Raw genomic sequence first — 55,658 nt, 5'->3', positions numbered from 1 at the left:
ACCACGTTGGCGGCGGCGCCCACCGCCGTGGCGTTGCCGCCCAAATCGGCGCCGAAGGCCAGAGCCCACCACAGCACCTGTGCCTGCTCGCCGCCGCCCGCCTCGACGAGCTGCTCCACGATCGGGCTCATCGTGGCCACGTAGGGGATGTTGTCCACGATGGCCGACAGCACGGCCGAGACGCCGAGCAGGCCCATCGCGGTCAGCTCGGGCCGCCCGTCGGTGGCGGTCACCGCGGCCCGCGCGACCTGCTCGATGACGCCGGTCTCGACCAGCGAGCCGACCATGACGAACAGCCCGGCGAAGAAGACCAGGGTCGGCCACTCGACCTCGCCGATGGCGTCCTCGGTGGTCACCTTGGTGGCCGCGACCAGGATGCCCGCGCCGAGCAGCGCGACCACCGACGGCTCGTAGTGCAGCACCGGGTGCAGCACGAACGCCGCCATCACCACCGTCAGCACGGCCAGGCTCTGCCACAGCAGCCGGTGGTCGGCGATCGCCTCCCGCTCGTCCAGCGTCATGATGGCCGCCGCCCGTCCGGGGTCGTGGCGGAACGCCTTACGGAACAGCACCCGGCACAGCCCGGCGAACACCACCATGAGCACGACGACCATCGGCGCCATGTGCACGAGGAAGTCGTTGAAGGTCAGCCCGCCGCGGCCGGCGATGATGATGTTGGGCGGGTCGCCGATCAGGGTGGCGGTGCCGCCGATGTTGGAGGCCATCGCCTCGGCGATGAGGAAGGGCGCCACCGGCAGTGCCAGCCGGTCGCAGACCAGGAACGTCACCGGCGCGATCAGCAGCACCGTGGTCACGTTGTCGAGCAGCGCCGAGGCCGACGCGGTGATGACCACGAGCAGCACCATCAGCCGGTACGGCCGGCCGCGGGCGCGCTTGGCGGCCCAGATCGCGAGGAACTCGAAGACACCGGTCTGCTTCAGCACGCCGACGATGACCATCATGCCGAGCAGCAGGAAGATGACGTTCCAGTCGATGCCGGTGTGCGCGGAGAAGAACGCCGCCCCCGCGTCGCTGGCGTGGACCAGCAGCATGATCCCGGCCCCGCCGAGCGCCGCCGCCACCCGATGCACCTTCTCGGTGGCGATCAGCGCGTACGAGGCCAGGAACACGGCCACGCTGAGCCAGCCGAGCCCGCTCATCGTCAGACCCCGGCGGGTGGTCCGTCGAAACGGATGCCCTCCAGGAGGTCGGCGCTCGCGCGGTCCAGCACGATCGCGCCCACGGCCGGCTCCACCACCCCGGCGCGGGCCCGCGCGAGCAGCGCGCTCCAGTGACGCCGGTGCCAGGCGAAGGTGCGCTCACCGACGACCCGGTTCCTGGCCAGCTGACCGGCCCGCGCGGCCTCCGGCGAGGCGTCCAGGAGCAGCAGGTGGAAGTCGGCCCCGGAGCGGCGGGCCAGCCAGGCGAAGATCCGCAGCACCCAGGGGCCGCAGCCGCGGTTGTGCGCGATCACCGCGCGGCCGGTCGTGAGGGCCCGGTGAACGCGCCACAGGTGGGTGGCGAACACGATGCCGGTGCGCGCCGGTTTGGGCGCCCATCCCAGCCGCCCGGCCCACCACAGCCGCGACTGGTACGAGTCGATCACCGTGACCGGACCGGCCGCCACAGGCCGGCTCTCGCTGCCGTCGAGCGTGTACAGGCGGCGTAGCAGGGTGGTCTTGCCGGCGCCGGGCAGGCCGGTGAGGATCACCAGCGAACCCGCCGGGAAGCGTAACGTCGGGGCCGCCTCTCGGGCGGCCGGCACCGAGACCGTCAAAGATCCTCATCCTCGGGGCACCTGGACGACCGGAAGTATAGGGCAAACCCGCACACCGTCGCCGGAGGTCTCCCAGGTGACGCACCCCGCCGGTACTGCCTGTTAGCGTTATCGCGAACGAGGGGGTGGGGCCGGATGGCCGCGAGGTCTGAGGGGCGGGGGCCGCGCAGCAGGCCCGCGGTGCTGGGAGACGTGGCCGCGCTGGCCGGAGTCTCCGCGATGACCGTGTCACGGGTGCTCAACGCGCCCGACCGGGTGCGCGCCGAGACGCGCGAGCGCGTCCTCGCCGCGGTGCGCGAGCTCGACTACTGGCCCAACTCGGCCGCCCGCCGGCTCGTCACCGGCCGGTCCGGCGTGCTCGGCGTGGTGAGCATCGACACCACCCTGTACGGCCCCGCCACCACCCTCTACCGCATCGAGCAGGCGGCCAGGCTCAGCGGCTACAGCGTGAGCATCGCCAGCCTGAGCACGCTGCACCGCAGCTCGATCCAGGAGGCCGTGCACCGCCTCGGCTCGCAGTCGGTCGACGGGGTGGTCATCGTGGCCCCGCACGAGTCGGCGGCCGACGGCCTGCTGCACCTGCCGCCCGGCCTGCCCGTGGTCGCGGTCGACGCGGGCTACGACAGCCCCGTCCCCGTCGCCATGGTCGACCAGCGGGCCGGTGCCGCGCGGGCCACCCGCCACCTGCTCAGCCTCGGCCACGAGACGGTCTGGCACCTGGGCGGCCCGGTCGACTGGATCGACGCGAGCGGCCGGATCGAGGGCTGGCGCGGCGTGCTGGAGGCCGCGGGCCGCCCGGTGCCCGACCCGCTGCGGGGCGACTGGAGCCCCCGCTCCGGCTACGAGCTCGGCCGGCGCCTGGCCGAGGACCCCTCGGTCACCGCCATCTTCGCCGGCAACGACCAGATGGCGCTGGGCGTGCTCCGCGCGCTGCGCGAGGCGGGCCGGCGGGTCCCCGAGGACGTGAGCGTGGTCGGCTTCGACGACATGCCCGAGTCGGCCTACTACTGCCCGCCGCTGACCACCGTCCGCCAGGACTTCCGCGAGGTCGGCAGGCACGCCTTCCACCTGCTCCTCGACCAGATGGCGGGCGAGCCGGGCGAGTCCCGGCGGCTGGTCGAGCCCGACCTCGTGGTCAGGGAGAGCACCGGCGCGGCCCCCCGCGCCGGGTAGCCGGCCAGCCCAGCCCGCCCGGTGCGAGCCCCTCGGCCCGCTCCGTCTCCGGCCCGCTCCGTCTCCGGCCCGCTCAGCCCGCCCGGCGGGCGACCACCGCCCGGCCCATCGCCGGGTCGTCGCAGAACGCGCCGTCGACGCCCAGGTCGAGGAGCCTGCCGAGCCAACCCGCCACGTCGCCCGTGGCCCGCGGGTAGACCGGGCTCGCCGGATCGCCCAGCCGATGGTCGGCCGGCAGTTGGGAGTTCTCGTTGCGCACGGTCCACACATGCACGTCCAGCCGCCGCCGGTGCGCGTCGGCCACCAGCGAGGTCGGCTGCCCCAGTCGCCCGTCGGCGCCCACCGGCACCACGCGCCGCGTGTCCACCCCGATCCCGTCGGCGTAGCGGGCCACCTCGCGCAGGCCCGCGGGCGTGACCATGTCGTCGTAGGTGCGCGGGTCGCCCGCCGCCGTCCAGTCGTACGGCGCCCCGCCCCAGGTGATCAGCTGGATCAGCGGCAGCTTCGTCCTGCCGCGCAGCTCGCGCAGGTTGGCCGTCTCGAACGACTGGATGAACACCTCGCGCATCCGGGTGGCGCCGAGCACGTCGAGCAGCGGCTCCTCCAGCGACAGGCCGATCGAGTCGAAGTAGGACGGGTGCTTGGTCTCGGGGTAGACGCCCACGCCGTGGCGCTGCGCGAGGCGTACGACCTCCTCGAACGTGGGGATCTCGGCCAGCCCGTCGAAGGCCGTGTTGTCCGGCCGCAGCTCCGGCACCCGCTCGCGGGCGCGCAGCGTCTTGAGCTCGGCCAGCGTGAAGTCCTCGGTGAACCAGCCGCTGACGGGCCGGCCGTCGATCGTCTTGGTGGCGCGCCGGTCGGCGAACTCCGCCCGCGCGGCCACGTCGGTGGTGCCGGAGATCTCGTTCTCGTGCCGGGCCACCAGCACGTGATCCTTGGTCGAGACCAGGTCGGGCTCGATGTAGTCGGCGCCCATCGCGATGGCGGCCTCGTACGACAACAGCGTGTGCTCGGGGCGGTGCGCGCTCGCGCCGCGGTGCCCGATCACGAGGGGGGCCTGACCGCGGCGCTCGGCGGCGGCGGGAGTGGAGGACTGGATCAGCACAACGGCGACCGTACCTCCGGTCAGCACCGCCAGCGCGCCCGCGAGTAATCTACGCATTCTCATGCGCGTACGGTAGATCGCCGCGGTGGCCCAGAGGTGAAGACTGAGCCACCGCACAGGAGCCACGTCAGCCCTTGTAGTTGAACACCTGGCTCAGCGTGTGCCGCACCTCGACCAGATCCCGCTGGTCGGCCATCACCTGGTCGATCGGCTTGTAGGCGTCAGGGTGCTCGTCCACCAGCGCCGCCGCCCGGCTGGAGTTCCACGTGCGGCCCCCCATGGCCTCGGTGAGCGAGGCCGCCGACAGCTCCCGCTTGGCCTTGCTGCGCGACATCCGCCGCCCCGCCCCGTGGGAGCAGGAGTTGTAGGAGTCGGCGTTGCCGCGCCCGCGCACGATGTAGGAACGGGTGCCCATCGAGCCCGGGATGACCCCCTCGTCACCGACGTCGGCCTTGATGGCCCCCTTGCGGGTGATCCACAGCTCCTTGCCGCCGTGGACCTCCCGCTGCGTAAAATTGTGGTGGCAGTTGATCGTGCGGACCCGGGCGCCCTGCCCGACGACGCGGAACAGCGCGTTGCTGAGCACCCTGTCCATCCGCGCGCGCGAGGCCATCGCGTAGCGCTGCGCCCACAGCATGTCCTCGATGTACGCGGTGAACTCCGGCGTGCTCTGCACCAGATAGGCCAGGTCGGGATCCTCCAGGCCGATCGCCTGGCGGCGCATCAGCTTCTTGGCGTCGGCGATGTGCTTGACGGCCAGCTGGTTGCCGATGCCGCGCGAGCCCGAGTGCAGCACCGTCCACACCCGGTCGCGCTCGTCCAGGCAGACCTCGACGAAGTGGTTGCCCGACCCGAGGGTGCCGAACTGCGTCGACACCTTCTTCTCCTGCTGGGGCGTCAGGCCGGTGTGCGGCCGGCCGAGGTCGCTCAGCGCCCGGTCGAGGGCCGGGTCGGCGTGGCCCTTGCCGACGCCGGCCGGGATGCGCCGCTCGACCAGCGGCATCAGCGCGCCGAGGTCGTCGGGCAGGTCGGCGGCCGTCAAAGTGGTCTCGGTGGCGACCATGCCGCAGCCGATGTCGACCCCCACGGCGGCGGGGATGATCGCTCCCTCGGTGGGGATCACCGAGCCGACGGTGGCCCCGATGCCGACGTGCGCGTCGGGCATGAGGGCGACGTGACCGGACACGAACGGCAGGCGGGCGGTGCGCGCGGCCTGCATGATCGCGCCTTCGTCGATCTCGCTGGCCCACGACAGCAGGTTGGGTGCGGGCTGGTCGGGCAACATCTGGATCTCCTTAGGTGGACATGATCCAGTTTGTGCGATGTCGGAACGAAATCCCCACTCATTTATTGTCCACCCGTTCCGCACACCCGTCGGCGGGGGTGAGGCCGCGTGCCGCTCCGGAGGGTGATCTAGGGTGGTTTTGACGCCCCTTTCGGCGGATGTCAGCGTGCGGGCTGACCGTGACCTTTGGGGTCCGGTCGACACGGCACGTAGTCTGGCCGTCTGGCCATCGGGAAGAGGAGGTGACGCCCATGTTGCGAGACTCGTTCGGACGGGTGGCGACTGATCTGCGGGTGTCCCTCACGGACAAGTGCAACCTGCGTTGCACCTACTGCATGCCCCCCGAAGGGCTGGAGTGGCTGCCCAACGCCCAGTTGCTGACCGCCACCGAGATCGTCCGGCTGGTCACGATCGGCGTCGAGCGTCTCGGCATCACCGAGGTCCGCTACACCGGCGGCGAGCCGTTGCTCCGCCGCGAGCTCGTCGACATCGTCGCCCGGACCACCGCGCTCGCCCCCCGGCCGCAGGTCTCGCTGACCACCAACGGCATCGGGCTGGCCAAGCTGGCCGGCGCGCTCGCCGGGGCCGGACTCGACCGGGTCAACGTCTCCCTCGACACGCTCGACCGCGACGTGTTCAAGCGCCTCGCGCACCGCGACAGGTTCGCCGACGTGATCGACGGCCTGGCCGCCGCCCACGACGCCGGCCTGCGTCCCGTCAAGGTCAACACGGTGCTGATGCGCGGGATCAACGACCACGAGGCCGTGAGCCTGCTCGGCTGGTGCCTGGAGCGGGGCTACGAGCTGCGCTTCATCGAGCAGATGCCGCTCGACGCCCAGCACGGCTGGACCCGCGAGGACATGGTGACCGCCGACGAGATCCTCGCCCTGCTGACCACCGCCTACGAGCTCACCCCTGACGACCTGGAGGAGCGCGGCAGCGCCCCCGCCGAGCGGTTCCTGGTCGACGGAGGCCCCGACCGGGTGGGCGTGATCGGGTCGGTGACCCGCCCGTTCTGCGGCGCCTGCGACCGCGTGCGTCTCACCGCCGACGGGCAGATCCGCAACTGCCTGTTCGCCACCGAGGAGTCCGACCTGAAGTCCGCCCTGCGCGCGGGCGCCTCGGACGAGGAGCTGGCCGAGCGCTGGATAGCCGCCGTCTCCCGCAAGCGCGCCGGTCACGGCATCGACGATCCCTCGTTCCTGCAGCCCTCCCGGCCGATGTCGGCCATCGGCGGCTGACCGTTTCGCGGCTGGGTGGCGACCCATGCCCGGCGGTGAGCGCGTGCCTGACGGTGACTGCGTTGAGCGGAGGTATCGCGTGCCTCACGGTGACCGCGTGAGCGCAGGTGCACGCGTGCCCCACGGTGACCGCGTGAGCGGAGGTGAGCGCGTGAGCGGAGGCTACGACGCGGTGATCCTGGCGGGCGGCCTGGCTCGCCGGCTGGGCGGGGTCGACAAGCCCGGCCTGGCCGTGGGGGGCCGGGCGATGGTCGAGCGGGTCGTGGCGGCCGTCCCGGAGGCCCGGCGGGTCGTCGTGGTCGGGCCCGAGCGCAGGCTGCCTGGGGTGGTGTTCGCCCGGGAGGACCCTCCGGGAGGCGGACCGGTGCCCGCGCTGCGGGCCGGGCTGAACGAGGTCACCGCCCCCTGGGTGCTGTTGCTGGCCGCTGATTTGCCGTTCCTGGCGCCCGCCCACCTGATGCCCCTGCTGGCGGCTCGCTCACCCGGGGCGGGCGGCGTCGTGGCCGTCGACGGCGGCGGGCGTGAGCAGTGGCTGCTGGGCGTGTGGGAGGTCGCGCCGCTGCGCGCGGCGCTGGACGGCTACACCGGGCGGTCGCTGCGCGGCCTGCTCGGGCCGTTGGTCGCGGTCCGGGTGCCGTTGCCCGGCCGGGCCTCGTTCGACTGCGACACAATGGACGATCTCAAGGAGGCTCACATGAACGTGCTGCACGAGTGGACCACGCTGGTCTGCCAGGAGCTGGGCATCGACCCCGCACGCGTCGACCGCGACGCGATCCTCGACCTCACCAAGGAGGTGGCGCACGGCGTGGCCCGGCCGGCCGCGCCGCTCACCGCCTATCTGCTGGGGCTCGCCCAGGGCGCCGGCACCGCTCCGGATGACGCCATGGCCCGGCTGACGGCCCTGGCCGGCACCTGGGGGCAGGCCACCGCCGAGCCGCTGACGGACGACTGACACTCCGACGAACTCCCGATGTCAAGCTCTGCGCGAAGCTGAAGATTTCCTGGGAATTCTGAACGCGTTGGAGCGTAAACGATTTCGGGAAAGAGGCCCTATCAAACCAAGGTCACCGCTGTCGGAGTGATCATCCAAGACAAAGGTTTCCCCAGGAAAAGGGCGACGCCGGGTGGTTACGGGGGCAAACCACCCGGCGTCGCTTCATCGGCGTTCCGACGGGGGCCCGGAACGCCGGCACCAGCACTCCGACGGGGGACCGGAGCGCTTGGCTAAAGCGTACACCTACAACCCATGGGATGCGTCAAGACTTAGTCACGACCCGATCTCGCGTCGGTGCCTTGGTATCTCGCTTTGGTTAGGTTCGGGGGTCTGAAAGGTGGGAGGTGGCACGTCCGCGCCCCTCTCATTGGCCCCGATTACCGCTATGTATGGCAAAAAAACGGCACCCGCGATGAACAGCAGCCGATAGGGCCAGGGCACCGGCACCACCACCGCCAGGATCAGGCAGAGCGTGCGGATTCCCATCTTGATGAGGTAGCTGATCTCTCGACGGTGGATGTCCGCGGTCAGCGAGGGTCTGGCGTCAGTGACCTGGTGGACGTCTTTGTTCCTGTGCCACCACTTCATACCTTTCACGCTAGACCTCCGACGGGCATGCCGTAACCGCCTGCCGGACGGGCACGGCGAGTCATGCGATCATGGCCTTCTAGTAAGGAGATGTGGAGATGACGGATCGAACGTACCGGGTCACCGAGATAGTCGGGACGTCGGGGGAGAGCGTTGACCAGGCCATCCGCAACGGCATCAGGCGCGCGTCCGAGACGCTGCGGCACCTCGACTGGTTCGAGGTGACGGAGGTTCGCGGGCACATCGACGCGGGCGAGGTCGCCCACTTCCAGGTGGGCATGAAGGTGGGCTTCCGCCTCGAGGACTCCTGAGCTCAGCGTCCTGTCGCGATTCCGTCCTGTCCCGATTCCGTCCTGTCGCGATTCGGTTCCGTGGTGATTCCGTTTCGTGGTGATTCCGCGCGGCACGTGACAGGCACGGCGCGGCGCGCCACACTGCGCTCATGCGCGGTCGTGCCAAGGGAATCCTGTCGGCGCTCGTCCTGAGCCTGCTCGCCGCCTGCACGGCGGCCCCGCCGCCGCGGCCGGCGTCAGGGCCGGAGCCGCGCCCCATCCTGCGCCAGAGCGCCGCGGAGGCGGCCCGTACGGCGTCGAGCCTGCGCCGGCTCGACGAGCTGCCGCTGTACGAGATGACCTACCACGGCGGCTACGACGCCGAGGCGCCGCTCACCGAGCAGGAACTGGCCCGCCGCGACGACGCCTTCGCCTGCTCCTTATTCCTGCGCGGCTCGGAGTTCGGCCGCAACTTCGACTGGGACCCCCACCCTGCCATGGTGGTGCACGCCCGCCCGCCGGGCGGCTACGCCTCCCTGTCGATCTCCGACATCTCGTACGTCCTCGGCGACCGGCAGGCCCCGGATCTGGACGACCCCGGCGACCGGCGACGGCTGGCGCACGCCGTGCTGGTCCCGTTCGACGGCATGAACGAGAAGGGCCTGGCGGTCGGCCTGGCCCAGACGCCCGAGGTGCCGCTGCCCACCCGCACGCCCGGCCGCCCCGTCGTCGGCAGCGCGCGGATCATGCGGCTCCTCCTCGACCGGGCCGCCACCGTGGAGGAGGCCGTCGCCCTCATGCGCCGCTACGACCTCGACTTCTCCGGCGGCCCGCAGGTCCACTACCTGATCGGCGACCGCTCGGGCCGGTCGGTCGTCATCGAGTACGGCGACGGCCGGCTGAACGTCATCGACGACCGGGTGCTCACCAACATCACGATGACCGGCGCGAGCCGCGACACCCGCCTGGCCGACCCCCGCTACCGCACGCTGACCAAGGGCGTCGGCACCGAAGCCGACGCCCTCGGCCTGCTGCGCCAGGTCGCGCAGCCGCACACCCGCTGGTCGGTCGTCTACGACCTGAAGGCCGGCACCGCCAGGCTCGTCCCCGGCCAGCGGTGGGACCGGGTGATCGAGCTGGCGATCAGCTCGCCTGGCTGACCGTCGACATGTTGAAGTCGGGCACCCGCACGGGCGGCATGACCGTACGGGTCCAGTAGTCGCTCCACTCGCGAGGCAGCGTCTGCCCGGCCGCGCCGACCTCGGTCAGCCGGCCGAGCAGGTCGACCGGGCTCTCGTTGAACCTGAAGTTGTTGACCTCGCCCACCACCTCGCCGTGCTCGACCAGGTAGACGCCGTCGCGGGTGAGGCCGGTCAGGAGCAGGGTCTGCGGGTCGACCTCGCGGATGTACCACAGGCAGGTCAGCAGCAGGCCGCGCCCGGTGGAGGCGATCATCTCCTCCAGCGTCCGGCCGTCGCCGGGCCCCCGCATGATCAGGTTGTCGATCGACGGCGTCGCCGGCAGCCCGCTGAGCTCGGCCGAGTAGCGGGTCTGCAGCAGCGCCTCCAGCCTGCCGTCCTTGACCCAGTCGGTCGGGGCCAGCGGCAGCCCGTTGTCGAACACGGAGGTCTCGCGGCCGGAGGCGTGCGCGATCACGAACGGCGCGCACTCGATGCCCGGCGCGGACGGGTCGCCGGACAGCGTCACCGGCAGGCCGCCCAGCTGCTCGCCCACCCGGGTGCCGCCACCCGGCCTGGCGAACACCGAGCGGCCGTCGAGTGCGTCACGGGCTCCCGACGACCAGAACATGTAGATCATCAGGTCGGCCATCGCGCTCGGCGGCAGCAGCGTCTCGTAACGGCCGGCCGGCAGGTCGACGCGGTTCTTGGCCCAGTCGAGCCGCTGCGCCAGCGACGAGTCGAGCGCCGCCACGTCGACGTCGGCGAAGTCGCGCGTCGCCATGCCCGTCCAGGCCGAGCGCTTCAGGTCGGCCGACTTGGCGTTGAGCTCCAGCCGCCCGGTCGGCTGGTCGTGACGCAGCCGCAGCCCGGCGGACGTGCCGAGGAAGGTCGTGGTGCGCGAGTGCTCGGCGAAGCCGTAGAGCTTGCGCCCGCCCGACTCGGCGGCGGCGAACGCGTCGCCCAGCGCGGGCGCGAAGCCCTCGAACACGCCGATGTCGGTGGGCGTCACCTGCTCGTCCCACGAGGGGCTCGCCCGCACCCCCTCGACCAGTGGCCGGGCGTCCTCGGCGGGCTGTGCCTCGCGGGCGGCCCGATCGGCCGCGGCGACCACGTCGGCGAGCTGGCCGGGTCGTACGGAGGCCCGGGAGACCACGCCGGCCCCCTCGCCCACGATCGAGATCACCGTCAGCTGCGAGGACCGGGCGACGCCGTTGGTGGTGAGCGTGTTGCCCGCGAACCGCAGGTTGGCCGTGGACCCCTCGTCGGCGAGCACGACGCACCCGTCGGCCGTGGAGAGCTCCAGGGCCCGCTCCACCATCTCCTGCGGGGACGCCGTGGCGCTCCCCGTCAATCCGCGCTCGCTCACTTGCCGCCCTCCTGCACCGTGTTGAGGATCCGGACGTCGCGGAACAGTCCCGAGGGGCAGCCGTGGCTGACCGGCGCGATCTGGCCGGGCTGGCCCTTGCCGCAGTTGAAGGCGCCGCCGAGGACATAGGTCTGCGGCCCGCCGACCGCCTCCATGGACTGCCAGAAGTCCGTCGTGCTCGCCTGGTAGGCGAAGTCGCGCACCTGCCCGGCCAGCCGGCCGTGCGAGATCCGGTAGGCACGCTGGCCGGTGAACTGGAAGTTGTAGCGCTGCATGTCGATCGACCAGCTCTTGTCGCCGATGATGTAGAGGCCCCGCTCGACGCGCGAGATCAGCTCCTCGGTGGACGGGCCGCCGGGCGCCGCCGCCAGCGAGACGTTGGCCATGCGCTGGATCGGCATGTGGCCGGGGGAGTCGGCGAACGCGCACCCGTTGGAGCGGCCGAACCCCTTCATCAGCGCCATGCGCCGGTCGAGCTGGTAGCCGGTCAGGATGCCGTCGCGGACGATGTCGAAGCTCTGCCCCCGCACGCCCTCGTCGTCGAACCCGATCGTCGCCAGGCCGTGCTCGACCGTGCGGTCACCGGTCACGTTCATCACCGGCGAGCCGTAGACGAGCTCGCCCAGCTGGTCGAAGGTGGCGAAGCTGGTGCCGGCGTAGGCGGCCTCGTAGCCGAGGGCCCGGTCGAGCTCGGTGGCGTGGCCGATCGACTCGTGGATGGTCAGCCACAGGTTGGACGGGTGGATCACCAGGTCGTGGTCGCCCGCCTCCACCGACGGCGCCGCCAGCTTCTCCGCCAGCAGCTCGGGCAGCTGGGCCAGCTCGGCCGGCCAGTCCCAGCCCGTGCCGGTCAGGTACTCGTATCCCCGGCCCGCCGGCGGCGCGATCGTCGACATGTCGTCGAAGCCGCCGTCGGCCGCCTTCATCGCGTTGAGCGTGGGGTGCACCCGCACCCGCTGCTGGGTGGTGACCGTGCCGGCCGTGTCGGCGTAGAACTTCTGCTCCTTGACCTGGAGCAGCCGCGCCGAGACGTGGTCGGCGCCCTTGAGCAGCCCGGCCGACCAGTCGGCCAGCAGCGTCACCTTGTCGGCCGAGGGCACCGAGAACGGGTCGACGTCGTAGGAGGAGACCCATGTGACGTCGGCGTGCACCGGCTCGGGCGCCAGCTCGATCGGCTCCCGGTTGATGGGGGCGCTCACCTCCGCCACCCGCACCGCCTGAGCGGCCACCTCCGCGGCGGCCTCCGGGGTCAGCTGGATGCCCGCGGCGAATCCCCAGGTGCCGTTCTTGACGACACGCACCGCGTAGCCCAGGTCGTCGGCGTCCATGGCGCCTTCGAGCCGGGTGTCGTAGAGGCTGAGCGTCTCGGCTCTGACGCGTTCCAGCCGGAAGTCGGCGTGCCCGGCGCCCAGGTCGCGAGCTCGTTGCAGGGCGGCGTCCGCCAGCTGCCGCAGCGGCAGCTCCAGGAATTCGGGATCGATCTGGCGCATGTCCACGATCCTAACCCTGTGATCTTGTGCCACCCGGATAAGCGGATACTCACCGGTAGGGGATAGCGTCATGTGTCATGGCACGCTCAGTACTCGTCACCGGGGGCAATCGCGGCATAGGCCTCGCGATCGCCCGTGAACTCGCCGCGAACGGCGACGCCGTCGCGGTCACCTACCGATCCGGAGAGCCCCCCGAGGGGTTGTTCGGCGTCCGGTGCGACGTGACCAGCATGGCCGACGTCGAGGCCGCCTTCGACAAGGTCGAGGCGGAGCAGGGCCCGGTCGAGGTCCTCGTCTCCAACGCCGGCATCACCAAGGACACCTTGCTGGCGATGATGAAGGAAGAGACCTTCACCGACGTCGTCGACGCCAACCTGACCGGCGCCTACCGGGTCGCCAAGCGGGCCATCAGGCCCATGATGAAGCTCAAGCGCGGTCGGGTCATCCTGGTCTCCTCCGTCATCGCGATGCTCGGCCAGGCGGGCCAGACCAACTACGCGGCCTCTAAGGCCGGGCTGATCGGCTTCGCCCGCTCCATGGCCCGCGAGTACGGCTCGCGCGGCATCACCGTCAACGTGGTCTCACCCGGGTTCGTGGCCACCGACATGACGGCCGACCTCGACACCGAGGCGATCGTGAAGAACATCCCGCTGGGGCGGCAGGCGTCGCCCGGCGAGGTCGCGCGCGTCGTCCGCTTTCTGGCGAGCGACGACGCCTCCTACATCACCGGGGCTGTGATCCCCGTCGACGGCGGACTCGGAATGGGGCACTGACGTGGGCATTCTCGAAGGCAAGCGGATCCTGGTGACCGGGGTGCTGACCGACGCGTCGATCGCGTTCTCGGTCGCCAAGCTGGCCCAGGAGGAGGGCGCCACCGTGGTGCTCACCGGGTTCGGCCGGCTGAGCCTGGTCGAGCGCATCGCCAAGCGGCTGCCCGAGCCGGCGCCGGTGCTGGAGCTCGACGTCCAGGACACCGACCAGCTCGACACCCTGGCCTCCAGGGTCGGCGAGCACGTCGGGGGCCTCGACGGCGTCGTCCACTCGATCGGGTTCGCCCCGCAGACCGCCCTCGGCGGCAACTTCCTCAACACCTCGTGGGAGGACGTCGCGACCGCCCTGCACGTGTCCACCTTCTCGTTCAAGTCGCTGGCCGTCGCCTGCCTGCCGCTGATGAAGGAGGGCGGCGCGGTCGTCGGTCTCGACTTCGACGCCAGCAGGGCGTGGCCGGTCTACGACTGGATGGGCGTGGCCAAGGCCGGCCTGGAGTCGGCGTCCCGCTACCTCGCGCGCGATCTCGGCAAGCAGGGCATCAGGGTCAACCTGGTGGCCGCGGGGCCGCTGCGCACGATGGCGGCCAAGTCCATCCCGGGCTTCAAGGAGTTCGAGGAGAGCTGGCCGTCCAGGGCCCCGCTCGGCTGGGACCTGACCGACACGGTCCCGGCCGCCAAGGCGTGCGTGGCGCTGATGTCCGACTGGTTCCCCGCCACCACGGGCGAGATCGTCCACGTCGACGGCGGCGTCCACGCGATCGGCGGCTGACCCTCGCGGCTCGGCCGTGCCGTGCGCTCCCGTCCGCGCCAGTGCTGGCGGCGCGGGTCAGCGCCTGAGGCCGGGTCAGGCCAGGCGGTGCCGGCCGCCGGCCGTACGGACCGGTTCGAACGGGATCGAGGCGGGCTGGTCGCCGCGCTGGCGGCGCTGTTGCACGATGCGGGTGGCGGCGATGGCCGAGATCAGGAGCGCGATCGTCAGCGTGGTGCCGGCCACGTCGGACGCCGGGCTGCTCGGCCGCACCACCCGCTGGCGCAGCGGCTCCGACAGCTCCCGTGCGAACGGATGCGGCCACAGCAGGTCGATGCGCGCGTCGTCGGTGTCGACGGTCGGCTCATCGGCGACCGGATCCTCGTGCTGCGGCCACGTGGTGTCCATCAGGTAGGGCTCGCTCTGCGGTGGCGTGGGCCCCGTGGTGGGCGCCGTCGTCGGTGCCGCGGCGTCGTCCTGCTCCCGCTCGCGTGTCTTCTTGCCGGCGCTGTCAGTGGACTCCGGAGCCGGCTCGGACTCCTTCGGCGTCGCCTTGGGGGCCTCGTCGCCGTCGGCCTGCTCGTCACAGGCCAGCACCGGCAGGCAGACCTTGCCCAGCGTCTCGGGCAGCAGCGTGCTGCGCTGCGACGGCTCGGGCGTGCTCCTGCGCGACGGCGCGGTGGGCGCCACCTCGCCCACGGTGCCGAGCACCTGGTCGGTGGTGTCGTTGAGGCCCTTGGTGACCGGCTTGAGCGTGTCGCCGGTGAGTGTGTCGACGGTGCCGGTCACGACGTCGACGACGTCGCACAGGCCGTCGGTGACTCCGCCGAGCAGGCCGCCTCCACCCGGGCAGTCGGCGGCCATGGCCGCCGGAGCCGTCAGCGGGATCGCCGCCAGCGCCACCGCCAGGACGCCGGCCGAGATCGCGGTCCTGCTCCCCATCAGTCCCCTTCCGCATCACGCCTCGAGGGAAATCTTTACGGACATCGGCGTCGAGAGGCAGGTGTTTCCCGCGAAAGTTGCGATTTGGTATCGACTAGTGATATGCGAGCGCCACTCTCGTTTCACCCTCAGTCGATCGAGGAGACGTCGTCCAGGGCCTCGCGGATCTCTCTGGGCAGTACGACGTCCTCGGCGGGCAGCGCTCCGGCGAGCTGGGCGTGGGTGCGGGCGCCGACGATCGCCGAGGTCACGCCCGGCTGGTCGCGCACCCACGACAGGGCCACCGCCATCGGCGACACCCCGAGGCCGTCGGCGGCCGTCATGACGGACTCGACCACCCGCCGGCTGCGCTCGTCGAGGTAGGGCCTGACGAACTCGGCGAAGTGCGGGGTCGCGGCCCGCGAGTCGGACGGGATGCCGGTGCGGTATTTGCCGGTCAGCACGCCCCGGCCCAGCGGCGACCAGGCCAGCACGCCCGCGCCCACGTGCTGGGCGGCCGGCAGCAGCTCGCGCTCCGGCTCGCGGGCCAGCAGCGAGTATTCGACCTGGGCGGAGGTGATCGGGGTCCGGCCGGGGACCGCCCGCTGGGTGACGCCGGCGGCGGCCAGTTGCCAGCCGGTGTAGTCGCAGACGCCCGCGTAGACGGCGCGGCCGGAGGAGACGATCGCGTCGAGCGCGCCCAGCGTCTCCTCCAGGGGCACCTCGTCGTCGTAGGTGTGCAGCTGCCACAGGTCGACGTAGTCGAGGCCGAGCCGGTTGAGGGAGTCGTCGACCGCGGCGATCAGGTGGCGCCGGGAGGCGTCGCGGGGCCTGCGGGCGGCCGGCGTCACCACCGCCTTGGTGGAGATCACCAGCTCCGAGCGGGGGAACGAGTCGCGCAGCATCCGGCCGAGAACCCGCTCGGCGTCGCCGCCGGTGTAGACGTCGGCCGTGTCGACAAGGGTGCCGCCGGCGTCCATGAAGGCCCGGAGCTGGGCCGACGCCTCGTCGGCGTCGGTATCACGCCCCCAGGTCATCGTGCCGAGCCCGAGACGGGACACCGACAGGCCGCTACGGCCGACATAGCGTTGCTGCATGATCCGGCCAGGTTACCGCTCGGGCCGCTGGAACGCCGTGATCCACGCCTGCGACACTTGGTGCGTGACCACCCTCCTGCTGGCCCGCCACGGGCTCACCGCGCTCACCGGACCCGTCCTGGCCGGCCGTACTCCGGGGGTGCACCTCAACGACGCCGGCCGGGCGCAGGCCGAGGCCCTGGCCCGGCGCATCGCGGGGGTCCGGCTCGACGCCGTCGTCTCCAGCCCGCTCGAACGCTGCCAGGAGACCGCGCGGCCCGTCGCCGCCGGGCGCGGGATGGAGGTGCTGACCGACGAGCGGTTCGTCGAGTGCGGCTACGGCGACTGGACCGGACGGCCGCTGGCCGAGCTGGCCAAGGAGCCGCTGTGGCAGGTGGTGCAGGCGCACCCCAGCGCGGCGACGTTCCCGGCGGGGGAGTCCCTGGCCGCCATGCAGCAGCGGGCGGTCGCCGCGGTGCGTGACTGGAACGAGCGTGTCGGGGAGAGGGGTGTCTACCTGGCCTGCAGTCACGGTGATGTGATCAAGGCGATCGTGGCCGATGCTCTCGGGCTCCATCTCGATCAGTTTCAGCGGATAACCGCCGATCCTGGAGCGCTCACCGTGATTCGCTATAGCCCCTTGCGTCCCTTTGTTTGCCGACTTAACGATATGGGGGAATTGCGGCTCCCCGAGGATTCGGGGGAGAAAGACGGGGGAGAAAACATCACCGGGAGCGATGCCGCCGTCGGCGGCGGGCCCGGAACCACGTAAGGTCAGGCTATGCCGGTCTTCGACTACGACCCACCAGAGAGGTTCGTGGCCGGTGCCCTGGGGCAACCGGGCGCACGGGCGTTCTTTCTGCAGGCCAGAGCCGAGGGCAGACTGACCACGGTCGCGCTGGAGAAGCTTCAGGTCGCCGCACTGGCGGGCAGGCTCGACGAGCTGCTCGACGAGGTGCTGCGGCGCAGCGGCGGCACCGCGCACGTGCCGGCCATCGCGCCCGCGGACCTGTCCGACGACGCCCCCCTCGACGTGCCGCTCGCCGAGGACTTCCGGGTCGGCACCATGGCGCTGGCCTGGGACCCCGAGACGTCTCAGGTGGTCATCGAGGCGCAGGAGATCATCGACGAGGACGACGTCGAGCCGGAGGAGCCGGCCGTGCTCCGGGTGCGCATCAGCGCCGGGGCCGCGCGGGCGTTCACCCGGCGGGCCCTCGACCTCGTCGCCGCCGGTCGGCCACCCTGCCCCCTGTGCGCGCAGCCGCTCGATGCCGAAGGCCATGTGTGCGTCCGGCTCAACGGCTACCGCGGGGGTGAGGTGGCCTCATGAGCGCCTCGGAGAGCGAGCCCGCCGTCCGGCCGTCATCCCCGTCGGCCATGGAGGCCGACGGGGCGCTCACGCTACTCCGCGACGGCCGCCTGGAGGTGGCCGGCCGGCTGGTCGAGGCCACCAACATGACGCTCTACTGCTCGGTCACGCTGGCCGGGCGCACGGCCGCCTGCGTCTACAAGCCCGTACGCGGCGAGCGCCCGCTGTGGGACTTCCCCGACGGCACCCTGGCCGCCCGCGAGGTGGCGGCGTTCGAGGTGTCCCAGGCGACCGGCTGGCAGATCGTGCCACCGACGGTCTACCGCGACGGCCCGTTCGGGCCCGGCATGTGCCAGCTGTGGATCGACACCCAGCGCGAGATCGACCTGACGCGGCTGATCCGCAGCCGCAACCCGGTGGTGCGCCGGATGGCGGTGTTCGACGCCGTGGTCAACAACGCCGACCGCAAGGGCGGTCACCTGCTGCCGCTGCCCACCGGCCATGTCTACGGGGTCGACCACGGCGTCTGCTTCGCCGTCGAGGACAAGCTCCGCACGGTGCTCTGGCAGTGGCGGGGCAAGCCGCTGGCGCGCGAGGCGGTGGCCGTGCTCGCCAAGCTGGAGCGCGACATCGAGTCGGGCGCGCTGGGCCGCAGGCTGCGCGAGCTGCTGTCGCTCGCCGAGGTCGAGGCCACCTGGCACCGGGTCAGGCGGTTGATCAACACCGGGGTGCATCCGTACCCGTCCGAGGACTGGCCTGCCATCCCCTGGCCGCCCATCTAAGCCGGTTTACTACTCTTTGGCATATGTGCACGCTGATCGTGAAGACCGGGCGACCGCTGACCCTGATGGGCGTACGTGATGAGTTCACCGACCGGCCATGGGAGGGTCCGGGTGAGCACTGGCCCGAGTATCCCGGCGTGATCGGCGGCCGCGACCTCAAGGCGGGCGGCACCTGGCTGGCCGTCCACCCAGTGGCCCGCCGCGCCGCCGCCCTGCTCAACGGGCGTGGCCAGGCCGCTCCCGAGACGACCAAGATCTCCCGAGGCGACCTGGCGCTCCGCGCCGTCACGACCGGCGGCATGCCGCGCGTGGAGCTCGCCCGCTACGACCCCTTCCACCTGGTGCTCGCCGAGCCGTCCGGGGCCCGGGTGTTCAGCTGGGACGGCGTCCAGCTCAGCGTGGCCGACCTGGCGCAGGGCACCAGCATGGTGGTCAACACCGGGATCGACCCCTCCAACGAGCGGGTGGCGGCGTTCCTGCCCAGGTTCGAGAGCAGCTCCGACTGGCGCGAGCTGATCACCGGCGCCCCCTCCGGCGATCCCGGCGCGCTCCTCGTCCGGCACGAACTACCCGACGGCCGGGTCTTCGCGTCCCTGTCGGTCATGACGGTCGAGCTGGACCCGGGCGGCCTGACGTACGACTTCACGGACCTGACCGCTGATCCGGACAGATAGGCTCAAAGCTATGAGATCGTGGTCTGCCCCGAAGGTTCCCAGGCTTCCCGGCGAGAGCATCCCGCTGCGACTCCACGACACCGCGGCACGACAGGTACGGCAGACCGATCCCGGGCGCACCGCCAGGATGTACGTCTGCGGCATCACCCCCTACGACGCGACCCATCTCGGCCACGCCAACACCTACCTCGCCTTCGACCTGGTGGGCAGGGTCTGGCGCGACGCCGGGCACGACGTGCACTACACGCAGAACACCACCGACGTCGACGACCCGCTGCTGGAGCGAGCCCAGCGGACCGGAGTCGACTGGCGTGAGCTGGCCGAGCGGGAGACCGAGCTGTTCCGCGCCGACATGGAGGCGCTGCGCATCCTGCCGCCGCGCGAGTACATCGGCGTCACCGAGGTCGTCGACCGGATCGCCGGACTGATCGAGAAGCTGGCGGCCAAGGGCGTCACCTACGCGCTCGACGGCGACGTCTACTTCAGCTCGGCCGACGCGCCCAAGTTCGGCCAGGTGTCCGGCTACGACGAGGAGCTGATGCTCGCCCTGTTCGCCGAGCGAGGGGGCGACCCCGACCGGCCGGGCAAGCGCAACCCGCTCGACTGGCTGCTGTGGCGGGCCGAACGGCCGGGGGAGCCGGCCTGGGAGTCGCCGTTGGGCAGGGGCCGGCCCGGCTGGCACATCGAGTGCACCGGGATCGCGCTCGATCAGCTGGGCCCTGGGTTCGATGTCGCGGGCGGCGGCTCCGACCTGATCTTCCCCCACCACGAGTGCGGCGCGTCCGAGGGGCACGCCGCCACCGGCGAGTGGCCGTTCGCCAAGTTCTACACGCACGCCGGCATGGTCGCGCTCGACGGCGAGAAGATGTCGAAGTCCAAGGGCAACCTGGTGTTCGTGTCCAGGCTGCGGGTCGAGCACGACCCGATGGTGGTCCGGCTCGTGCTCCTGGCCCACCACTACCGCGCCGACTGGGAGTACTTTCCCGGGCAGCCGGCCGAGGCCGAGCAGCGGCTGGACCGCTGGCGCGCGGCCGTCGCGCTGCCCGCCGCCCCGCCCGCCCGCGAGCTGCTGGCGGCGGTGCGTGAGCGGCTGGCCGACGACCTCGACGCGCCCGGCGCGCTGGCCGCGATCGACGCCTGGGCAGAGCGGGCGCTCAGTCAGGGCGGCAGTGACGAGAGCGCGCCCGGCCTGGTACGCGACCTCGCCGACGCCCTCCTCGGGGTCGCGCTCTGACCCGGCGCTCCCGGACCGGCCGCTAGATCAGGCAGCGACGGGCGGGGACGATCTCGGCCGACATGTTGCGCTCCATCATGCGCAGCGCGGCCCGGCCGAGATCGCCGTGGATGGGCGCGACGCAGTCCGGCGGCACCATGATGCCGAACTGCCTGACGTAGGCGTCGAGCGCGCTGTAGAGCACGCACTGCTCGGTCACCTGTCCGGTCAGCAGCACGGTGCCGACGTCCATCTGGCGCAGCAGATACTCCAGGGCCGTGCCGTAGAAGGCGCTGTGGCGCACCTTCGGCAGGAACGCGCAGTCGTCCGGCGGCGCGACCGGCTCCACCAGGTCGGGGCGGCGCCCCTTCATCGCCCTGGACACCAGGTCGTCGCGGGTGGCCGCGAAGTCGCCGTGGTTGTCGTTGACGTAGATCAGCTCCACGTCGTCGCGCCGGCGGGCCCGGCCGATCAGTTCGGCCAACCGGGGGATGACCGGCTCGACCGTCTGTTCGAGCTGCTCGGCGTCCTGGTGCTGGTACGGATTGAGCATGTCGATCACGATCATGGCGATCTTCGGCATGACGGTAACCCCCGGCGGCGGGCTCAGGCGCCCATCCGCTCCAGCCGCTCGGAAACTGCGATGGCAGGGCGGCCTGGCCCGGCCGCGGGCCGCAGGTGTGGCCAATGGCGGTGATCGGCACGTCAACCTCCCAGCGCGGCGAACCGGCAGGGCCTGCCGTCGATCACCCGCGTGTACACGTCCTCGGTCTGCTCGGCCACATGGGGCCAGCCGTACCTCTCACGGGCCCGGCGGGCCCCCGCGGCGCCGAGCGCGCGGCGCCGGTCCGGATGCCGGAGCACGTCCTCCAGCGTCCTGGCGAGCGCGCGCGGCCGGCGAGGCGGCACCAGCAGCCCGCAGCCCGCCACCGTGTCCAGATGGCCGCCGACGGCGGAGGCCACGACCGGCATCCCGCACGCCATCGCCTCGATCGCGACCATGCCGAACGGCTCGTACCAGGGCACCGTGACCACGACGTCGGCCGACCGCATCAGGGCCGGCACCTGCTCGCGCGGCACGCTGCCCAGCAGGCGCACCCGGTCGCCGAGCCCGTGGCGGGCGGCCAGCTCGCGCAGCCGAGCCGCCTCCTCACCGTCGCGCCGGCCGCCCGCGATCAGTAACTCGGCCCCGGGCAGCCGGCGCATGGCCTGCACGATCGTGTCGACGCCCTTGCGCGGCACCTGGCGGCCGATGCTGAGCACCCGAGGGCGGGAGGAGCGCGGCGCCACCGGGCCGTCCGGGCGGAAGGTGTCCAGGTCGACGCCGCACGGCACGACCATGATCCGCTGCTCGGGCACGCCCATCGCGCGCAGCTCGCCGACCTCGTCACCGCAGGTGGCCAGCACCGCGTCGGCTCGCCTGCCGATCTCCCGCTCCGTGTCGACGCGGTGCGGCGGACTGGTGTCCGCGCCGCCCTGCCAGCGCCGCTTGACGGTGCCGAGCGCGTGGTACGTCAGCACCACGGGCACGTCCCCGGCGGCGAGCAGCGCCGCCTGCCCGCTCATCCAGAAGTGCGCGTGCACGATGTCCGGCCGGTCGGCCGCCCACCGCGCGGCCAGGCGCTCGGCGAACTCCGGTATGTACGGCGACAGCTCGTCCTTGGACACGGGCGCGGGCGGCCCGGCCCTGACGTACTCGACGGTCACGCCCGGAGCCATGGCGACCTCGTCCGGCCGGTCCGGATCGGAGCGGCGGGTGTGCACGACGACCCGGTGCCCGCGCCCGGCCAGCGCGGCGGCCAGCGCCGCGACATGGACGTTCTGGCCGCCCGAGTCGACGCCGCCGATCGCCGCGAGGGGATCCGCGTGTTCCGATACCAGAGCGATCTTCACTGGCTCAGCTCCCTCACTGATCACTCACGTCGGACATGGGTGCCCCGGCGCCGAGCACGCGCGCCCTTCGATCGCGTCTCATCTCGAGTTCCAAGGCTGAGAGAACGGCTACCGAGAGAAACGCCCGTCAAACATAGAGGGGTATGTGAGCTGCGAAAACAGGCCGCTCTGACGGATCTTGTCACGGTTCGTAGTTGTTTGCCGGGCGGGGCTCCGGGTAGCTGGCGGGCAGCTCAACGGAGGTGAGAGGTGTTCGAACAACGACGTCCCGGGGCCGTGCTCTTCGACCGTGACGGAACCCTGATCAGGGACGTCCCGTACAACGGTGATCCGGACCGGGTGCAGCCCATGCCGGGGGCCGTCGACGCGCTGGTGCGGCTACGCCGGGCCGACGTGCCGGTCGCCGTGGTCACCAACCAGTCCGGCGTGGCCAGGGGGCTGCTCACGCCGGACGAGATGGACCAGGTCAACGCCAAGGTGGAGGAACTGCTCGGCCCGTTCGACGCGTGGGCGATCTGCGTCCACGACGACGGCGACGGCTGCACCTGCCGCAAACCCGCGCCCGGCCTGCTGATCAGGGCGGCCGCCGTGCTCGACGTCAGCCCGCGCGACTGCGTGGTGGTCGGCGACATCGGCAGGGACATGGAGGCCGCCAGGGCCGCCGGCGCACGCGGGATCCTGGTGCCCACGCGCCAGACGCGGTGGGAGGAGATCCAGGACGCGCCCGAGGTCGCCGAGGACCTGACGGAGGCCGTGGACCGGGTACTGAAAGACGCCCGACACGAGGGCGACGCCTACCAGGGAGCTGCGGCCGGCCCCGCGCTCGGGACCGGGGTGGCCGACTGGAGCCGCTGGTGAGAGTGGCATGACCACGGATCGCGTGGGTAGGCGTGGTGAGCATGATGATGTTCGACTGGTCGCGCGCAGCCGCCTGCCTGACCCTGGACCCGGAGTTGTTCTTCCCGATCTCGACGGAAGGCCTGGGCCATGAGCAGGTGGAACGCGCCAAGACGATATGCCAGGGCTGCCCGGTGCGCCAGCCCTGCCTCGACTACGCCATCAGCACCGGCCAGGCGTACGGCGTCTGGGGCGGCACCGATCCGGCACAGCGCCGCGCGCTCGCCGCGAATCCGGCCGCGCGGGTGCACGGTCAGTCTGGAAGCAAGGCGGCGGCCAGGAAACGCTCGCGCTCGCCCGCCTCAAGGTGATCGCTGAACAGCACGCCGTCGAGGTGGTCGTTCTCGTGTTGCAGCACCCTGGCGAGCACGCCCAGCGCGCGCACGACCACGGGTTTGCCGAACATGTCGCGGCCCCGCGCCGTGACCAGGTAGGAGCGTTCCAGCGGCCACCACACGCCCGGAGCCGACAGGCAGGCCTCGTCCGCCGTGATGCGCCGTTCCGACAGCTCCAGTCTCGGGTTGACCAGGTGCCCCGATCTGCCCTCGTAGGAATAGGCGAGCACGCGCAGCGGCACCCCTATCTGCGGGGCGGCCAGGCCGGCTCGGCCGGCCCCCGCGCGGATGGTCGCGGTCAGGGACTTCACCAGCCCCCGCAGCTCACGGTCGAAGTCACGCACCGGCTCGGCCACCGAGCGGAGCACAGGGTCGCTGAACATAAGGATGGGCCGGACTGTCACCGCAACTCCCCGATTCGCCGCGCCGTCCTCCGCAGGATTCCCGCCCCTCCGATGATCAATCCCATGAAGCGTGTGATGTAGCACAGCGGTAACAGAAGAGACCCGTCGGCGAAACGGCGTGAAAGCACTATCTCAGGGTGATCTCACTTCGGGTTCACATGCGTGTGATGCCTGGCCGGGTGCTCGGGGCCCGGCCGGACGCACCGGCCCAGCCGATCCACCTGGAGGTGTCCGCGTGAGCGCGCTCCCCGCTGAGGACTTCACCCGGCCGCACGATCCCCCTGGCGCGCGGCCGTACGACCACGACGGAGCCTTGCCGTACGACCAGGCCGGGGCGCGGCAGCACGACCCCGACGGGGCGCGCCGGCACGAGACCGCGCCCGACGCGCTGTCCGGGTTCACCATCGGCGTCACCGCGACCCGCAGGCGCGAGGAGTTCGGCGCGCTGCTCGAACGGCGCGGCGCCCGCGTCGTGAGCGCTCCGGCGATCCGGCTGGTGCCGCTCGCCGAGGACTCCGGCCTGCTGGCCGCCACCCAGGCGACCCTGTCCGGGCCCGTCGACGACGTGGTCGTCACCACAGGCGTGGGCTTTCGCGGCTGGATGGCCGCCGCCGAGGGCTGGGGCCTGTCCGCCGACCTCGGCGTCCACCTGTCGCGGGCCCGCATCCTCACCCGGGGCCCCAAGGCCAGGGGCGCGGTGCGCGCCGCCGGGCTGGACGACCACTGGACCCCGGCCACCGACTCGTGCCTGGAGGTCAAACAGCACCTGCTGGCCCAGGACCTGCGTGGCCGCCGCATCGCGGTGCAACTGCACGGCGAGCCGCTGACCGAATTCGTCGGCGACCTGCGGGAGGCGGGAGCCGAGGTGATCGAGATCCCGGTCTACCGATGGCTGCCCTACCGCGACGTCGCGCCGCTGCGCCGCCTGATCACCCAGACGATCTCCGGCGCCGTCGACGCCGTCGCCTTCACCAGCGCGCCCGCCGTGCACGCCATGCTCGGCGCCGCCCGCGCCGAGAACCTGGAGGAGCCGCTCCTGGCCGCGTTCGGCGGCCGGGTGGTGGCCGCCTGCGTCGGCCCGGTCACGGCCGACCCGCTGACCTCGCGCGGCGTACGGACCCTGCAGCCCGAACGGGCCAGGCTCGGCGCGCTGGCCCGCGCGCTGGCCAGGCACCTGCCCGAGCACGGCGTCACCCGGGTGGTGGCGGGCGGGCACCGGCTGGAGATCCGCGGCCACGCGGTGGTGGTCGACGGCGAGCTCAGGCCGCTGCCACCCGCGCCGATGTCGGTGCTCAAGCGGCTGGCCGACAAGCCCGGCCATGTGGTGTCCAGGGCCGAGCTGCGTACCGTCCTGCCGGGCAGCCTGGCCAGGGACTCCGCCGAGCACGCGGTCGAGATGGCCATCACCCGGCTGCGCCGCGCTCTCGGCGCCGGGGGCGTCGTCGAGACGGTCGTCAAGCGCGGTTACCGGCTCGCCTGCTCGCACGAGGCGGGCCTGTGACGCCGACGCTCGTCCTGGCCGCCCACGGCACGCGCAGCGAGGCGGGGGAGCGGACCCTGTCGGCCCTGGCCGGCGCGGTGCGCGTGGTCCGCCCCCGGCACCGCGTCGAGCTGGCCTACCTGGAGATCAGCAGGCCGCTGCTCGCCGACGTCCTGGCCGCCACGCCCGGCCGCGCCGTGCTCGGCTCGGCCGTGTGCGCCGTGCCCGGTCCCGTCGTCGTGGTGCCCCTGCTCCTCACGGGCGGCTACCACGTGCACGCCGACCTGCCCGGCGTGATCGCCGAGCACCGCCCCGACGCGCTCGTCGCCCCGCCGCTGGGGCCGCACCGGCTGCTCACCACGGCGCTGGCCCGGGGACTGGCCCGCGCCGGGCTGCGGTCCACGGACGCGGTCGTCCTCGGCGCGGCGGGCTCCTCCAACCCGTCGGCGCTGGCCGACGTGCGGGCGGCGGCGCACCAGCTGGCCGTCCGGCTGGCGCGGCCGGTCACCGCGGCGTTCGCCTCGGCGGGCGCCCCCTCGCTGGACGAGGCGCTGGAGCGGGTCAAGCAGGGCCCGGCCGGCCGGGTGGCCGTCGCCTCCTACCTGCTGGCCCCGGGCTTCTTCCACGACCGGCTCGTCGCGGCCGGCGCGGACCTGGTGAGCGCACCCCTGGGCGCGGACCCGGACGTGGCGGCCCTGGTCTGGAGGCGCTTCGACGAGACGGCGGCGGCTCTGGCCGGACGGGCGGTGAGCGCCTGACGGCCGGTCGGCGGCCCGGCGGGGCCGACCACGACCGGCGCGCGGAAGGGCCGCGCGGAGCCGTACGGGGGCCGTGAAAAAGGTCAGGCCGGTTGCCCGGCGGGATCCAGGCGCAACTCGCGGACGATCTGCTCCGCCGCCGCGTCGGGCGGCGGGACCGCCTCGGCGCCCACGAACATCGAGATGTAGGCGTGGTGGAAGCAGCCCGCGAGCAACAGCCGGGCGGTCGCCACCGGGTCCACGCCCGCCACCACCCGGCCGGCGCGCTGCTCCGCCTCCAGATAGGAGGCCAGCGGGACGACCTCCGCCATCGGGCCGAGCCCGTGGTCGCGCAGCGCCTCGCGGAACCGCACGGTCACGTTGGGCGAGGTGAAGGCGGGCAGCGCGGCCGACTGCACCTCCCCGTAGTAGTCGATGCCCGCCCGCACGATGGGGATCAGGTTGTCGGCCACCCTGCCCCGGCCCACCCGGTGGGCCAGATCGTGCAGGACGCTGAGCCAGAAGGGGAGGCGATACTGCAGGAGCGCGAGGAAGTGGTCCACCGACCCGCCCGGGCGCTCGTTCCTGACGGACAGGGCCATCTCCAGGACGCGCCGTCTGGCGTCCTGGCTTCGCTGGTGCGGATCTACGTGGGAGGTCGCCATGAAGTGGGCCTAACGGTGCGCAGTCACACGGGCAGGGACATCGCGGGATCGGCGAACGTCCGTCTCCAGGGTCAGATGGGGGGTCCCAACTTGGTGCAAGCTTGTACGATCCCCGATTATTACCCTTAATTCCTGAAAAATCCGTCAATTGACCGCAAATCAGCTGTCAGTGTCGGTGTCCCGGTGCCTCAGGTAGCGCTCGAACTCGGCCGCGATCGCGTCGCCGCTGGCCTCGGGCAGCTCGGAGGCGTCCTTGCGCTCCTCGAGCTCCTTGACGTATTCGGCCACCTCGCTGTCCTGCGAAGCGAGCTCGTCGACGCCGCGCTCCCACGCGCGGGCCTCCTCGTCGAGATCGCCGAGCGGCATCGGGATCTCCAGCACGTCCTCCAGGCGGCGCAGCAGCGCCACCGTGGCCTTGGGGTTGGGCGGCTGCGCCACGTAGTGGGGGACCGAGGCCCACAGCGAGATCGCGCTGAGGCCGGCCTCGCCGAACGCGTGCTGCAGCACGCCCACGATGCCCGTCGGGCCCTCGTAACGGCTGAGCTCCAGGTTGGTCGAGCGGGCCAGGCCCTCGTCGGTGGCGCCGCCGATGACCGGCACCGGCCGGGTGTGCGGGGAGTCGTTGAGCAGGGCGCCCAGCATCACGGCGAGCTCGACGCCCACCTCGCGGCAGACCTCGATGATGTCGGCGCAGAACGAGCGCCAGCGCATGTTGGGCTCGATGCCGCGCAGCAGCACCACGTCGTGATCGAGACCGGGCGGGCGGGCGTGCAGCAGCCGCGTCGTCGGCCAGACGATCGACCTGGTCAGCCCGTCGCCCATCTCCACGACCGGGCGGGTGACCTGGAAGTCGTAGTAGTCGTCCGGATCGAGTGCCACCAGGGGCTCGGCCTTCCAGGCGGACTCGAGATGGGCGATCACACCGCTCGAAGCCTCGCCCGCGTCGTTCCACCCCTCGAACGCGGCAATCAGCACCGGATCGACGAGCTCGGGGAGCCCTTCGAGCTCGATCACGTGTCGCCTCCTGTCTCCTCCGTCGCGCTAAGCCTATGCGGTGAGGAGGCGCTCGTGTCACTTGGTGACGACGATCAGTGGCGCCCGCCGGACGTGGTGTGGACGATCAGCACGTCACAGGCGGCGCGGTGGGTCACCGCGGACGGCACCGAGCCGATCAGCCGGCCCGCCAGGCTGTTGAGCCCGCGGTTGCCCACGACGAGCAGATCCGCGTGCCGCCGGCCGGCCAGCGAGATCAGCACGTCGACCGGGTCGCCCTCCTCGGCCGCGAGGACGACGTCGGTCGCTCCGGCCGCCACGGCGTGCTCGCGGGCCGCGCGCAGCGCGTCGTCGGCCGGCGTGGAGCCGTTGACCTTGTAGGCGAGTTCGCCGAGCCGTTCGGCCGCGGCCGAACGCTCGCTCTCCCTCATGGGGAGGTACGCGCAGGCCAGGACGAGGGTGGCGCCGGTCGCCCCGGCCAGGGACGCAGCGGCGCGTACGGCGCGGAAGGAGGAGGCGGAACCGTCGGTGCCGACCAGGACGGTGCGATAGGCCATCAGAACCCCAATTGGACGTGATGTTCAATTGACTGTCGGCAGAATAGCGTTCCCGGGCAGCCGTTAGGCTTGGGCGCATGAACAGCCGTCCCTCGTTCCGCGAAGTCCTGTCCCAGCGCGTGATCGTGGCCGACGGGGCCATGGGGACGATGTTGCAGGCCCAGGACCCCACGATGGACGACTTCCAGGGGCACGAGGGCTGCAACGAGGTGCTCAACGCCACCCGGCCCGACATCGTGGGCGGCGTCCACGACGCCTACTTCGCGGTGGGCGTCGACTGCGTGGAGACCAACACCTTCGGCGCCAATCTCGCCGCGCTCGCCGAATACGACATCGGCGAGCGGGTCTTCGAATACTCCGAGGCCGGCGCCCGCATCGCCCGGGAGCGCGCCGACCACTGGTCGACGCCCGACCGGCCGCGCTTCGTGCTCGGCTCGATGGGTCCCGGCACCAAGCTGCCCACCCTGGGCCACCTGCCCTACGTCAGCCTGCGCGACGCCTACCGCGACAACGCGGCGGGCCTGATCGCGGGCGGCGCCGACGCGCTGATCATCGAGACCTGTCAGGACCTGCTCCAGGTCAAGGCCGCCGTCATCGGCGCCAAGCGGGCCATCGAGGCGGCCGGCCGCGACGTGCCGATCATCGCCCAGGTGACCATCGAGACCAACGGCGCGATGCTGCTCGGCTCCGAGATCGGCGCCGCGCTCACCGCGATCGAGCCGCTCGGCGTCGACCTGATCGGCCTCAACTGCGCCACCGGCCCCGCCGAGATGAGCGAGCACCTGCGCTACCTGGCGCGCCACTCCAGGCTGGGGCTGTCCTGCATGCCCAACGCGGGCCTGCCGGTGCTGACCTCCGACGGCGCCTACTACCCGCTCAGCCCCGAGGAGCTGGCCGGCGCACACGAGACCTTCACCCGCGACTACGGCCTGTCCCTGGTCGGCGGCTGCTGCGGCACCACGCCCGAGCACCTGCGCCAGGTCGTCGAGCGGGTGCACGGCAAGGAGCCCGTGGCCCGCCGCCCGCGCCCCGAGCCGGGCGCCTCCTCGCTCTACCAGACCGTCCCGTTCCGCCAGGACACCTCCTACCTGGCGATCGGCGAGCGCTGCAACACCAACGGCTCCAAGGCCTTTCGCGAGGCCATGCTCGAAGGCCGCTGGGACGACTGCGTCGAGATGGCCCGCGACCAGGCGCGCGGCGGCGCGCACCTGCTCGACCTGTGCGTCGACTACGTCGGTCGCGACGGTGTGGCCGACATGAAGGAGCTGGCGTTCCGCCTGGCCACCGCCTCCACCCTGCCGATCATGCTCGACTCCACCGAGTCCGAGGTGCTGCGCGCCGGCCTGGAGATGCTCGGCGGCCGCGCGGTGGTCAACTCGGTCAACTTCGAGGACGGCCGCGGCCCCGGGTCCCGCTTCCACAAGACGATGACCGCCGTCCGCGAGCACGGCGCCGCGGTCGTCGTCATGTGCATCGACGAGGACGGCCAGGCCCGCACCGCCGAGGAGAAGGTCCGCATCGCCGGTGAGACCATCGACGCCCTGGTGGCCGACTGGGGCATGAAGGTGCCCGACATCATCGTCGACTGCCTCACCTTCACCATCGCCACCGGCATGGAGGAGAGCCGCCGCGACGGCCTGGAGACCATCGAGGGCATCCGCCGGCTCAAGCGGCGCTATCCCGAGGTGCAGACCACGCTCGGCCTGTCCAACATCTCCTTCGGCATCAGCCCGGCCGCGCGCATCGTGCTCAACTCGGTGTTCCTCAACGAGTGCGTCAACGCCGGGCTCGACTCGGCCATCGTGCACGCCTCCAAGATCCTGCCGATGTCGCGCATCCCCGACGAGCAGCGTCAGGTCGCGCTCGACATGATCTACGACCGGCGGCGCGAGGGCTACGACCCGCTGCAGCGCTTCATCGACCTGTTCGAGGGCGTCGACGTCGCCGCCCTGCGCGGCGGCAGGGCCGCGGAGCTGGCGGCGCTGCCGCTGTGGGAGCGGCTCAAGCGACGCGTCATCGACGGCGAGAAGAAGGGCCTGGAGGCCGACCTCGACACCGCCCTGGAGCAGCGGCCCGCCCTTGAGATCATCAACGACGTGCTGCTCGACGGCATGAAGACGGTGGGCGAGCTGTTCGGCTCCGGGCAGATGCAGCTGCCGTTCGTGCTGCAGTCGGCCGAGGTGATGAAGACCGCGGTCGCCTACCTCGAGCCCCACATGGACCGGGTCGAGGGCGAGACCAAGGGCCGCATCGTGCTGGCCACGGTCAAGGGCGACGTGCACGACATCGGCAAGAACCTCGTCGACATCATCCTGTCCAACAACGGCTACGACGTCGTCAACCTCGGCATCAAGCAGCCGGTCTCGGCCATCCTGGAGGCGGCCGACGACCAGAAGGCCGACGTCATCGGCATGTCCGGGCTGCTGGTGAAGTCGACGGTCGTCATGAAGGAGAACCTCGAGGAGATGAACTCCCGGGGCATCTCCGAGCACTACCCCGTGCTGCTCGGCGGCGCCGCGCTCACCCGCGCCTACGTCGAGCAGGACCTGGCCGAGCTGTTCCGGGGCGAGGTCCGCTACGCCCGCGACGCGTTCGAGGGCCTGCGGCTGATGGACTCGTTCATGGCGGTCAAGCGCGGCGTCGAGGGGGCTACGCTGCCGCCGCTGCGCGAGCGCCGCGTCAAGTCGGGGGCGGTGCTGCGGCGCACCCCGGTCGAGGAGCTGCCGGCCCGTTCCGACGTGGCCGCCGACAACCCGGTGCCGGTGGCGCCGTTCCACGGTGACCGCATCGTCAAGGGCATCTCGCTCAACGAGTACGCCGCCTTCCTCGACGAGCGCGCCCTGTTCCTCGGCCAGTGGGGGCTCAAGCCGACCAGGGGCGGCAGCGGGCCCGACTACGACGAGCTGGTCGAGACCGAGGGGCGGCCGCGGCTGCGGATGTGGCTCGAACGCATCCAGACCGAGGGCCTGCTGGAGGCGGCCGTCGTCTACGGCTACTTCCCGTGTGTCAGCGAAGGCGACTCGCTGGTCATCCTCGACGAGGCCGGCGGCGAGCGCACCCGCTTCACCTTCCCGCGCCAGCGGCGCGACCGCCACCTGTGCCTGTCCGACTTCTTCCGCGCCAAGGACTCCGGCGAGGTCGACGTGGTGGGCTTCCAGGTGGCCACGATGGGCGGCAAGATCGCCGAGGCCACGGCCGAGCTGTTCGCCAAGGACGCCTACCGCGACTACCTTGAGCTGCATGGCCTGTCGGTGCAGCTGACCGAGGCGCTGGCCGAATACTGGCACGCCCGGGTCCGCTCCGAGTGGGGGATCGGCGGCGACGAGTCGCTCGACGACATGCTCAAGGTCAACGTCCGGGGCTGCCGCTACTCCTTCGGCTACCCGGCCTGCCCCAACCTCGAGGACCAGGTGCAGCTGTTCCAGCTGCTGGAGCCCGAGCGCATCGGGGTCACCCTGTCGGAGGAGTTCCAGCTGCACCCCGAGCAGGCCACCTCCGCTCTGGTCGCGCACCATCCGGAGGCCAAATACTTCAACGTCTGACCGCCTCGACGGCCCCCGGCTCCCGGCCGGGGGCTTTCGCGACGACGCTCACGGGACAACCGATCGGGGGATGCATGGAAGCGGTCTTCTTCGACATGGACGGGCTGCTGGTCGACACCGAGAAGGTGTGGCTGGAGATCGAGACCGTCGTGATGGGGCGGCTCGGGAGCGAGTGGACACCCGAGCACCAGGTCCATCTCGTCGGCGGCTCGATGGAGCGTACGGTCGCGTACATGCTGGCCGTGTCCGGCTCGTCGGTCGCCCCGGAGACGCTGCGCGAGTGGATGGTCGAGGGCATGGTGGAGAGGCTGTCCGGCGGCGTGCGGATCATGCCGGGCGCCGCCGAGCTGCTCGACGCCCTGCGCGACGACGGCGTCCCGGTCGCGCTGGTCACCTCGTCGCTCAGGGAGATCGCCGACGCCGTGCTCAAGGACGTCGGCCACGACCGCTTCGACCTCGTCGTCACGGCCGACGACGTGACCCGGACCAAGCCCCATCCCGAGCCCTACCTGACCGCCGCTGGGCTGCTGGACGTGCGGCCGGCCCGCTGCGTGGTGCTGGAGGACTCACCCAACGGCGTCGCCGCGGCCACGGCGGCGGGCTGCGCGGTGGTCGCCGTGCCCAGCCTGCTGCCCATCGACCCGGCGCCGGGTCGCCTGGTCGTCTCCTCGCTCGCGTCCGTCGAGATCCCTCACCTGCGCACCCTGATCGGCGCCTGAACGCGTCCCCTAGGGGACAAGTGGTCCCAGCGGAGGAGCTGCCCGGCCGGTCACGCGTGCCAGGATGGAGGTGTAGTCGACACGAGGGACGGCCGGAATGACTTTCGATCAGATCGCGTGGCTGCCGCTGTGCGTCGGTGTGACCATCGCGGGGCTGGCGCTCAGCTTCCTGGCGTTCCGGCGCAGGGGAGCGGCGGCGGGGCTGAGGACGACGGCGTGGGCGCTGCTGCCGCTCGCCGCCTACCTCACCGGAGCCCTGAGCAGCCTGTGGACCGTGGGCGCCACTCTCGTCGGGTTCGTCACGGGGCTCGCCTTCAACCCGATCGTGTGGTCGGGCGTCGCGCTGACGGGGCTGTCGGTGGTGCTGTTCGTGGTGTCCGGCGTGCTGCGCGGCAGGAGCGCGGCCAAGGGCGCCGGGCCGGCCAAGGCCAAGCAGGCCCCGCGCGCGGCCGAGGGCACGGCGGCTCCGAAGGGGACCGCGGCGGCGGGCAAGCCTGCGGTGGAAGCCACCAAGAAGCCGAAGAACGATGACGACTTCTCCGACATCGAGGAGATGCTCCGACGCCGGGGTATCGGTTGAATGAGCTTGTGTCACGATTCTGGGACACAACCGGGACTGGCCGTAGACATCCACATTAAGATCGATACGAATGAGTTTCGCGTCAATCACAGTTGAGCCACATAGCGGTCTGAGGGGCTAGTCAGCGCAGCTCAGGCCATACATCCTGCCTCCGGGGGTCGCGATCCGCGCCCCACTCAGACGACCCGGCCAACGTCGTCCGCAATCAGGGGGCAATCAGGCATGACCGCACCGCTAGACGTATCCGGCTCCGCGGCGGAGGCGCATCCGGAAGCCGTGCTCGTGGGAGCGGGCAAGGCCATCCAGGGGCGCTCGCTCACCCGGATCGCTTGGATGCGGTTGCGGCGAGACAAGCTCGCGATGGCGGGCGGGATCATCGTGATCCTGCTGATCCTCGTGGCGATCTTCTCCACGCCGATCATCGCCGCCTTCGGGCATCCGCCGCTGGAGTTCCACCAGGACCAGATCGATGGGAGCACGCTCCTGCCCAAGGGCGCCTTCGGCGGCCTCGGCGGCGAGTACCTGCTCGGCATCGAGCCGGTCAACGGACGCGACGTCTTCAGCCGCATCGTCGCCGGCGCCGGCATCTCGCTGCTGATCGGTTTCCTGGCGACGATGCTGTCGGTGGTCATCGGCACCACGCTCGGCGTGATCGCCGGCTACTTCGGCGGCTGGGTCGACCAGCTGATCGGCCGGATCATGGACGTCTTCCTCGCCTTCCCGCTGCTGGTCTTCGCCATCGCGCTGGCCGGCGTCATTCCCGACAAGGGGTTCGGCCTGGAGGGCAACTCGCTGCGGATCGCGATGCTGATCTTCATCATCGGATTCTTCAGCTGGCCCTACATCGGCCGCATCGTCCGCGGCCAGACGCTCTCGTTGCGCGAGCGCGAGTTCGTCGACGCCGCGCGGAGCCTCGGAGCCCGCAATGGCTACATCCTGTTCCGCGAGATCCTGCCCAACCTGATGGCGCCCATCCTCGTCTACGCGACGTTGCTGATCCCCACCAACATCCTGTTCGAGGCCGGACTCTCCTTCCTGGGCGTCGGCATCAACCCGCCGACCCCCACCTGGGGCGGCATGCTCTCGGAGGCGGTGCGCTTCTACACCCTGCCGCACTTCGTGATCTTCCCGGGTCTGGCGATCTTCATCACCGTTCTCGCCTTCAACCTGTTCGGCGACGGGCTGAGGGACGCCTTCGACCCGCGGGCGCACTGACCTTCGCCAACGCTCCATCCCCCAACTCCACTGATCAAGGGGTTAGTAAATGAGAAGGAAATCCGCACTGGCAGCGGCCGCGACCGCGGCCCTTGCCCTAGTGCTCTCCGCCTGTGGCGGAGGTGGCGGCACAACCCAGCAACCCGCCCAATCGGCGTCGGGCGCCGCCGCCGAACCGGCGTTCAACGCCGGTCTGACCTCGGTGTTCAACCCTTCGACCAAGAAGGGAGGCACGCTGAAGGCGGCCCACTCCGCCGACTGGGACAGCCTCGACCCGGGCGACACCTACTACGGCTACTCGTTCAACTTCGGCCGGTTCTACTGGCGGACGCTGACGATGTACAAGCCCGGTCCCGGGCCCGAGGGCAACACGGTCGTGCCCGACCTCGCCGAAGGACTGGGTGAGGCCAGCGACGGCGGCAAGACCTGGACGTACAAGCTCAAGAGCGGCCTGAAGTACGAGGACGGCACGCCGATCACGGCCAAGGACGTGGCCTACGCGGTGGCGCGTACCTTCGACAAGGAGACCTTCCCGCACGGCCCCTCCTACCTCAACGAGCTGCTGGCCTGGCCGAAGGACTTCAAGGGCGTCTACAAGACCCCCGACGTCGACTACAGCGCGGCCGTCGAGGCGACCGACGACCAGACGGTCGTCTTCCACCTGGCCAAGGCGTTCTCGTCGATGGACTACGTCGTCCAGATGCCGATGACCGCTCCGGTGCCCAAGGACAAGGACACGGGCGCCAAGTACAAGGAGAAGGTCGTCTCCTCCGGCCCCTACAAGTTCGAGTCCAACGAGATCGGCAAGAAGTTCGCGCTGGTCCGCAACGACCAGTGGGACCCGGCCACCGACCCCAACCGGCCCGCGCTGCCGGACCGGATCGAGGTCCAGCTCAACGTCAACGCCGATGACCTGGACAACCAGCTCATCGCGGGCAACATCCACCTGGACATCCCCGGCACCGGCATGCAGCCGGCGGCCCTGGGCAAGGTCCTGCCCGACCCCGCCCTGAAGGCGCGGACGGACAACCCGATCATCCCCAGGCTCTGGTACGTCTCGGTCATCCCGGACAACCCGCCGCTGGACAACGTCGAGTGCCGCAAGGCCGTGATGTACGCCGCGGACCGGGTCGCCAACCAGACCGCCTACGGAGGCGAGCTCGCCGGTGGCGAGATCGCGACCAACGTGCTGCCGCCGCCCATCGTGGGCCAGGAGAAGTTCGACCTGTACGCCTCCGAGGGCAACAAGGGCGACGTGACCAAGGCCAAGGAGGCGCTCGCCGCCTGTGGCCAGCCGAACGGCTTCTCCACCACGATGACCTTCCGCGCCGACCGTCCGCGCGAGAAGGCGCTGGCCGAGGCGATGGAGCAGGCGCTGGCCAAGGTCGGCATCAAGCTGACGCTCAAGGGCTTCCCCGGCTCCAGCTACTTCTCCGACTACGCCGGCAACGTCGCGTACATCAAGAAGAACGGCGTCGGCCTGGCCGCCCACGGCTGGGGCTCGGACTGGCCCGACGGATACGGCTTCCTGCAGGCCATCGTCGACAGCCGCACCATCCGCCCCGCGGGCAACTACAACCTCAGCGTCAAGAACCCCGAGGTCGACAAGCTCATCGACCAGGCCTCGGCCGAGCTCGACGCCACCGCCCGCGCCAAGCTGTGGGTCGACGTCGACAAGAAGGTCATGGAGGACGCCTCCATCCTGCCGGTCGTGTGGGCCAAGTCGCTGCTCATGCGCGGCAAGGGCGTGACGAACGTCGCCTACAACGAGGGCCAGAGCATGTTCGACTACGTGCTGCTCGGCGTCGAGTGACCAGGCGAGGTTCGGGGATCTAGCGAAGGCAGGTGAAGGCAGGGATGGCCTGCCCGGCGACGGGCAGGCCATCCGGCCGGAAGCGGTGTTCACATACATCATCAGGCGTCTGATAGGCGCGGTCGCGATGCTGATCGTCGTCAGCATGGTCACCTTCGGCATCTTCTTCGTCGTCCCCCAGTGGGCCGGCGCCACGCCGGAGGCCATGGCCTCGCGCTACGTCGGCCGCGCGGCCACTCCGGAGACCGTGCACCTGGTCGCCGAGCGGCTGGGCTTCAACGATCCGGTGGTCGTGCAGTACGGCCGGTTCCTCAAGGGCCTGTTCACCGGCGCGGAGTACGACTACGGAGCCGGGGTCGAGCACTGCCCGGCGCCCTGTTTCGGCTACTCCTTCATCAGCGGCCAGCCGGTATGGCCGGACCTGGTCGACCGCATCCCGGTGACCTTCGCTCTGGCCCTCGGCGCGGCCTTCATCTGGGTGGTGGCCGGCGTGAGCGTGGGCGTGGTGTCCGCGTTGCGCCGGGGCAGCTTCTTCGACCGGGTGGCGATGGGCACCGCGCTGGCCGGCGTGTCACTGCCCATCTTCTTCACCGGCATGGTCTCGCTGGTGGTCTTCAGCTACGGCCTGGGCTGGACACCACCGGGCGGCGCGTGGACCGACCTGTCGGAGAATCCCGCGCAGTGGGCCTTCAACCTGCTGCTTCCATGGATCACGCTGGCGTTCCTGTTCGCCGCGGGCTATGCGCGGCTGACCCGCGCGGGGATGCTGGAGACCATGGGCGAGGACTACATCCGCACCGCCCGGGCCAAGGGCATGCGGGAGCGTGACGTCGTGGTCAAGCACGGCCTGCGGGCGGCGCTGACCCCGATCCTCACCTTGTTCGGCATCGACTTCGGCCTGCTGATCGGCGGCGCCGTGCTCACCGAGACGACCTACACTCTGCCGGGGCTCGGCCAGTTCGCCATCCTGGCCATCAGAAACCAGGACCTGCCCCAGGTCATGGGTGTGGTCCTGATCGCCGCCTGCTTCGTGGTGGTGGCGAATCTGATCGTCGACCTCCTGTACGCGTGGGTCGACCCGAGGGTGAGGTTGTCGTGAGCTTCCTGGACGTCAAGGATCTGAAGATCCACTTCCCCACCGACGACGGGCTGGTCAGGGCCGTCGACGGCCTGTCGTTCAGCCTTGAACGCGGACAGACCCTGGGCATCGTGGGCGAGTCGGGCTCGGGCAAGAGCGTGACCAGCCTCGGCCTGCTGGGCCTGCACAAGGGCGGCCGGGCGAAGATCTCCGGGGAGATCTGGCTCGACGGCGACGAACTGGTCGGCGCCACGCCCGAGCACGTGCGCACGCTGCGCGGCAGGAAGATGGCGATGATCTTCCAGGATCCGCTGTCGTCGATGCACCCCTTCTACACGGTGGGCCAGCAGATCATCGAGGCCTACCGGATCCACAACCAGGTCTCCAAGGCGGTGGCCAGGAAGCACGCCATCGACATGCTCGGGCGGGTGGGCATCCCCGAGCCGGCCCGGCGCGTCGACGCCTACCCGCACGAGTTCTCCGGCGGCATGCGCCAGCGCGCCATGATCGCGATGGCGCTCTCGTGCGACCCCGAGCTGCTCATCGCCGACGAGCCGACCACCGCGCTCGACGTGACCGTGCAGGCCCAGATCCTCGATCTGATGCGCGACCTGCAGCGAGAGTTCAACTCCGCGCTGATCATCATCACCCACGACCTGGGCGTGGTGGCCGAGCTGTCCAACGACATCCTGGTCATGTACGGCGGCAAGTGCGTCGAGTACGGCTCGACCGACGACATCTTCTACCGTCCCGAGCACCCCTACACGTGGGGTCTGCTGGGATCGATGCCCCGGCTCGACCGGGAGCCCACCGAGCGGCTCCTGCCGATCAAGGGCAGCCCGCCGTCCCTGATCAACGTCCCGTCCGGCTGTGCCTTCCACCCTCGCTGCCCCTACGCGGAGCTGACGCAGGGCAAGGCCGACGCCGAGGTGCCGGCGCTCGCCGAGACCGAGGGGGGCCACCTGGTGCGCTGCCACCTGGACAAGTCCGAGCGGCGGAGGCTGTGGGAGACCGAGATCAAGCCAGTGCTGGAGACTCAGTGAGTGAGAACGAGCCGCTTCTGTCCGTCCAGGGCCTGCAGAAGCACTTCCCGGTGACGAAGGGCCTGCTGAAGCGGCAGGTTGGAGCCGTCAAGGCGGTCGACGGGATCAGCTTCGAGGTGTTCAAGGGCGAGACGCTCGGCCTGGTGGGGGAGTCGGGCTGCGGCAAGTCGACCACGGGCCGCCTGGTGACCAGGCTGCTGGAGCCCACGGGCGGCAAGATCGTCTTCGAGGGCAACGACATCACCCACCTGAGCCAGGGCAAGCTCCGCCCGCTCCGCCGCGACATGCAGATGATCTTCCAGGATCCCTACTCGTCGCTCAACCCGCGTCACACGGTCGGCGCCATCGTCGGGGCCCCGTTCCGCATCCAGGGCGTGCGGACCGAGCACGGCGTCAAGAAGGCCGTCCAGGACATCCTCGCCCTGGTCGGCCTCAGCCCCGAGCACTACAACCGCTACCCGCACGAGTTCTCGGGCGGGCAGCGGCAGCGCATCGGCATCGCCCGCACGCTGGCGCTCAAGCCCAAGCTGATCATCGCCGACGAGCCGGTCTCCGCGCTCGACGTGTCCATCCAGGCTCAGGTGGTCAACCTGCTGGAGGACCTGCAGCAGGAGATGGACCTCACCTACGTGGTGATCGCGCACGACCTGTCGGTGGTGCGCCACATCAGCGACCGGGTCGCGGTCATGTACCTCGGCAAGATCGTCGAGGTGGCCGACCGCAAACGGCTCTACAGCGCGCCCATGCACCCCTACACCAACGCCCTGCTGTCGGCGGTGCCGGTGCCCGACCCCAAGGCGCGGGCCGGACGAGAGCGCATCCGACTCACCGGCGACGTGCCGAGCCCGCTCAACCCGCCGCCCGCCTGCCGCTTCCACACCCGTTGCTGGAAGGCCCAGGACATCTGCAAGACGGTCGAGCCGCCGCTGGAGCAGCTGGCCGACGGCCACCAGGTCGCCTGCCACTTCCCGGAGAACGTCTCCGAGGTGCCCGTCGCCGCGGCGAAGCCGGCCGAGGCCTGAGTCGCCGCCCGCTCCGCCGTACGGGAACGGCGGGGCGGGCGCTCAGGACAGGGCGCCCGGCGTGATCAGGCCCGTCTCGTACGCCAGCACCACGGCCTGCACGCGGTCGCGCAGCCCCAGCTTGGTCAGCACGTTGCCGACGTGCGTCTTGACCGTGGTCTCGCTGACCACGAGCTTGGCGGCGATCTCCGCGTTGGACATCCCCTTGGCGATCAGCCGCAGCACCTCGAGCTCCCGCTCGGTGAGCCGGTCGACCCGCGCCGGCGCGGGCTGCTCGTGGGCCGACGGCAGCCGGGCCGCGAACCGGTCGAGCAGCCGGCGCGTCACGCTCGGCGCCACGATCGCGTCGCCCGCCGCCACCACCCGGATCGCCTGCACCAGTTCCTCGGGCGGCACGTCCTTCAGCAGGAACCCCGACGCCCCCGAGCGCAGCGCCTCCACGATGTACTCGTCGAGGTCGAACGTCGTCAGCACCAGCACCTTCGGCACGTGCGCCGCCGGGGTCGCCCGGGCTCCGTCGCGCACGATCCGCCGGGTGGCCTCGATGCCGTCGACCCCGGGCATCCGGATGTCCATCAGCACCACGTCGGGCAGCAGCGCCCTCGTCTGCTCCTGCGCGGCCTTGCCGTCGCCCGCCTGCCCGACCACCGTGATGTCCGGCTCGGCCTCCAGGATCAGCCGGAAACCGGTGCGTAGCAGCGGCTGGTCGTCCACCAGCAGCACTCTGATCGTCATCGTCCGTCCTTCAAGGGGAATCTCGCCCGAACCTCGAAACCGCCCCCGGATCGCGGACCGATGCTCAGAATCCCACCATAAAGGGCGACGCGCTCACGAATCCCCACCAAACCATGCCCTGGCTCCCCGGACAGGAGCCCGCCCCGCCCGTCGTCCTCCACCCTGACGTGCAGCTCGTGCGGCTCGTGCCGTACGGTGACCACCGCCCTGGCGCCGCCTCCCGCGTGCCGCAGGCTGTTCGTGAGCCCCTCCTGGACCAGCCGGTAGGCGGCCAGGTCGACTCCGGCGGGAACATGGCCCGGCTCGCCGTCGACGCTCAGCAGCGTCTCCAGGCCGGCCTCGCGCATCTGCTCCACCAGAGCCGGCAGGTCCCGCATGCCCGGCTGAGGGCCCAGCTCGGCGCGGGCGTCGGTGCGCAGCACACCGACGATGTCGCGCATCTCGGTCAGCGCCATGCGGCCCGTGTGCTCGATCGCCGACAACGCCTCGTGCGCCAGCTCGGGGTCGGAGCCGAGCACCCGGCGCGCGGCCGAGGCCTGCACGGTCATCACGGTGACATGGTGGGCCACCACGTCGTGCAGCTCCCGGGCGATCCTGGAACGCTCCTCGGCCCGCGCCGCCCGGGTGTCGGCCGCGTGCGCCCGCTCCAGCCGGGCCGCCCGGTCCTTCAGCTCCTCCAGGTACGCGCGGCGGAGCCGCAGGCTCCGCCCCGCGCCCCAGACCGCCATGAGCACCACGGCGACCACCAGGTGGTCGCTCCACCGCATCGCGGCGACCGGGCCCACCACCGCGCTCACGAGGTAGAGCACGACGGACAGCATCAGCCCGCCCAGCGCCACCGCCAGGCCGCGGTAGGACGCCACCGAGTAGAGCAGCACCAGCCCCGCGGCACCCGCCAGGCCCGTGCCATAGCCGAGGCTGGTCAGCAGCGTCTCGGGCACCAGCGCCGCGCACATCGCGCCGAGCGGCCAGCGCCTGCGCACCGCCACCGGCGCGCACGCCAGCAGCACCAAGGTCACCCCTAACGCGTCGGGCGCGCGCATCCCCTCGATGAGCGCGCCCTGCGCGCGCAACTGGTCCGGGCCGTAGAGGACGAACAACGCCACCGAGGCCGCGGCCACCGCCACGGCGAGGACCGTGTCGTGGAACAGGGGTCGGCCGACTCGCATCGCTTCACTGTAGGTCCAGGTGAGAGCCCGAAACCTCCTCCCAAGGGAGGAAACGGGTCTTACAACTCGTCGGTCGCCGACCGGCGGTTGCTCCTGACCGTGTCGCCCGGCTGGCGGTCGGGCACCGGTGGCGGGGTGCCGCCGAACTCGGGGCACAGCGCCTGGTGGTCGCACCAGTCGCACAGCCTGCTGCGCCGCGCCCGCCACTCGCCCGACTCCAGCGCCCGCTCGATCGCCGCCCACAGCGCCCGCACCTTGCGCTCGGTGGCCAGCAGGTCGGCCTCGTCGGGCGCGTAACGCAGCACCTCGCCGCCGCCGCCCAGGTAGACGAGCTGGAGCAGCCGCGGCACACGGCCGCGCAGCCGCCACAGCACCAGCGCGTAGAACTTCATCTGGAACAGCGCCTTGGCCTCGAAGTCGGGCCCCGGCGCGCTGCCCGTCTTGTAGTCGACCACCCGGACCTCGCCCGACGGGGCCACGTCGAGCCGGTCGACGTAGCCGCGCAGCATCAGGCCGTCGTCGAGCACCGCCTCGACGTAGAGCTCGCGCTCGGCCGGCTCCAGCCGCGTCGGGTCCTCCAGGGTGAAGTAGCGCTCCAGCATGGCCCGCGCCTGGGCCAGCCACTCGGCCTGCTCGCCCTCGTCGGCGAACATCCGCGCGTAGGCCGGGTCGTCGTCGAGCAACCGACGCCACTGCGGCTCCAGGAGCTCCAGCGCCGCCTCGACCGACCGCCTGGGGGCGGGCAGGTCGTAGAGCCGCTCCAGCACCGCGTGGACCACCGTGCCGCGCACCGCCGCCTGCGACGGTTTCTCCGGCAACCGGTCGATCACGCGGAAGCGATAGAGGAGAGGACAGGTCATGAAGTCGCCCGCCCGGGACGGGGAGAGAGCTCCGATGATCGCCGGATCGGTCAACGTCATGCACCGCACTCTAGGTGAAGTCCCCGACAGATTAGGGCCCGCGGAACCAGGATCACCTGATCGGGCGCGTAGCATCTAGGCAGCGAGAGCTTGTTACGAACGTCAAGGAGTGCGGTGAGCGAGCAGAGCCCGCGGCAGGAGTTCTCCGGTCTTCGGATGGGGAAGCCGTTCGGCATTCCGGTCTACGTCTCATGGACCTGGTTCGTCGTCGCCGCCTTCATCACCTGGATCTTTGGCGAGCGGGTGCGCGACATGCTGCCCGAGCTCGACGCCACCGCGGCCTACGCCGTCGCCTTCGTCTTCGCCGTGCTGCTCTACGTCTCGGTGCTGTTGCACGAGCTGGCGCACAGCGTGCTGGCCAAGTCCTACGGCCTGCCGGTGCGCCGGATCACCCTCTACCTCCTCGGCGGCGTGTCGGAGATCGAGAAGGAGCCGCCCACGCCGGGCAAGGAGTTCATGGTCGCCGCGGCCGGCCCGGCGCTCTCGCTCGGCCTGGCGGCCGCCGGCCTGCTCGCCGACGTCTACCTGGTCAACGGCGGCGGCATCCCCGAGGTGCTGATCTGGCAGCTCTGGGTGGCCAACCTCATCGTGGGCGTCTTCAACCTGCTGCCCGGGCTGCCGCTCGACGGCGGCCGGATGCTGCGCGCCGGGGTCTGGAAGCTCACCCGCAACCCCGGCACCGGCACCATCGCCGCCGCCTGGGGCGGGCGGGCGCTGGCCGTGCTGCTGGTCCTGTCGCCGTTCGCCATGTCGATGATGAGCGGTCAGGAGCTCGACTACCGCGACCTGCTGTGGCCGACGGTGCTGGCCTCCTTCATCTGGCTGGGCGCCTCCCAGTCGCTGCGGGTGGCGCGCATCCGTGCCCGGATCCCGCAGGTCAACGCCCGCAGCCTGGCCCGCCGGGCGATCCCGGTCACGGCCGAGACGCCGCTGTCGGAGGCGCTGCGCCAGGCGGGCGAGAAGCAGGCGGGCGCCCTCGTCGTGGTCGACCACGAGGGCCGGCCGCTCGCGATCGTCAACGAGGCGGCCGTGCAGGCCACCCCCGACCACCGCCGCCCGTGGGTCACCTCCGGGTCCATGGCCAAGTCGCTGGAGCCGTCCATGGTGCTGGCCGCCGACCTGGAGGGCGAGGCGCTCATCGAGGCCATGCGCGAGACCCCGGCGGGCGAATACCTGCTCGTGGAGCGGGGCGGTGAGATCTACGGCGTGCTCGCCACCGCCGACGTCAACCGGATCTTCACCGGCGTCTGATTTGTCCCACTCGAATATGCGGCAGCCCCCGGCTAGTGTCGTAGCCAGTGATCAGGCCGGTGCGGCGGGGCCGGATCGCGCCCCGGCGGTGCAAGGATGCGACGACTGGCCGATAGTGTTCTTTTGGCCAAACTTGCACACCAAGGGGGTTTGTCGCGGTCCACCGTTTCGCCGAATGGAGACGGGCCGGCCGCGACAGCACCTCGTCGACTGGGTATGCGTATGGCTGGTGGCCGTCACGGCAGTGCGGGTGCCGTGACATCGCCGGCTTCCGGGGAGGAGAGTTGAGTGACCGAGCGCAGCGAGGGCACCCATGAGCGCGGCACCGTGGTCATGAAGACGTTGGTCATGAGGGAGGACTCATGACCGTCCAGGGTTTCGGGGCGGTCCGTCCGCTCCCCGGTGACGGGCTGGTCGCCTACCTGGGCGGGCTGCTGCTGGTGTGCGACGCGTCCGAGGCGGCGGCCGACAATCTGCTCCAGGCGCTGCGCGAGACGGCAGCCTCCGGCGGAGACGGCCGGGCCCTGGCCCGCCGCGCCGCTCAGGCGCTCGCAGCCAACATGACCGGCGACCCCGCCACATGCGCGGTCGCGGGCCCGGTCGGCGACGGCGTGGCCGTTCTGGTCAGCGGCGCGGCCGCGGCCACGATCACGACCGCGGCCGGCGAGACGCGCCTGGCCGGCAGCGACTCCCTGACCTGGGCCGACCGGCTCATCAGCGGCCCCGTCGAGCGCGTCCGGCTCAGCCTGCCCGGCGCCGGCGAGCCGCACCCCGCGGTCGGCTTCGACGGCGGTGTGGTGCACGGCGGCGGCCTCGCCGGCGACTTCGGCGACCGGGCTCCCGCCCCGTCCAGGCCGCTCACCAGCGAGATGCCCAACACGGCGCTGCACATGGAGCCCGACCTGATCCAGGCGCCGGAGCGCCTGCCGGTGCAGATGGCCCCCTACCCGATGTCCGGCGACCAGCCGTCCGCTCCGCAGAGCCCGCCTCCGGGCCTTCCACCGGGCCCCCAGGCGGCGCCGCCCTTCGCGGACCAGTCGCCCTACCGGCCGCCGCAGGAGCAGCCGCAGCAGAGCCCGTTCCCCTCCTACGACGAGCCCGCCCCCTCAGGCAACGGCACCGTCCCCGAGCACTTCGAGCAACCCGCCCCACCGGAGCGGTTCGACCAGCCCGAGCGCCACTTCGATCCTGGCCCGCCGCTGATGGGCCCGCCCGACCACTTCGAGTCCGGCCCGCCGCTCATGGGGCCGCCCGACCACTTCGACCAGCCGGGCCCGTCCCCGATGGGCCAGCCCGACCACTTCGACCAGCCCGGGCCGCCGCAGGAGCAGGCCGAGCACGGCGACCGCCCCCTGGTCTACGGCGTCGACTGCAAGAACGACCACTTCAACGACCCGCGCGTGCCCTACTGCGCGGTGTGCGGCATCGCGCTCGTCCAGCGCACGCTGGTCCCCTACAAGGGCCCGCGCCCCCCGCTCGGCGTGCTCGTCCTCGACGACGGCACCGCGCTGCCGCTGGAGAGCGACTACCTCCTCGGCCGCGACCCGGAGCGCGCCCCCGAGGTCGCCGGCGGCACCGCGAGGCCCGCCAAGGTCACCAGCCCCGACGGCTCCGTCTCCCGCCGCCACCTCCGGGTGGCCCTCGACGGCTGGGACGTCAACCTGGTCGACCTCGGCTCGGTCAACGGCACCCAGATCCAGCCGCCCGGCGATCCCAACTTCTATGACATCCCGCCCAACGAGCCGGTCAGCATCGTCCCCGGCACCACCGTTCGCGTCGGCGTCTCCCGCACGTTGCGCTTCGAACCCCACCGGGGCTGACCTTCGCGGGCGCTGCCGCCCCAGCGGCGGTGCCGGCCCGCGCGTGAACGCAACGGCTCCGGGGCGGTGCTCGCCCGCGCCGCACCGCGGGAATGTGACCATCACGGCGTTCGGCCGATGTCGGTGTCCGGCGGACGGCGTCGCGCCGGGCGTGATCGTCACGGCGTTCACCCGGGGGTGGTGCCCGGCGGACGGCGTCGCGCCAAGCGAGATCATCACGCCCGTGAGGACGACGCACAGGTCGGCGGCCGAGCGGAGCAGCTCGACCACGGTGAGCCATCTGTCGTGGTCCGTCTGGACCGTCACCTTTTCGGTGGCGAATGGAGGCGACCAGATGAGCGCGCCTGATCAGGTCCGGTCTCCTCGCTGACGAGATCGGCGAGGACGGCTCCCGCGATGGTGGCGAGGAACGCGACGACGTCGTGATGATCCGCGTATCCGACGCCAGGTAGGAAACTACATAGGCTGCGGACGGGGAACGGCCTCCCGCGAGGTGACGGGTCTCTGTCCCGGTCAAATCGCCGATGACTGATCGACTATCCGCTCTATCGATGTTTGGGCGAAATATGCCGAGTTATGGCGTCGTGGGGTTTCCTGTCCGTGCCGGCCGTTCTCGCGGGCCCGCACCGGGTCGCGCGGGGAGACGGTGGCCCGACCTGCCGCTCGTCCGTGGCGGGGCGAGGTCGTCGTGAGTCCGGCCCGCCACGGACGAGCGGCAGGAACCGGTCTGGCCGGCCGTCCGGACGATCCACCGCGGCCTGACAGGAAGGTGGTGTTTTGCCATTCCTCTTACCGTTTCGCGCAATTCTTTGGATGGTCGTACGCGATTAGCGAAATCTCCGGTTCCGTAAAGAGAAATAGCCTTCAGGGGATTCCCCAGGTTCCGTGGCCGGGCCGTTTCCGGTGATCCGGCCGGTGCGAATCGCGTACGGAGGAGGCCGGGGGCCGGAGGGTCAGGCGTGGGCGAAGGCGTGGACGCCGCGCAGCTGGCGCACGGCGGCCTCCAGCCCGCTGGCCGCCTCCAGGGCCCGGCCGGCGGCGGTCGCGAAGCGGCTCAGCAGGTCCTCGTCGCGGTCGCTGAAGAGGCGGCCGGCGACCCAGAGGAGCGCGTGGTCACGGGTGGCCACGGGCACCGGCGTCGCCAGGAAGCCCGGCTCGCCCACCGATGGGTCGCGGGCCATGAGCAAGGGCTCCGGCGACACCGCCAGCGTCTTGAGCACCCCCGACTCGGCCAGCCAGGCGCGCATTCGGAGTGGATCGCCCGGCGGCGCGTGCACGTGGACGCTGTGGGCGGCCTCACACAGCGCGTCCACCCGCACGAACCCCGCGTAGGCGGTGCCCGTGACCGCGGCGGCGGTGCGGGCCAGCCGGTCGATGAGTTTCGCGGCGTCGAGGCAGGAGAACGAGACGATGAGCTCGTGCACGGCCACGTCGGTACGGTTGCTTGGCATCGCGGTGTCCCGGCGGAGGGGGTGAGGACGCGCACCCCGATCACGCGAATCTCAAGAGCGGTGACCCGGAGTATTGCTCGCGGGGGAGCGCTTGACCAGACCTCATCCGGAAATCGGAATTATTGCCGTATTTCGGACAGGTCGCGTGTCTCTAACGCGGGCGCAGGCGTACCCACGCCACGTCGTCGCTCCGTGTCCCGTCCGCCTGGGGGAACAGCTCCCGGTGCACGCACTCGCGACTGAACCCCGCCCGCTCCAGCACCGCGTGGGAGGCGGTGTTGGAGATGTCGGTGCCCGCCACGATCCGGTGCAGCGCCGTACGGGTGAACACCCAGTCGGTCAGCAGGCGCACCGCCCGCGTCATGAACCCCCGGCCGCGGAAGGCGGACCGCAGGGAATAGCCGATCATGGCCTGCCCCAGCATCGGCGTCACCTGCGTCAGCTGCAGGTGCCCGGCGAACGCGCCGGAAGCGGCGTCCCGGACCGCCAGCTCGATCCGCTGCCCCGAGACCCACCAGTAGCCGGTGTGGCGGCAGCGGCGCCGGTCGTCCTCCAGGGTGCTGAGCGGCCCCAGCTTGTAGGCCGTCACGCTCGGCTCGGCCAGCATGCGGTGGAAGTCTCCGGCGTCGCCGGGCGCCATCGGCACCAGGCGGACCACCCCGTCGGTGAGCTCGCCCCCCTCGAACGGCGGCAGGTAGGACGGCACGCTCTCGCCGAGGTCGTGGGCCAGCCGGGCGAAGGTGATGAAGTCGGCGCGGCGGCCGTCACGCAGCAGTTTGGCATCGCGCCTGCGCCCCTCCTCGGTGAAGCCCGCCTTGTAGGCGACCCGCAGGCTGGCGATGTTCTCCACGATCGCCTGGAGCTCGACCCGGTGCACGCCGTGGTCGAACAGCCATCCCGCGACCGCCCGCGCGGCGGTGCTCGCCACTCCCTTGCCGCGCGCCCACGGCGCGACCAGATAGCCCATCTCCACCGTGGCCTGCTCGTCGGGCGCGGAGACGCCGACGGAGCCCACGTAGCGGCCGTTCTCGGTGATCGCGAACTCCGCGCCGCCGCACTCCCACTTCGCCGCGGCGGCCGCCAGGTAGGCACGGGCGTCGCGCGGCGTGTAGGGCGCCGGCAGGGAAGGCAGGAACTCGGCCGTGACCGGGTCGTCACAGGCGGCGACGATCGACTCGGCGTCCACCCCGGCCGGGGCGCGCAGCACCAGCGAGCCCGAGGAGATCACTTCACGCGGGAACATCCCTCATAGATATCGCGCGTCTGGACGCGCTCGAAAGCCCTATAACCTTGCCGACATGGGTTTCCGCAGGCATGGGCCGTTCCAGGCGGGGGATCAGGTGCAGCTCACCGACCCCAAGAACAAGCGTCACACGATCACGCTCAAGCAGGACGGCGTCTTCCACACGCACAAGGGCGCGATCCCGCACAGCGACCTGATCGGACAGCCCGAAGGCTCCGTGGTGCGCTCCTCGGGCGGCACCCAGTACCTCGCCTTCCGCCATCTGCTGCAGGACTACACCCTCGCCATGCCGCGCGGCGCGGCCGTGATCTATCCGAAGGACGCCGCGCAGATCGTCGGCATGGCCGACATCTTCCCGGGCGCCCGGGTGATCGAGGCCGGTGTCGGCTCCGGCGCGCTGACCTGCTTCCTGCTGCGCGCCGTCGGCCCCGAGGGCCGCGTCACGTCGTACGAGCGCCGCCAGGACTTCGCCGACGTCGCCCGCACGAACGTGGAGCGGTTCTTCGGCACCGAGCCGGGCGGTCCGGCCGACAACTGGCGGCTGGTCGTGGGCGACCTGGTGGCCTCGATCGACGAGATCGACGTCGACCGCGTCATCCTTGACATGCTCGCTCCCTGGGAGTGCGTCGACGCCGTCGCCAAGGCCCTCACGCCGGGCGGTGTGATCTGCTGTTACGTGGCGACGACCACCCAGTTGTCGAAGACCGTGGAGGTCATTCGCGATCACGGGAGTTTCACCGAGCCCCATGCGTGGGAGACCCTGGTTCGCGACTGGCATGTCGAAGGCCTCGCCGTACGACCCGACCATCGGATGATCGGGCACACGGGGTTCCTCGTCACCGCCCGTCGTATGGCGGACGGCGTGGCGCCCCCGCCGCGACGCCGACGACCGAAGGGAACCACCGAGGAACTATGACAATTTGGCCACGAGGGTGCGTTGGTGCGTGACACGGGAACAGACGGCAGTGTTCAAGTGCTGGCAGTATCAAACGCGCTATTAGGGATTAATCACCGAATACTGCATGCCACTCGACGAACACTGCCCGGCCAGGTTACGGAGGGGCCCGAGATAGGTAAGGTCCTTAGTAGTCGCCCTCGACTGGGAAGGAGGTGACGGGGCGTGGCAGCTCGCGATGATGCTGAGGCTCGAGCCGCGCAGCGCGAACGGGAGGTCGCTGATCTTTCAACACAGGTCTCCTTCCTCCAAGAGGAGATCACCGCGCTGAGGCGGAAGCTGGCCGAGTCACCCCGTCAGGCCAGGGTCCTCGAAGAGCGCCTTCATGAGGCACAGGCTAACCTCGCGGCCGTTACCGGCCAGAACGAACGCCTGGTGGCCACACTCAAGGAGGCCAGGGACCAGATCGTTGCTCTCAAGGAGGAGGTCGACCGGCTGGCGCAGCCGCCATCCGGGTTCGGCACCTTCCTCGAGGCCCGAGAAGACGGCACGATCGAGGTGTTCACCGGCGGCCGCAAGCTGCGGGTGAACGTCAGCCCGGCCGTCGACGTCGACTCGCTGCGGCGTGGCCAGGAGGTCATGCTCAACGAGGCGCTCAACGTGGTCGAAGCCCTCGGCTACGAAGAGATCGGCGAGATCGTGATGCTCAAGGAGTTGCTCGACGAGGGCCGGCGCGCCCTGGTCATCTCGCACGCCGACGAGGAGCGCGTCGTGCGACTGGCCGAGTCGCTGGTCGGCCAGCCCATCAGGGCGGGTGACTCCCTCCTTCTGGAGCCCCGGTCGGGCTACGTCTACGAGCGCATTCCCAAGTCCGAAGTCGAAGAGCTCGTCCTCGAAGAGGTCCCCGACATCTCCTACGAGGAGATCGGCGGCCTGATGAGGCAGATCGAGCAGATCAGGGACGCCATCGAGCTGCCCTACCTGCACGCCGACCTGTTCCGCGAGCACAAGCTGCGCCCGCCCAAGGGCGTGCTGCTCTACGGCCCGCCCGGCTGTGGCAAGACGCTCATCGCCAAGGCCGTCGCCAACTCCCTGGCCAAGCAGGTCGCGGAGAAGACCGGCCAGTCCGGCAAGAGCTTCTTCCTCAACATCAAGGGCCCCGAGCTGCTCAACAAGTACGTCGGTGAGACCGAGCGGCACATCCGCCTGGTCTTCCAGCGGGCCCGCGAGAAGGCCTCCGAGGGCACCCCGGTGATCGTGTTCTTCGACGAGATGGACTCGATCTTCCGGACCCGGGGCTCGGGCGTGTCGTCCGACGTGGAAAACACCATCGTGCCCCAGCTGCTGTCGGAGATCGACGGTGTCGAGGGCCTGGAGAACGTCATCGTCATCGGCGCCTCCAACCGCGAGGACATGATCGACCCGGCGATCCTGCGGCCCGGCCGCCTGGACGTCAAGATCAAGATCGAGCGGCCGGACGCCGAGGCGGCCAAGGACATCTTCTCGAAGTACCTCATCCCGGATCTGCCGCTGCACCCGGACGACCTGTCCGAGCACAGCGACTCCCGCGAGGCCACCATCCACGGCATGATCCAGAGCGTCGTCGAACGCATGTACACCGAGAGCGAGGAAAATCGTTTCCTCGAGGTGACCTACGCCAACGGCGACAAGGAAGTCCTCTACTTCAAGGACTTCAACTCCGGCGCGATGATCCAGAACATCGTCGACCGCGGCAAGAAGATGGCCATCAAGCAGTTCCTGGAGAGTGGCCAGAAGGGCCTGCGGGTGCAGCACCTGCTCGCGGCCTGCGTGGACGAGTTCTCCGAGAACGAAGACCTGCCCAACACCACCAACCCCGACGACTGGGCCCGCATCTCCGGAAAGAAGGGCGAGCGGATCGTCTACATCCGCACCCTCGTCTCCGGCAAGCAGGGCGCCGAAGCCGGCCGTTCCATCGACACGGTGGCCAACACCGGCCAGTACCTGTAGGCACCGGCCGGTCACCCGGCACAGAGGGGCCGCGCGGAACACCGCGCGGCCCCTTCCGTATGCCACGGCCGGCTCCGCTGAGAGCCTCTACCCGCCCGCGGGACCGTACGGCCCCGCCGGGAGCGGCCCTACCCGTGCGCCGTCCGCGGCAGGGCGCCGGGGACGGCCGCGATCAGCGTGCCCGCCCGCCGTACGGCGTGCACGAGGCGCGCGTCGGAGCCGGGCGGGCCGGCGGCGAGCACGGCGTAGGCGATCGTGCCCATGAGACCCACGTCCGACCGGACACCATCGTCGGTGCCGGTCTTGTTCGCCATCCACGCCCCCTCCGGATCGTGGGCGACCAGCCCCGGCACGAGACCGTGATCGGTGTTGGCCAGCATCCAGCCGCGCAGCCGCGCCCGCCAGCCGTCCCCGGAGGCGACCCGTTCCGCCAGGCCCGACAGCTCGCCGGCGGTGCCCACGGCGAACGTCGGGGGGTGCCCCGGCCCGCGCGGCTCCCTGATCCGATCCAGCAACCGGGTGCGTGCCAGGCCCAGCCCTGCCGCCGCCTCGTTCACCCGGTCGAGGCCCACCCGGCGCAGCAGCACGTTCGTCGCCGTGTTGTCGCTCACCGACGCCGTGAGCAGCGCCAGGTCGGCCACCGTCCACGTACGCGCCGACAGTCCCGTCAGGAGCCCCGATCCGGCGCACAGGTCGTCCTCGCGCACCGCCAGCGGCTCCGCCGGGTCGAGCCGCCCGTCCTCCACGCCCATCGCCACCTCGGCCAGCAGCAGCAGCTTGCCCACGCTGGCCAGCGGTAGCTCCACATCCTCGTTCAACGCCGCGGCGAACCCAGGGCGGCCCGGCACGCGTACGGCCACCGCCAGCGTGCCCGGACACTCCGCGGCGATCCTCTTCACATCGGTCACGGGGCACACGATTTCACGAACCGCTCACCGCCCGCCGAACCGCCTCCCGGCGGAAACGCAGGGAAAGCCGGGACCGATGGAACCAAAGTGATCAATGTGATCGTCTAAGGGGGCGTGCATCAACCCAACCGGCCGAGGCATGCTCGCGGGGACGGCCGGCTGGCCGAACTCGATCTGCTGCGGTTCATCGCCGCGCTGGCCGTGCTCGCCTTCCACTACCTCGTCGCGTACGCCTCCGTGTGGGGCGACCGGCCCGCCGAGCTCTTTCCCGCCCTCGCCCCGTTCGCCGGGCTGGGCATTCTCGGCGTCGAGCTGTTCTTCGTCATCAGCGGCTTCGTCATCCTGATGAGCGCCTGGGGGCGCGGAGTCGGCGCGTTCGCCAGGTCCAGGCTGGTCAGGCTCTATCCGGCCTACTGGCTCAGCCTCCTGGCCGTCGCCGGTCTCTACGCCTTCACCGGCGCCAAGGCGCTCGACCCGAAGCTCTCGGCCGGCGAGTATCTGGTGAACGCCACCATGTTCCAGCGGTTGCTGGGCGTCACCGACGCGGCCGGCGTCTACTGGTCGCTCTGGGCCGAACTTCGCTTCTACCTGCTCATGGCGATCCTGGTGATCATCGGCGTCACCTACGGCCGGGTGCTGGCCTTCTGCGGGATCTGGCTGGTGGCCGCGTTAGGCGCCGAGTTACTCGGCAACGACCTGCTCAACCAGATCGTCATGCCCCGCTACGCCCCCTACTTCGTCGCCGGCATGGCGCTCTACCTGATCCACAAGCACGGAAGCGCCTGGCTGCCCTGGCTGTACGTGGTCGCCGGCTGGGCCATGTCGCTGCACTCCGCGCTCGAACGCGTGCACGGCCGGATCAAGGTGGCCGGGTTCAAGAACATGCCGGTCAGCGACCTCAGCGTCATCATCACGATCACGGTCGTCTTCGCCGCGATGGCGCTCGTCGCGCTCGGGGTGCTCAGGCTCAGGCCATCCAGGGTGCTCACCGCGCTCGGCGGCACGACCTACCCGTTGTACCTGTTCCACTCCGTCGTCGCCGTGGCCCTCGTCCCGCCGCTGGTGAGCCGGCTGGATCCGTGGCTGGTCGCCACGATCACCACGCTCGCCGCCGTGCTCCTGTCCTACCTGGTGTACGCCTTCGCCGAACGCCCCATCCAGCGCCTGTTCAGACCCGGGGCGCGCGCCGCCTTGGCACCCGTCGTGCCCAGGGAGCGGGTGAACTCGGGCTGAGCCCGCCGTGGGTACGCCGGACCGTGGCGGGGCAGGCGAAACGCCCTGCCCCACGCGTGGACGGCGGCCACGGAAGGCCCTGCCGTACAGGTTCTGCAGGCGTCGGTGCCATAACTCTGTGACCCTGGGGCACTGTGAAGGGCATAGGCTCAGGCATATAAACGGCGGATAGAACTGACCCCGGACGAACAGAGGGTGTTGCATGACGGTGCGTCGGGTGATGGGCATCGAGACCGAATACGGCATCTCCGTACCCGGTCAGCCAGGCGCCAATGCGATGGTGACCTCCTCGCAGGTGGTGAACGCCTACCTGGCCGCCTCGGCGGCCCGCGCCCGCAGGGCACGGTGGGACTTCGAGGAAGAGAATCCGCTGCGCGACGCGCGGGGCTTCGACCTGGCCAGGGAGGTCGCCGATCCCACCCAGTTGACGGACGAGGACCTCGGCCTGGCCAACGTCATCCTGACCAACGGCGCGCGCCTCTACGTCGACCACGCCCACCCCGAATACTCCACGCCCGAGTGCACCAATCCGCGCGCGGCCGTGATCTGGGACAAGGCGGGGGAGCGGGTCATGTACGACGCCGCCCAGCGGGCCTCGGCCATGCCGTCCAACGCGCCGATCCAGCTGTACAAGAACAACACCGACGCCAAGGGCGCCTCCTACGGCTGTCACGAAAACTACCTGATGCGGCGCGCCACCCCGTTCGCCGACATCGTCCGCCACCTGACCCCGTTCTTCGTCTCCCGCCAGGTCGTCGTCGGCGCGGGCAAGGTCGGCATCGGTCAGGACTCCCGCGGCGAGGGCTTCCAGATCAGCCAGCGGGCCGACTTCTTCGAGGTCGAGGTGGGCCTGGAGACGACGCTCAAGCGGCCGATCATCAACACCCGCGACGAGCCGCACGCCGATCCCGAAAAGTACCGCCGCCTGCACGTGATCATCGGCGACGCCAACATGTCGGAGATCTCCACCTACCTGAAGCTCGGCACGACCGCGCTCGTCCTGGCCATGATCGAGGACGGGTTCCTGACCCGCGACCTCGCCGTGGAGAATCCCGTCCAGGCGCTGCGCGCGGTCTCCCACGATCCGTCGTGCCGCTACGAGATCCCGATGCGCGACGGCCGCAAGCTGACCGCGATCCAGCTGCAGATGGAATACCTGGAGCAGGCCCGCAAATACGTCGAAGAGCGGGGCATCGCCCAGGAGGAGATGAACAAGGACATCCTTGACCGCTGGGAGTCTGTCCTGACCCGCCTGGCCGAGGATCCCATGCAGCTGTCCCGCGAGCTCGACTGGGTCGCCAAGCTCGAGCTCCTCGAGGGCTACCGCACGCGCGACGCCCTGCCCTGGTCGCATCCCCGGCTGCAGCTCGTCGACCTGCAATACTCCGACATCCGGCCCGACCGGGGCCTCTACAACCGCCTGGTGGCCCGTGGCCGCATGCAGCGCCTGGTCACCGAGGACGAGGTCCAGCGGGCCGTCGAGAACCCACCGAGCGACACCCGCGCCTACTTCCGCGGCCGCTGCCTGCGGCAGTACAGCGAGTCGGTCGCCGCGGCCTCCTGGGACTCCGTCATCTTCGACATCCCCGGCCGCGAGTCCCTGCAGCGAGTGCCCACCTTGGAGCCGCTGCGCGGCACCAAGGCCCACGTCGGGGAGCTGTTCGACCGCTGCCACACCGCCGCCGACCTCGTCGCGGCGCTGACGGGCGGCGACTGACACCGCGCCGCACCGTTTCCCGCCCGCTCCAGTACGGAATCTACAAAGTAAAGGCGCCGGGGCCGGATCAGATCAGTCCGATGCCCAGCGTCAGCGTGCCCACGGCCAGGCACGCCCCGCCCAGTGTCGTCAGCCAGATCAGCCTGTTCGGCTTCGTGTCCTTCGGCCGGACCACCGACAGGAAGAACCCGAGCGGCATCAGGATCGGCGCGGCCACGATCAGCAGGCGCACCATGTCCTTGAGGCCGCCGGACAGGTCGGCCTGGTCGACGTACAGCATGGCCACCAGGCTGAACAGGACCAGCACGCCCGCGTGGGCGTGGCCCGCGCGCCACAGGCCGCGGCGCACCGGGTTGTCCAGGTAGCCGGGCGTGTTGCGCATGAGGAACGAGAGCAGCGAGACGCCGCCGAAGGCGACCGCCGGCACTGTGATGAGCAGCACACCTGCCGTGCTGAGGGATGAGGGGGACATCGCACACCTCCGATGGGAACGTGGATCCAGTATTAGATAGGAGCGCTATCTAGTCAACCCGGCAAGATCGCCGGGCGATCGACGCGCATTGTGGTCCGGTTCGGGGAAGATATGGGGAGAGGCAGTCCCCCACCATGGAGGTACGACATGGCAAGCAAGGACACCGGCGGGCAGAAGCAGACCGGTCGGCGCGAGTCCGAGGTCGAGGAGACCGAGGCCTCGGCGGCGCCGGATGTGCAGGAGCGCCAGGAGAAGCTCACCGACGACGTGGACGCGATCCTGGACGAGATCGACGAGGTTCTCGAGGAGAACGCGGAGGAGTTCGTGCGCTCGTACGTGCAGAAGGGCGGAGAGTAGCCCGCAGCACGTGAACCCGTGGCACCCCGCATGGGGGTGAAACGGTGCCCGGGCGCGACCGAGGAGGAGGCGCGCTCGGCGGCTAGGGGCGGGCCGTGCGAGTCCGGCCCGGCATCTCGTAGTCGACCGCCACGCCGAGCAGGCGGACGGGGCGATCGAGGTCGAAGCGGCCGAGCACGGCCAGTGCGGCGCGGGTCAGCGCCGCGGGGTCGGTGGTCGGCATGGAGAGTTTGGACTGTCGCGTGCGGGTGACGAAGGGCGCGAACCGCACCTTGACCGAGACCCTGACGATCACCCGGTTCCCGGCGGCGGCGTCGGCGGCGACCTGCCCGGCCAGTGCCGCGACCTGGGCGGCGATCTCCGTGTCGTCGGTGAGGTCGGCGGCGAAGGTGGTCTCGCGGCTGTGGCCGCGCGGCATCCACGGGGTGGTGACGATCTCCGCCTCGCCCTTGCCGAGCGCGAGATAGTGAACGTTTTTCAACCTCCTGGACGCGTGTCCTGATCACAGCATGATCGCGATGCTGATGTTCGGCCGATGACGCAAAGAAGCTCCTGGTAGA

The 55,658-nt window shown here is 71.0% G+C and carries 54 protein-coding genes (1 of these 54 running past the window's edge); 31 read left to right on the top strand and 23 right to left on the bottom strand.

Features of this window, described 5'->3' with window-relative positions; translation table 11 throughout:
- Nucleotides 1-1,160, bottom strand: partial view of an ArsB/NhaD family transporter gene (locus tag AB0I38_RS27530; RefSeq protein ID WP_358478392.1) — the 5' portion only. It extends 130 nt beyond the left edge of the window; 1,160 of the gene's 1,290 nt are visible here — the first part of the coding sequence; its start codon is at nucleotides 1,158-1,160; the stop codon falls past the left edge of the window.
- A gap of 2 nt (nucleotides 1,161-1,162) precedes the next feature.
- The gene (locus tag AB0I38_RS27525; protein ID WP_358478384.1) at nucleotides 1,163-1,777 is read right to left on the bottom strand and encodes an AAA family ATPase; all 615 of its coding nucleotides are present in this window, start codon (nucleotides 1,775-1,777) and stop codon (nucleotides 1,163-1,165) included.
- Between the two features lie 135 nt (nucleotides 1,778-1,912).
- Between AB0I38_RS27525 and AB0I38_RS27520 the strand changes: the two genes are divergently transcribed.
- Nucleotides 1,913-2,950, top strand: coding sequence for a LacI family DNA-binding transcriptional regulator (locus AB0I38_RS27520; protein WP_358478356.1), 1,038 nt, complete (start codon nucleotides 1,913-1,915; stop codon nucleotides 2,948-2,950).
- A gap of 73 nt (nucleotides 2,951-3,023) precedes the next feature.
- Here the strand turns inward: AB0I38_RS27520 and AB0I38_RS27515 are convergent, their stop codons facing one another.
- Together AB0I38_RS27515 and AB0I38_RS27510 are read right to left on the bottom strand one after the other, a co-directional pair.
- Nucleotides 3,024-4,118: a glycerophosphodiester phosphodiesterase gene (locus AB0I38_RS27515; protein ID WP_358478333.1), complete on the bottom strand. Its 1,095-nt coding sequence runs from the start codon at nucleotides 4,116-4,118 to the stop codon at nucleotides 3,024-3,026.
- A 64-nt stretch (nucleotides 4,119-4,182) separates the two neighbouring features.
- A complete protein-coding gene (locus tag AB0I38_RS27510) occupies nucleotides 4,183-5,340 on the bottom strand; it encodes an RtcB family protein (RefSeq protein ID WP_358478320.1) in 1,158 nt (385 codons plus the stop codon).
- A gap of 251 nt (nucleotides 5,341-5,591) precedes the next feature.
- On the opposite strand from AB0I38_RS27510, the gene moaA reads away from it, so the two are divergent.
- Both moaA and AB0I38_RS27500 read left to right on the top strand, forming a co-directional pair.
- Nucleotides 5,592-6,581 carry a GTP 3',8-cyclase MoaA gene (gene moaA / locus AB0I38_RS27505; RefSeq protein ID WP_358478298.1) on the top strand — a complete coding sequence of 330 codons (990 nt, stop codon included), beginning with the start codon at nucleotides 5,592-5,594 and terminating at the stop codon, nucleotides 6,579-6,581.
- A 151-nt stretch (nucleotides 6,582-6,732) separates the two neighbouring features.
- The gene (locus tag AB0I38_RS27500; protein WP_358478278.1) at nucleotides 6,733-7,533 is read left to right on the top strand and encodes an NTP transferase domain-containing protein; all 801 of its coding nucleotides are present in this window, start codon (nucleotides 6,733-6,735) and stop codon (nucleotides 7,531-7,533) included.
- 315 nt (nucleotides 7,534-7,848) lie between these two features.
- Here AB0I38_RS27500 and AB0I38_RS27495 read toward each other — a convergent pair whose 3' ends face one another.
- Nucleotides 7,849-8,163, bottom strand: a complete 315-nt coding sequence (locus AB0I38_RS27495) for a DUF3099 domain-containing protein (protein WP_358478266.1) — start codon at nucleotides 8,161-8,163, stop codon at nucleotides 7,849-7,851.
- A 98-nt stretch (nucleotides 8,164-8,261) separates the two neighbouring features.
- Here AB0I38_RS27495 and AB0I38_RS27490 point away from each other — a divergent pair, with 98 nt between their 5' ends.
- Both AB0I38_RS27490 and AB0I38_RS27485 read left to right on the top strand, forming a co-directional pair.
- Entirely contained in the window at nucleotides 8,262-8,474 is a 213-nt protein-coding gene (locus AB0I38_RS27490; protein ID WP_189126916.1) for a dodecin, read from the top strand.
- 131 nt (nucleotides 8,475-8,605) lie between these two features.
- Nucleotides 8,606-9,595: a linear amide C-N hydrolase gene (locus AB0I38_RS27485; RefSeq protein ID WP_358478245.1), complete on the top strand. Its 990-nt coding sequence runs from the start codon at nucleotides 8,606-8,608 to the stop codon at nucleotides 9,593-9,595.
- Here AB0I38_RS27485 and AB0I38_RS27480 read toward each other — a convergent pair.
- On the bottom strand, nucleotides 9,579-10,934 hold the full coding sequence (locus tag AB0I38_RS27480) for a metallopeptidase TldD-related protein (RefSeq protein ID WP_358479508.1): 1,356 nt from the start codon (nucleotides 10,932-10,934) through the stop codon (nucleotides 9,579-9,581). The two genes, AB0I38_RS27485 and AB0I38_RS27480, sit on opposite strands and share 17 nt — an antisense overlap.
- A gap of 44 nt (nucleotides 10,935-10,978) precedes the next feature.
- Nucleotides 10,979-12,472: a TldD/PmbA family protein gene (locus tag AB0I38_RS27475; protein ID WP_358478228.1), complete on the bottom strand. Its 1,494-nt coding sequence runs from the start codon at nucleotides 12,470-12,472 to the stop codon at nucleotides 10,979-10,981.
- A 77-nt stretch (nucleotides 12,473-12,549) separates the two neighbouring features.
- On the opposite strand from AB0I38_RS27475, the gene fabG reads away from it, so the two are divergent.
- Nucleotides 12,550-13,245 (top strand): 3-oxoacyl-ACP reductase FabG, encoded by a 696-nt coding sequence (gene fabG, locus AB0I38_RS27470; protein ID WP_358478218.1) that lies wholly within the window; start codon nucleotides 12,550-12,552, stop codon nucleotides 13,243-13,245.
- Between the two features lies 1 nt (nucleotide 13,246).
- Nucleotides 13,247-14,011 (top strand): enoyl-ACP reductase FabI, encoded by a 765-nt coding sequence (gene fabI, locus AB0I38_RS27465; RefSeq protein ID WP_358478204.1) that lies wholly within the window; start codon nucleotides 13,247-13,249, stop codon nucleotides 14,009-14,011.
- A 75-nt stretch (nucleotides 14,012-14,086) separates the two neighbouring features.
- On the opposite strand, the gene AB0I38_RS27460 is transcribed toward fabI, so the two are convergent.
- A complete protein-coding gene (locus AB0I38_RS27460) occupies nucleotides 14,087-14,932 on the bottom strand; it encodes a hypothetical protein (protein WP_358478194.1) in 846 nt (281 codons plus the stop codon).
- Between the two features lie 128 nt (nucleotides 14,933-15,060).
- A complete protein-coding gene (locus tag AB0I38_RS27455) occupies nucleotides 15,061-16,008 on the bottom strand; it encodes an aldo/keto reductase (protein WP_358478180.1) in 948 nt (315 codons plus the stop codon).
- Between the two features lie 64 nt (nucleotides 16,009-16,072).
- Here AB0I38_RS27455 and AB0I38_RS27450 point away from each other — a divergent pair, with 64 nt between their 5' ends.
- From AB0I38_RS27450 to mshC, 5 genes are read left to right on the top strand one after another with little or no spacing between them, the layout of a single operon-like run.
- Nucleotides 16,073-16,759 (top strand): MSMEG_4193 family putative phosphomutase, encoded by a 687-nt coding sequence (locus AB0I38_RS27450; RefSeq protein WP_358479487.1) that lies wholly within the window; start codon nucleotides 16,073-16,075, stop codon nucleotides 16,757-16,759.
- Nucleotides 16,760-16,768: 9 nt separating this feature from the next.
- A complete protein-coding gene (locus AB0I38_RS27445) occupies nucleotides 16,769-17,317 on the top strand; it encodes a DUF3090 domain-containing protein (RefSeq protein ID WP_358478173.1) in 549 nt (182 codons plus the stop codon).
- Complete coding sequence (locus tag AB0I38_RS27440; RefSeq protein WP_358478166.1) at nucleotides 17,314-18,078, top strand: SCO1664 family protein; 765 nt, start codon at nucleotides 17,314-17,316, stop codon at nucleotides 18,076-18,078. Before AB0I38_RS27445 ends, AB0I38_RS27440 begins: the two co-directional genes overlap by 4 nt.
- A gap of 23 nt (nucleotides 18,079-18,101) precedes the next feature.
- Nucleotides 18,102-18,752, top strand: a complete 651-nt coding sequence (locus AB0I38_RS27435; RefSeq protein ID WP_358478130.1) for an NRDE family protein — start codon at nucleotides 18,102-18,104, stop codon at nucleotides 18,750-18,752.
- A gap of 10 nt (nucleotides 18,753-18,762) precedes the next feature.
- A complete protein-coding gene (gene mshC, locus AB0I38_RS27430) occupies nucleotides 18,763-19,986 on the top strand; it encodes a cysteine--1-D-myo-inosityl 2-amino-2-deoxy-alpha-D-glucopyranoside ligase (protein ID WP_358478094.1) in 1,224 nt (407 codons plus the stop codon).
- Between the two features lie 22 nt (nucleotides 19,987-20,008).
- Here mshC and AB0I38_RS27425 read toward each other — a convergent pair whose 3' ends face one another.
- Nucleotides 20,009-20,548, bottom strand: a complete 540-nt coding sequence (locus AB0I38_RS27425; RefSeq protein ID WP_358478072.1) for a cysteine hydrolase family protein — start codon at nucleotides 20,546-20,548, stop codon at nucleotides 20,009-20,011.
- A 122-nt stretch (nucleotides 20,549-20,670) separates the two neighbouring features.
- Entirely contained in the window at nucleotides 20,671-21,858 is a 1,188-nt protein-coding gene (locus AB0I38_RS27420) for a glycosyltransferase (protein ID WP_358478057.1), read from the bottom strand.
- A gap of 249 nt (nucleotides 21,859-22,107) precedes the next feature.
- On the opposite strand from AB0I38_RS27420, the gene AB0I38_RS27415 reads away from it, so the two are divergent.
- A complete protein-coding gene (locus AB0I38_RS27415; RefSeq protein WP_358478046.1) occupies nucleotides 22,108-22,716 on the top strand; it encodes a D-glycero-alpha-D-manno-heptose-1,7-bisphosphate 7-phosphatase in 609 nt (202 codons plus the stop codon).
- Between the two features lie 41 nt (nucleotides 22,717-22,757).
- Entirely contained in the window at nucleotides 22,758-23,066 is a 309-nt protein-coding gene (locus AB0I38_RS27410) for a WhiB family transcriptional regulator (protein WP_358478031.1), read from the top strand.
- On the opposite strand, the gene AB0I38_RS27405 is transcribed toward AB0I38_RS27410, so the two are convergent.
- Nucleotides 23,009-23,473, bottom strand: coding sequence for a peptide deformylase (locus AB0I38_RS27405; RefSeq protein WP_358478013.1), 465 nt, complete (start codon nucleotides 23,471-23,473; stop codon nucleotides 23,009-23,011). The genes AB0I38_RS27410 and AB0I38_RS27405 overlap by 58 nt on opposite strands.
- Before the next feature lie 334 nt (nucleotides 23,474-23,807).
- Here AB0I38_RS27405 and AB0I38_RS27400 point away from each other — a divergent pair, with 334 nt between their 5' ends.
- Together AB0I38_RS27400 and AB0I38_RS27395 are read left to right on the top strand one after the other, a co-directional pair.
- Complete coding sequence (locus AB0I38_RS27400) at nucleotides 23,808-24,995, top strand: uroporphyrinogen-III synthase (protein WP_436838787.1); 1,188 nt, start codon at nucleotides 23,808-23,810, stop codon at nucleotides 24,993-24,995.
- Nucleotides 24,992-25,732 (top strand): sirohydrochlorin chelatase, encoded by a 741-nt coding sequence (locus AB0I38_RS27395; RefSeq protein ID WP_358477976.1) that lies wholly within the window; start codon nucleotides 24,992-24,994, stop codon nucleotides 25,730-25,732. Before AB0I38_RS27400 ends, AB0I38_RS27395 begins: the two co-directional genes overlap by 4 nt.
- Nucleotides 25,733-25,815: 83 nt before the next feature.
- On the opposite strand, the gene AB0I38_RS27390 is transcribed toward AB0I38_RS27395, so the two are convergent.
- The 3 genes from AB0I38_RS27390 to AB0I38_RS27380 form a co-directional block, all read right to left on the bottom strand.
- Complete coding sequence (locus AB0I38_RS27390; protein ID WP_358477958.1) at nucleotides 25,816-26,376, bottom strand: hypothetical protein; 561 nt, start codon at nucleotides 26,374-26,376, stop codon at nucleotides 25,816-25,818.
- Between the two features lie 159 nt (nucleotides 26,377-26,535).
- Nucleotides 26,536-27,390: a PAC2 family protein gene (locus AB0I38_RS27385; RefSeq protein WP_358477947.1), complete on the bottom strand. Its 855-nt coding sequence runs from the start codon at nucleotides 27,388-27,390 to the stop codon at nucleotides 26,536-26,538.
- Between the two features lie 74 nt (nucleotides 27,391-27,464).
- Entirely contained in the window at nucleotides 27,465-27,926 is a 462-nt protein-coding gene (locus AB0I38_RS27380; RefSeq protein ID WP_436838786.1) for a universal stress protein, read from the bottom strand.
- Between the two features lie 77 nt (nucleotides 27,927-28,003).
- On the opposite strand from AB0I38_RS27380, the gene metH reads away from it, so the two are divergent.
- The 8 genes from metH (at nucleotide 28,004) to AB0I38_RS27340 (ending at nucleotide 38,938) form a co-directional block, all read left to right on the top strand.
- Nucleotides 28,004-31,468, top strand: coding sequence for a methionine synthase (gene metH, locus AB0I38_RS27375; protein ID WP_358477934.1), 3,465 nt, complete (start codon nucleotides 28,004-28,006; stop codon nucleotides 31,466-31,468).
- 74 nt (nucleotides 31,469-31,542) lie between these two features.
- On the top strand, nucleotides 31,543-32,187 hold the full coding sequence (locus tag AB0I38_RS27370; protein ID WP_358477918.1) for an HAD family hydrolase: 645 nt from the start codon (nucleotides 31,543-31,545) through the stop codon (nucleotides 32,185-32,187).
- 97 nt (nucleotides 32,188-32,284) lie between these two features.
- Nucleotides 32,285-32,767, top strand: a complete 483-nt coding sequence (locus AB0I38_RS27365) for a cellulose synthase (RefSeq protein WP_358477907.1) — start codon at nucleotides 32,285-32,287, stop codon at nucleotides 32,765-32,767.
- 222 nt (nucleotides 32,768-32,989) lie between these two features.
- Nucleotides 32,990-33,982, top strand: a complete 993-nt coding sequence (locus AB0I38_RS27360) for an ABC transporter permease (RefSeq protein ID WP_358477891.1) — start codon at nucleotides 32,990-32,992, stop codon at nucleotides 33,980-33,982.
- Nucleotides 33,983-34,031: 49 nt separating this feature from the next.
- Nucleotides 34,032-35,795, top strand: a complete 1,764-nt coding sequence (locus tag AB0I38_RS27355; RefSeq protein ID WP_358477875.1) for an ABC transporter substrate-binding protein — start codon at nucleotides 34,032-34,034, stop codon at nucleotides 35,793-35,795.
- 85 nt (nucleotides 35,796-35,880) lie between these two features.
- Nucleotides 35,881-36,894: an ABC transporter permease gene (locus AB0I38_RS27350; protein ID WP_358477859.1), complete on the top strand. Its 1,014-nt coding sequence runs from the start codon at nucleotides 35,881-35,883 to the stop codon at nucleotides 36,892-36,894.
- The gene (locus AB0I38_RS27345; RefSeq protein ID WP_358477833.1) at nucleotides 36,891-37,916 is read left to right on the top strand and encodes an ABC transporter ATP-binding protein; all 1,026 of its coding nucleotides are present in this window, start codon (nucleotides 36,891-36,893) and stop codon (nucleotides 37,914-37,916) included. The genes AB0I38_RS27350 and AB0I38_RS27345 overlap by 4 nt, the downstream gene beginning before the upstream one ends.
- Complete coding sequence (locus AB0I38_RS27340) at nucleotides 37,913-38,938, top strand: ABC transporter ATP-binding protein (protein ID WP_358477816.1); 1,026 nt, start codon at nucleotides 37,913-37,915, stop codon at nucleotides 38,936-38,938. Before AB0I38_RS27345 ends, AB0I38_RS27340 begins: the two co-directional genes overlap by 4 nt.
- 42 nt (nucleotides 38,939-38,980) lie before the next feature.
- Here the strand turns inward: AB0I38_RS27340 and AB0I38_RS27335 are convergent, their stop codons facing one another.
- The 3 genes from AB0I38_RS27335 to AB0I38_RS27325 are packed head-to-tail and all read right to left on the bottom strand — an operon-like array spanning nucleotide 38,981 to nucleotide 41,762.
- Nucleotides 38,981-39,673, bottom strand: coding sequence for a response regulator transcription factor (locus AB0I38_RS27335; protein ID WP_358477805.1), 693 nt, complete (start codon nucleotides 39,671-39,673; stop codon nucleotides 38,981-38,983).
- A complete protein-coding gene (locus AB0I38_RS27330) occupies nucleotides 39,670-40,842 on the bottom strand; it encodes a sensor histidine kinase (RefSeq protein WP_358477767.1) in 1,173 nt (390 codons plus the stop codon). Before AB0I38_RS27330 ends, AB0I38_RS27335 begins: the two co-directional genes overlap by 4 nt.
- A 59-nt stretch (nucleotides 40,843-40,901) precedes the next feature.
- Entirely contained in the window at nucleotides 40,902-41,762 is an 861-nt protein-coding gene (locus AB0I38_RS27325; protein WP_358477747.1) for a RecB family exonuclease, read from the bottom strand.
- A 114-nt stretch (nucleotides 41,763-41,876) separates the two neighbouring features.
- On the opposite strand from AB0I38_RS27325, the gene AB0I38_RS27320 reads away from it, so the two are divergent.
- Nucleotides 41,877-43,013, top strand: coding sequence for a site-2 protease family protein (locus AB0I38_RS27320; protein WP_358477741.1), 1,137 nt, complete (start codon nucleotides 41,877-41,879; stop codon nucleotides 43,011-43,013).
- Between the two features lie 362 nt (nucleotides 43,014-43,375).
- On the top strand, nucleotides 43,376-44,833 hold the full coding sequence (locus tag AB0I38_RS27315) for an FHA domain-containing protein (protein ID WP_358477724.1): 1,458 nt from the start codon (nucleotides 43,376-43,378) through the stop codon (nucleotides 44,831-44,833).
- Nucleotides 44,834-45,786: 953 nt separating this feature from the next.
- Here AB0I38_RS27315 and AB0I38_RS27310 read toward each other — a convergent pair.
- On the bottom strand, nucleotides 45,787-46,284 hold the full coding sequence (locus AB0I38_RS27310) for a hypothetical protein (protein WP_358477708.1): 498 nt from the start codon (nucleotides 46,282-46,284) through the stop codon (nucleotides 45,787-45,789).
- Nucleotides 46,285-46,435: 151 nt separating this feature from the next.
- The gene (locus AB0I38_RS27305) at nucleotides 46,436-47,527 is read right to left on the bottom strand and encodes a GNAT family N-acetyltransferase (protein ID WP_358477701.1); all 1,092 of its coding nucleotides are present in this window, start codon (nucleotides 47,525-47,527) and stop codon (nucleotides 46,436-46,438) included.
- Between the two features lie 55 nt (nucleotides 47,528-47,582).
- On the opposite strand from AB0I38_RS27305, the gene AB0I38_RS27300 reads away from it, so the two are divergent.
- Together AB0I38_RS27300 and arc are read left to right on the top strand one after the other, a co-directional pair.
- The gene (locus tag AB0I38_RS27300; RefSeq protein ID WP_189128385.1) at nucleotides 47,583-48,443 is read left to right on the top strand and encodes a tRNA (adenine-N1)-methyltransferase; all 861 of its coding nucleotides are present in this window, start codon (nucleotides 47,583-47,585) and stop codon (nucleotides 48,441-48,443) included.
- 204 nt (nucleotides 48,444-48,647) lie between these two features.
- Nucleotides 48,648-50,411 (top strand): proteasome ATPase, encoded by a 1,764-nt coding sequence (arc, locus tag AB0I38_RS27295; protein ID WP_357680858.1) that lies wholly within the window; start codon nucleotides 48,648-48,650, stop codon nucleotides 50,409-50,411.
- Nucleotides 50,412-50,539: 128 nt separating this feature from the next.
- Here arc and AB0I38_RS27290 read toward each other — a convergent pair whose 3' ends face one another.
- Entirely contained in the window at nucleotides 50,540-51,319 is a 780-nt protein-coding gene (locus AB0I38_RS27290; protein WP_358477673.1) for a serine hydrolase, read from the bottom strand.
- Nucleotides 51,320-51,433: 114 nt separating this feature from the next.
- Between AB0I38_RS27290 and AB0I38_RS27285 the strand changes: the two genes are divergently transcribed.
- Nucleotides 51,434-52,552, top strand: a complete 1,119-nt coding sequence (locus AB0I38_RS27285) for an acyltransferase family protein (RefSeq protein ID WP_358477667.1) — start codon at nucleotides 51,434-51,436, stop codon at nucleotides 52,550-52,552.
- A gap of 202 nt (nucleotides 52,553-52,754) precedes the next feature.
- A complete protein-coding gene (dop, locus tag AB0I38_RS27280; RefSeq protein WP_358477650.1) occupies nucleotides 52,755-54,269 on the top strand; it encodes a depupylase/deamidase Dop in 1,515 nt (504 codons plus the stop codon).
- 67 nt (nucleotides 54,270-54,336) lie between these two features.
- Here the strand turns inward: dop and AB0I38_RS27275 are convergent, their stop codons facing one another.
- A complete protein-coding gene (locus AB0I38_RS27275; RefSeq protein ID WP_358477631.1) occupies nucleotides 54,337-54,741 on the bottom strand; it encodes a hypothetical protein in 405 nt (134 codons plus the stop codon).
- A gap of 147 nt (nucleotides 54,742-54,888) precedes the next feature.
- Between AB0I38_RS27275 and AB0I38_RS27270 the strand changes: the two genes are divergently transcribed.
- Nucleotides 54,889-55,098, top strand: coding sequence for a ubiquitin-like protein Pup (locus AB0I38_RS27270; protein ID WP_189128390.1), 210 nt, complete (start codon nucleotides 54,889-54,891; stop codon nucleotides 55,096-55,098).
- A gap of 82 nt (nucleotides 55,099-55,180) precedes the next feature.
- Here AB0I38_RS27270 and AB0I38_RS27265 read toward each other — a convergent pair whose 3' ends face one another.
- Nucleotides 55,181-55,579: a DinB/UmuC family translesion DNA polymerase gene (locus AB0I38_RS27265; protein ID WP_358477606.1), complete on the bottom strand. Its 399-nt coding sequence runs from the start codon at nucleotides 55,577-55,579 to the stop codon at nucleotides 55,181-55,183.
- Nucleotides 55,580-55,658 lie beyond the last annotated feature (79 nt).

It is taken from the genome of Nonomuraea cavernae, assembly GCF_040655715.1.
Lineage (GTDB): Bacteria > Actinomycetota > Actinomycetes > Streptosporangiales > Streptosporangiaceae > Nonomuraea > Nonomuraea cavernae_A.
This window is presented reverse-complemented; position numbering and strand designations above follow the sequence as displayed.

Coding starts and splice junctions, on each gene's coding strand:
- AB0I38_RS27520 (WP_358478356.1), top strand. CDS start 1,913: ATGGCCGCGAGGTCTGAGGGGCGGGGGCCGCGCAGCAGGCCCGCGGTG.
- AB0I38_RS27515 (WP_358478333.1), bottom strand. CDS start 4,118: ATGAGAATGCGTAGATTACTCGCGGGCGCGCTGGCGGTGCTGACCGGA.
- AB0I38_RS27510 (WP_358478320.1), bottom strand. CDS start 5,340: ATGTTGCCCGACCAGCCCGCACCCAACCTGCTGTCGTGGGCCAGCGAG.
- moaA (WP_358478298.1), top strand. CDS start 5,592: ATGTTGCGAGACTCGTTCGGACGGGTGGCGACTGATCTGCGGGTGTCC.
- AB0I38_RS27495 (WP_358478266.1), bottom strand. CDS start 8,163: ATGAAGTGGTGGCACAGGAACAAAGACGTCCACCAGGTCACTGACGCC.
- AB0I38_RS27490 (WP_189126916.1), top strand. CDS start 8,262: ATGACGGATCGAACGTACCGGGTCACCGAGATAGTCGGGACGTCGGGG.
- AB0I38_RS27485 (WP_358478245.1), top strand. CDS start 8,606: ATGCGCGGTCGTGCCAAGGGAATCCTGTCGGCGCTCGTCCTGAGCCTG.
- AB0I38_RS27480 (WP_358479508.1), bottom strand. CDS start 10,934: ATGGTGGAGCGGGCCCTGGAGCTCTCCACGGCCGACGGGTGCGTCGTG.
- AB0I38_RS27475 (WP_358478228.1), bottom strand. CDS start 12,472: ATGCGCCAGATCGATCCCGAATTCCTGGAGCTGCCGCTGCGGCAGCTG.
- fabG (WP_358478218.1), top strand. CDS start 12,550: ATGGCACGCTCAGTACTCGTCACCGGGGGCAATCGCGGCATAGGCCTC.
- AB0I38_RS27460 (WP_358478194.1), bottom strand. CDS start 14,932: ATGGGGAGCAGGACCGCGATCTCGGCCGGCGTCCTGGCGGTGGCGCTG.
- AB0I38_RS27455 (WP_358478180.1), bottom strand. CDS start 16,008: ATGCAGCAACGCTATGTCGGCCGTAGCGGCCTGTCGGTGTCCCGTCTC.
- AB0I38_RS27445 (WP_358478173.1), top strand. CDS start 16,769: ATGCCGGTCTTCGACTACGACCCACCAGAGAGGTTCGTGGCCGGTGCC.
- AB0I38_RS27440 (WP_358478166.1), top strand. CDS start 17,314: ATGAGCGCCTCGGAGAGCGAGCCCGCCGTCCGGCCGTCATCCCCGTCG.
- AB0I38_RS27435 (WP_358478130.1), top strand. CDS start 18,102: ATGTGCACGCTGATCGTGAAGACCGGGCGACCGCTGACCCTGATGGGC.
- mshC (WP_358478094.1), top strand. CDS start 18,763: ATGAGATCGTGGTCTGCCCCGAAGGTTCCCAGGCTTCCCGGCGAGAGC.
- AB0I38_RS27425 (WP_358478072.1), bottom strand. CDS start 20,548: ATGCCGAAGATCGCCATGATCGTGATCGACATGCTCAATCCGTACCAG.
- AB0I38_RS27410 (WP_358478031.1), top strand. CDS start 22,758: ATGATGATGTTCGACTGGTCGCGCGCAGCCGCCTGCCTGACCCTGGAC.
- AB0I38_RS27405 (WP_358478013.1), bottom strand. CDS start 23,473: ATGTTCAGCGACCCTGTGCTCCGCTCGGTGGCCGAGCCGGTGCGTGAC.
- AB0I38_RS27390 (WP_358477958.1), bottom strand. CDS start 26,376: ATGGCGACCTCCCACGTAGATCCGCACCAGCGAAGCCAGGACGCCAGA.
- AB0I38_RS27380 (WP_436838786.1), bottom strand. CDS start 27,926: ATGGCCTATCGCACCGTCCTGGTCGGCACCGACGGTTCCGCCTCCTCC.
- metH (WP_358477934.1), top strand. CDS start 28,004: ATGAACAGCCGTCCCTCGTTCCGCGAAGTCCTGTCCCAGCGCGTGATC.
- AB0I38_RS27370 (WP_358477918.1), top strand. CDS start 31,543: ATGGAAGCGGTCTTCTTCGACATGGACGGGCTGCTGGTCGACACCGAG.
- AB0I38_RS27365 (WP_358477907.1), top strand. CDS start 32,285: ATGACTTTCGATCAGATCGCGTGGCTGCCGCTGTGCGTCGGTGTGACC.
- AB0I38_RS27360 (WP_358477891.1), top strand. CDS start 32,990: ATGACCGCACCGCTAGACGTATCCGGCTCCGCGGCGGAGGCGCATCCG.
- AB0I38_RS27355 (WP_358477875.1), top strand. CDS start 34,032: ATGAGAAGGAAATCCGCACTGGCAGCGGCCGCGACCGCGGCCCTTGCC.
- AB0I38_RS27335 (WP_358477805.1), bottom strand. CDS start 39,673: ATGACGATCAGAGTGCTGCTGGTGGACGACCAGCCGCTGCTACGCACC.
- AB0I38_RS27330 (WP_358477767.1), bottom strand. CDS start 40,842: ATGCGAGTCGGCCGACCCCTGTTCCACGACACGGTCCTCGCCGTGGCG.
- AB0I38_RS27325 (WP_358477747.1), bottom strand. CDS start 41,762: ATGACGTTGACCGATCCGGCGATCATCGGAGCTCTCTCCCCGTCCCGG.
- AB0I38_RS27315 (WP_358477724.1), top strand. CDS start 43,376: ATGACCGTCCAGGGTTTCGGGGCGGTCCGTCCGCTCCCCGGTGACGGG.
- AB0I38_RS27310 (WP_358477708.1), bottom strand. CDS start 46,284: ATGCCAAGCAACCGTACCGACGTGGCCGTGCACGAGCTCATCGTCTCG.
- AB0I38_RS27305 (WP_358477701.1), bottom strand. CDS start 47,527: ATGTTCCCGCGTGAAGTGATCTCCTCGGGCTCGCTGGTGCTGCGCGCC.
- AB0I38_RS27300 (WP_189128385.1), top strand. CDS start 47,583: ATGGGTTTCCGCAGGCATGGGCCGTTCCAGGCGGGGGATCAGGTGCAG.
- dop (WP_358477650.1), top strand. CDS start 52,755: ATGACGGTGCGTCGGGTGATGGGCATCGAGACCGAATACGGCATCTCC.
- AB0I38_RS27275 (WP_358477631.1), bottom strand. CDS start 54,741: ATGTCCCCCTCATCCCTCAGCACGGCAGGTGTGCTGCTCATCACAGTG.
- AB0I38_RS27270 (WP_189128390.1), top strand. CDS start 54,889: ATGGCAAGCAAGGACACCGGCGGGCAGAAGCAGACCGGTCGGCGCGAG.